At 50.5% G+C, this 57,671-nt stretch carries 48 protein-coding genes and 1 rRNA gene (1 of these 49 running past the window's edge); 19 read left to right on the top strand and 30 right to left on the bottom strand.

What is annotated here, in order from left to right; all coding sequences use genetic code 11:
* The 3 genes from GJJ30_RS31640 to bioA all read left to right on the top strand — a co-directional run.
* Positions 1 to 1,031 carry the 3' portion of an aminotransferase class I/II-fold pyridoxal phosphate-dependent enzyme gene (locus tag GJJ30_RS31640; RefSeq protein WP_310588442.1) on the top strand. 127 nt of this gene lie to the left of the window's left edge, so the window shows 1,031 of its 1,158 coding nt (coding positions 128-1,158); its start codon lies off the left edge, out of view; the stop codon is at positions 1,029 to 1,031.
* Positions 1,032 to 1,106: 75 nt separating this feature from the next.
* The gene (gene bioD / locus GJJ30_RS31635) at positions 1,107 to 1,739 is read left to right on the top strand and encodes a dethiobiotin synthase (protein ID WP_154179304.1); all 633 of its coding nucleotides are present in this window, start codon (positions 1,107 to 1,109) and stop codon (positions 1,737 to 1,739) included.
* Positions 1,740 to 1,824: 85 nt separating this feature from the next.
* Positions 1,825 to 3,054 carry an adenosylmethionine--8-amino-7-oxononanoate transaminase gene (gene bioA, locus GJJ30_RS31630; RefSeq protein ID WP_229313590.1) on the top strand — a complete coding sequence of 410 codons (1,230 nt, stop codon included), beginning with the start codon at positions 1,825 to 1,827 and terminating at the stop codon, positions 3,052 to 3,054.
* A gap of 8 nt (positions 3,055 to 3,062) precedes the next feature.
* Here the strand turns inward: bioA and GJJ30_RS31625 are convergent, their stop codons facing one another.
* On the bottom strand, positions 3,063 to 3,788 hold the full coding sequence (locus GJJ30_RS31625) for an MIP/aquaporin family protein (RefSeq protein WP_154179300.1): 726 nt from the start codon (positions 3,786 to 3,788) through the stop codon (positions 3,063 to 3,065).
* Between the two features lie 153 nt (positions 3,789 to 3,941).
* On the opposite strand from GJJ30_RS31625, the gene purB reads away from it, so the two are divergent.
* Positions 3,942 to 5,282, top strand: a complete 1,341-nt coding sequence (gene purB / locus GJJ30_RS31620; RefSeq protein WP_154179298.1) for an adenylosuccinate lyase — start codon at positions 3,942 to 3,944, stop codon at positions 5,280 to 5,282.
* A 99-nt stretch (positions 5,283 to 5,381) separates the two neighbouring features.
* On the opposite strand, the gene proC is transcribed toward purB, so the two are convergent.
* The 3 genes from proC to gatB all read right to left on the bottom strand — a co-directional run bounded on the left by proC (position 5,382) and on the right by gatB (position 8,960).
* Positions 5,382 to 6,185 carry a pyrroline-5-carboxylate reductase gene (proC, locus tag GJJ30_RS31615; RefSeq protein WP_154179296.1) on the bottom strand — a complete coding sequence of 268 codons (804 nt, stop codon included), beginning with the start codon at positions 6,183 to 6,185 and terminating at the stop codon, positions 5,382 to 5,384.
* Between the two features lie 114 nt (positions 6,186 to 6,299).
* On the bottom strand, positions 6,300 to 7,448 hold the full coding sequence (locus tag GJJ30_RS31610; protein WP_229313585.1) for a TlpA disulfide reductase family protein: 1,149 nt from the start codon (positions 7,446 to 7,448) through the stop codon (positions 6,300 to 6,302).
* A 12-nt stretch (positions 7,449 to 7,460) separates the two neighbouring features.
* Positions 7,461 to 8,960 carry an Asp-tRNA(Asn)/Glu-tRNA(Gln) amidotransferase subunit GatB gene (gene gatB / locus GJJ30_RS31605; RefSeq protein WP_154179294.1) on the bottom strand — a complete coding sequence of 500 codons (1,500 nt, stop codon included), beginning with the start codon at positions 8,958 to 8,960 and terminating at the stop codon, positions 7,461 to 7,463.
* A 273-nt stretch (positions 8,961 to 9,233) separates the two neighbouring features.
* Between gatB and GJJ30_RS31600 the strand changes: the two genes are divergently transcribed.
* Complete coding sequence (locus GJJ30_RS31600; protein ID WP_154179292.1) at positions 9,234 to 9,656, top strand: hypothetical protein; 423 nt, start codon at positions 9,234 to 9,236, stop codon at positions 9,654 to 9,656.
* 50 nt (positions 9,657 to 9,706) lie between these two features.
* Here GJJ30_RS31600 and GJJ30_RS31595 read toward each other — a convergent pair whose 3' ends face one another.
* From GJJ30_RS31595 to GJJ30_RS31585, 3 genes are all read right to left on the bottom strand, one after another.
* Positions 9,707 to 10,543: a phytoene/squalene synthase family protein gene (locus tag GJJ30_RS31595; RefSeq protein WP_154179290.1), complete on the bottom strand. Its 837-nt coding sequence runs from the start codon at positions 10,541 to 10,543 to the stop codon at positions 9,707 to 9,709.
* 78 nt (positions 10,544 to 10,621) lie between these two features.
* Positions 10,622 to 12,094 carry a bifunctional phytoene desaturase/3,4-desaturase gene (crtID, locus tag GJJ30_RS31590; protein WP_154179289.1) on the bottom strand — a complete coding sequence of 491 codons (1,473 nt, stop codon included), beginning with the start codon at positions 12,092 to 12,094 and terminating at the stop codon, positions 10,622 to 10,624.
* Positions 12,095 to 12,354: 260 nt separating this feature from the next.
* The gene (locus tag GJJ30_RS31585; protein ID WP_154179287.1) at positions 12,355 to 12,867 is read right to left on the bottom strand and encodes an RNA polymerase sigma factor; all 513 of its coding nucleotides are present in this window, start codon (positions 12,865 to 12,867) and stop codon (positions 12,355 to 12,357) included.
* Positions 12,868 to 13,278: 411 nt separating this feature from the next.
* Here GJJ30_RS31585 and GJJ30_RS31580 point away from each other — a divergent pair, with 411 nt between their 5' ends.
* The gene (locus tag GJJ30_RS31580) at positions 13,279 to 15,606 is read left to right on the top strand and encodes a TonB-dependent receptor (RefSeq protein ID WP_310588440.1); all 2,328 of its coding nucleotides are present in this window, start codon (positions 13,279 to 13,281) and stop codon (positions 15,604 to 15,606) included.
* Here the strand turns inward: GJJ30_RS31580 and GJJ30_RS31575 are convergent.
* Complete coding sequence (locus GJJ30_RS31575; protein ID WP_154179285.1) at positions 15,603 to 16,433, bottom strand: Rossmann-fold NAD(P)-binding domain-containing protein; 831 nt, start codon at positions 16,431 to 16,433, stop codon at positions 15,603 to 15,605. The genes GJJ30_RS31580 and GJJ30_RS31575 overlap by 4 nt on opposite strands.
* 379 nt (positions 16,434 to 16,812) lie before the next feature.
* On the opposite strand from GJJ30_RS31575, the gene GJJ30_RS31570 reads away from it, so the two are divergent.
* Both GJJ30_RS31570 and GJJ30_RS31565 read left to right on the top strand, forming a co-directional pair.
* Positions 16,813 to 17,559 carry a hypothetical protein gene (locus GJJ30_RS31570; RefSeq protein WP_154179283.1) on the top strand — a complete coding sequence of 249 codons (747 nt, stop codon included), beginning with the start codon at positions 16,813 to 16,815 and terminating at the stop codon, positions 17,557 to 17,559.
* 187 nt (positions 17,560 to 17,746) lie between these two features.
* Positions 17,747 to 18,364 (top strand): DinB family protein, encoded by a 618-nt coding sequence (locus tag GJJ30_RS31565; protein ID WP_154179281.1) that lies wholly within the window; start codon positions 17,747 to 17,749, stop codon positions 18,362 to 18,364.
* Between the two features lie 118 nt (positions 18,365 to 18,482).
* On the opposite strand, the gene GJJ30_RS31560 is transcribed toward GJJ30_RS31565, so the two are convergent.
* Positions 18,483 to 20,036 (bottom strand): OmpA family protein, encoded by a 1,554-nt coding sequence (locus GJJ30_RS31560; RefSeq protein ID WP_205880642.1) that lies wholly within the window; start codon positions 20,034 to 20,036, stop codon positions 18,483 to 18,485.
* A gap of 267 nt (positions 20,037 to 20,303) precedes the next feature.
* Between GJJ30_RS31560 and GJJ30_RS31555 the strand changes: the two genes are divergently transcribed.
* Positions 20,304 to 20,480, top strand: a complete 177-nt coding sequence (locus GJJ30_RS31555) for a hypothetical protein (protein ID WP_154179277.1) — start codon at positions 20,304 to 20,306, stop codon at positions 20,478 to 20,480.
* Here the strand turns inward: GJJ30_RS31555 and GJJ30_RS31550 are convergent.
* The 8 genes from GJJ30_RS31550 to GJJ30_RS31515 form a co-directional block, all read right to left on the bottom strand.
* The gene (locus GJJ30_RS31550; protein ID WP_154179275.1) at positions 20,477 to 21,031 is read right to left on the bottom strand and encodes an LOG family protein; all 555 of its coding nucleotides are present in this window, start codon (positions 21,029 to 21,031) and stop codon (positions 20,477 to 20,479) included. The genes GJJ30_RS31555 and GJJ30_RS31550 overlap by 4 nt on opposite strands.
* A gap of 64 nt (positions 21,032 to 21,095) precedes the next feature.
* Positions 21,096 to 21,875, bottom strand: a complete 780-nt coding sequence (locus GJJ30_RS31545; protein ID WP_154179273.1) for a hypothetical protein — start codon at positions 21,873 to 21,875, stop codon at positions 21,096 to 21,098.
* 120 nt (positions 21,876 to 21,995) lie between these two features.
* Positions 21,996 to 22,331, bottom strand: a complete 336-nt coding sequence (locus tag GJJ30_RS31540; RefSeq protein WP_154179271.1) for a phage holin family protein — start codon at positions 22,329 to 22,331, stop codon at positions 21,996 to 21,998.
* A 97-nt stretch (positions 22,332 to 22,428) separates the two neighbouring features.
* Complete coding sequence (gene hisIE, locus GJJ30_RS31535; RefSeq protein ID WP_154179269.1) at positions 22,429 to 23,034, bottom strand: bifunctional phosphoribosyl-AMP cyclohydrolase/phosphoribosyl-ATP diphosphatase HisIE; 606 nt, start codon at positions 23,032 to 23,034, stop codon at positions 22,429 to 22,431.
* Between the two features lie 2 nt (positions 23,035 to 23,036).
* Positions 23,037 to 23,798 carry an imidazole glycerol phosphate synthase subunit HisF gene (gene hisF / locus GJJ30_RS31530; protein ID WP_154179267.1) on the bottom strand — a complete coding sequence of 254 codons (762 nt, stop codon included), beginning with the start codon at positions 23,796 to 23,798 and terminating at the stop codon, positions 23,037 to 23,039.
* An 87-nt stretch (positions 23,799 to 23,885) separates the two neighbouring features.
* Positions 23,886 to 24,608, bottom strand: a complete 723-nt coding sequence (hisA, locus tag GJJ30_RS31525; RefSeq protein WP_154179265.1) for a 1-(5-phosphoribosyl)-5-[(5-phosphoribosylamino)methylideneamino]imidazole-4-carboxamide isomerase — start codon at positions 24,606 to 24,608, stop codon at positions 23,886 to 23,888.
* 79 nt (positions 24,609 to 24,687) lie between these two features.
* Positions 24,688 to 25,275, bottom strand: coding sequence for an imidazole glycerol phosphate synthase subunit HisH (gene hisH / locus GJJ30_RS31520; protein WP_154179263.1), 588 nt, complete (start codon positions 25,273 to 25,275; stop codon positions 24,688 to 24,690).
* A gap of 244 nt (positions 25,276 to 25,519) precedes the next feature.
* Positions 25,520 to 26,446: a DUF72 domain-containing protein gene (locus tag GJJ30_RS31515; protein ID WP_154179261.1), complete on the bottom strand. Its 927-nt coding sequence runs from the start codon at positions 26,444 to 26,446 to the stop codon at positions 25,520 to 25,522.
* Between the two features lie 190 nt (positions 26,447 to 26,636).
* On the opposite strand from GJJ30_RS31515, the gene GJJ30_RS31510 reads away from it, so the two are divergent.
* Positions 26,637 to 29,333, top strand: a complete 2,697-nt coding sequence (locus GJJ30_RS31510) for a valine--tRNA ligase (RefSeq protein WP_154179259.1) — start codon at positions 26,637 to 26,639, stop codon at positions 29,331 to 29,333.
* 88 nt (positions 29,334 to 29,421) lie between these two features.
* Here GJJ30_RS31510 and GJJ30_RS32130 read toward each other — a convergent pair whose 3' ends face one another.
* Positions 29,422 to 29,988: an OmpA family protein gene (locus GJJ30_RS32130; protein ID WP_205880640.1), complete on the bottom strand. Its 567-nt coding sequence runs from the start codon at positions 29,986 to 29,988 to the stop codon at positions 29,422 to 29,424.
* Between the two features lie 686 nt (positions 29,989 to 30,674).
* On the opposite strand from GJJ30_RS32130, the gene GJJ30_RS31500 reads away from it, so the two are divergent.
* A complete protein-coding gene (locus tag GJJ30_RS31500; protein ID WP_154179255.1) occupies positions 30,675 to 31,196 on the top strand; it encodes a D-glycero-alpha-D-manno-heptose-1,7-bisphosphate 7-phosphatase in 522 nt (173 codons plus the stop codon).
* A gap of 204 nt (positions 31,197 to 31,400) precedes the next feature.
* Here GJJ30_RS31500 and GJJ30_RS31495 read toward each other — a convergent pair whose 3' ends face one another.
* Positions 31,401 to 32,891 carry a type III PLP-dependent enzyme domain-containing protein gene (locus GJJ30_RS31495; RefSeq protein ID WP_154179253.1) on the bottom strand — a complete coding sequence of 497 codons (1,491 nt, stop codon included), beginning with the start codon at positions 32,889 to 32,891 and terminating at the stop codon, positions 31,401 to 31,403.
* Between the two features lie 332 nt (positions 32,892 to 33,223).
* On the opposite strand from GJJ30_RS31495, the gene GJJ30_RS31490 reads away from it, so the two are divergent.
* Positions 33,224 to 34,582, top strand: coding sequence for a UDP-N-acetylmuramate--L-alanine ligase (locus GJJ30_RS31490; RefSeq protein WP_154179251.1), 1,359 nt, complete (start codon positions 33,224 to 33,226; stop codon positions 34,580 to 34,582).
* A 148-nt stretch (positions 34,583 to 34,730) separates the two neighbouring features.
* Here the strand turns inward: GJJ30_RS31490 and GJJ30_RS31485 are convergent, their stop codons facing one another.
* Positions 34,731 to 37,664 carry a PVC-type heme-binding CxxCH protein gene (locus GJJ30_RS31485; protein ID WP_154179249.1) on the bottom strand — a complete coding sequence of 978 codons (2,934 nt, stop codon included), beginning with the start codon at positions 37,662 to 37,664 and terminating at the stop codon, positions 34,731 to 34,733.
* A gap of 111 nt (positions 37,665 to 37,775) precedes the next feature.
* Entirely contained in the window at positions 37,776 to 38,654 is an 879-nt protein-coding gene (locus GJJ30_RS31480) for a sugar phosphate isomerase/epimerase family protein (RefSeq protein WP_154179247.1), read from the bottom strand.
* Between the two features lie 136 nt (positions 38,655 to 38,790).
* Here GJJ30_RS31480 and GJJ30_RS31475 point away from each other — a divergent pair, with 136 nt between their 5' ends.
* From GJJ30_RS31475 to GJJ30_RS31445, 7 genes are all read left to right on the top strand, one after another.
* Complete coding sequence (locus GJJ30_RS31475) at positions 38,791 to 39,336, top strand: RNA polymerase sigma factor (RefSeq protein ID WP_124910170.1); 546 nt, start codon at positions 38,791 to 38,793, stop codon at positions 39,334 to 39,336.
* A complete protein-coding gene (locus GJJ30_RS31470) occupies positions 39,333 to 41,039 on the top strand; it encodes an outer membrane beta-barrel protein (protein WP_154179245.1) in 1,707 nt (568 codons plus the stop codon). The genes GJJ30_RS31475 and GJJ30_RS31470 overlap by 4 nt, the downstream gene beginning before the upstream one ends.
* 154 nt (positions 41,040 to 41,193) lie before the next feature.
* Positions 41,194 to 42,441: a serpin family protein gene (locus GJJ30_RS31465; protein ID WP_154179243.1), complete on the top strand. Its 1,248-nt coding sequence runs from the start codon at positions 41,194 to 41,196 to the stop codon at positions 42,439 to 42,441.
* Positions 42,438 to 42,896, top strand: a complete 459-nt coding sequence (locus tag GJJ30_RS31460) for an META domain-containing protein (RefSeq protein WP_154179241.1) — start codon at positions 42,438 to 42,440, stop codon at positions 42,894 to 42,896. Before GJJ30_RS31465 ends, GJJ30_RS31460 begins: the two co-directional genes overlap by 4 nt.
* 70 nt (positions 42,897 to 42,966) lie before the next feature.
* Complete coding sequence (locus GJJ30_RS31455; RefSeq protein ID WP_154179239.1) at positions 42,967 to 43,398, top strand: hypothetical protein; 432 nt, start codon at positions 42,967 to 42,969, stop codon at positions 43,396 to 43,398.
* Positions 43,399 to 43,526: 128 nt separating this feature from the next.
* Complete coding sequence (locus GJJ30_RS31450; RefSeq protein WP_154179237.1) at positions 43,527 to 44,831, top strand: LVIVD repeat-containing protein; 1,305 nt, start codon at positions 43,527 to 43,529, stop codon at positions 44,829 to 44,831.
* A gap of 12 nt (positions 44,832 to 44,843) precedes the next feature.
* Positions 44,844 to 45,434, top strand: coding sequence for a hypothetical protein (locus GJJ30_RS31445; protein ID WP_154179235.1), 591 nt, complete (start codon positions 44,844 to 44,846; stop codon positions 45,432 to 45,434).
* 35 nt (positions 45,435 to 45,469) lie between these two features.
* Here the strand turns inward: GJJ30_RS31445 and typA are convergent, their stop codons facing one another.
* From typA to rrf, 9 genes are all read right to left on the bottom strand, one after another.
* On the bottom strand, positions 45,470 to 47,284 hold the full coding sequence (gene typA / locus GJJ30_RS31440; protein ID WP_154179233.1) for a translational GTPase TypA: 1,815 nt from the start codon (positions 47,282 to 47,284) through the stop codon (positions 45,470 to 45,472).
* A 220-nt stretch (positions 47,285 to 47,504) separates the two neighbouring features.
* Positions 47,505 to 47,714 (bottom strand): hypothetical protein, encoded by a 210-nt coding sequence (locus tag GJJ30_RS31435; protein ID WP_154179231.1) that lies wholly within the window; start codon positions 47,712 to 47,714, stop codon positions 47,505 to 47,507.
* Positions 47,715 to 48,249: 535 nt separating this feature from the next.
* Positions 48,250 to 49,095, bottom strand: a complete 846-nt coding sequence (locus GJJ30_RS31430) for a dienelactone hydrolase family protein (RefSeq protein ID WP_154179229.1) — start codon at positions 49,093 to 49,095, stop codon at positions 48,250 to 48,252.
* Positions 49,096 to 49,228: 133 nt separating this feature from the next.
* Positions 49,229 to 50,506: a metallophosphoesterase gene (locus tag GJJ30_RS31425; RefSeq protein WP_154179227.1), complete on the bottom strand. Its 1,278-nt coding sequence runs from the start codon at positions 50,504 to 50,506 to the stop codon at positions 49,229 to 49,231.
* Positions 50,507 to 50,573: 67 nt separating this feature from the next.
* Entirely contained in the window at positions 50,574 to 53,999 is a 3,426-nt protein-coding gene (locus tag GJJ30_RS31420; protein WP_154179225.1) for an efflux RND transporter permease subunit, read from the bottom strand.
* A 39-nt stretch (positions 54,000 to 54,038) separates the two neighbouring features.
* Entirely contained in the window at positions 54,039 to 55,172 is a 1,134-nt protein-coding gene (locus tag GJJ30_RS31415) for an efflux RND transporter periplasmic adaptor subunit (protein WP_154179223.1), read from the bottom strand.
* Positions 55,173 to 55,222: 50 nt separating this feature from the next.
* On the bottom strand, positions 55,223 to 56,545 hold the full coding sequence (locus tag GJJ30_RS31410) for a TolC family protein (RefSeq protein WP_154179221.1): 1,323 nt from the start codon (positions 56,543 to 56,545) through the stop codon (positions 55,223 to 55,225).
* 46 nt (positions 56,546 to 56,591) lie between these two features.
* Positions 56,592 to 57,224, bottom strand: coding sequence for a TetR/AcrR family transcriptional regulator (locus tag GJJ30_RS31405; RefSeq protein ID WP_154179219.1), 633 nt, complete (start codon positions 57,222 to 57,224; stop codon positions 56,592 to 56,594).
* A gap of 361 nt (positions 57,225 to 57,585) precedes the next feature.
* Positions 57,586 to 57,671: ribosomal RNA gene (gene rrf / locus GJJ30_RS31400) — 5S ribosomal RNA — on the bottom strand; the annotation flags it as partial.

Below are 57,671 nucleotides of genomic sequence, written 5' to 3'. Positions count from 1 at the left end.
GGTCGGCGGTTTTACGACATGCCATCGAAGAAGCCATACGCTCCCATTCCAGTTTGCTTAATGGCTCGACCGGTTCCCGATTGCTGGCCGGAAATTCGGCGCTGGCCGAAGAACTTGAAACCGAAATTGCCGCTTTTCACGAAACCGAAGCCGCGCTGATTTTCAATTCCGGTTATGATGCAAATGTGGGCTTATTAGCCTGCTTACCGCAGCGGGGCGACACGCTCCTGACCGACGAATTGATTCACGCCAGCATGATCGATGGCGCCCGGTTGAGCGTTGCCAGTCGGTTTAAATTTAAGCATAACGACCTCGCCGATCTGGAAAACCGCTTACAACGTGCCACCGGCACGGTTTTCGTCGCCATTGAATCGGTTTATTCGATGGACGGCGATCTGGCTCCGCTTCCCGAAATCGTGGATTTGTGCGAGCGTTATGAGGCCGCTTTGATTGTCGATGAAGCCCACGCAACAGGCGTTTTTGGCCCCAAAGGCGAAGGGCTGGTCCAGGCGCTTGGTTTGCAAAACCGGGTGTTCGCCCGGGTTCATACCTTTGGAAAAGCACTGGGCGTTCACGGGGCGGCTGTCGTTGGCTCGACCGCATTGCGCGATTTTCTGATTAATTTTGCCCGTTCGTTCGTGTATTCAACGGCTTTGCCTCCGCATAGTCTGCTGGCAATCCGGTGTGTTTACCGGTTTTTGCCGGAAAATGAACCGCTAATCGCGCGGTTACATTCCTTGCGGGCGTATTTTCAGCAGCAGATTCAGGAACAGTTGCCGCAAACCGAGTGGACATCGGCCGAAAGCCCGATTCTGGGGTTAATTGTTCCCGGAAACGATGCCTGCCGACAGGTGGCCAGCCAGCTTCAGCAGGCCGGTTTCGACATCCGGCCGATTCTGAGTCCGACGGTTCCGGCGGGTCGCGAACGACTACGGATTTGCCTGCACGCGTTCAATTCCGAAAACGAAATTGATGCGCTGGTACAGGCGTTACAAAAGATAGGAATGCGGTCGGGTCGCCGTGGCGATTGAACAGATTAAACGAATTAAAACGGATTTATCCGTGTAAATCCGTCGAATCCTTGTTCCTATCAAACTTGTCAACAGATGCGTAAATTGATTATTGCCGGAATTGGTACCGAAATCGGCAAAACCGTCGTCTCATCCATTGTGGTGGAGGCCCTACAGGCCGATTACTGGAAACCGGTGCAATCCGGGGCTTTGGAAGACTCGGATACCGAAACCGTCCGGCGACTCATCTCCAATTCCGTTACCCGGTTTCACCCGGAAACGTACCGACTCCGCGAACCCTTATCGCCCCACGCGGCAGCTGCCATTGATGGGGTTGAAATTTCGCTTCCCGCATTTCAGTTACCCAAAACCTCCAATCACCTGGTGGTCGAGCTGGCGGGCGGTTTGCTGGTCCCGCTGAACGATCGTGATCTGAATATTGACCTGGTGCAGCAACTGAACCTGCCGGTTTTGCTGGTTTCCAAACATTATCTGGGAAGTATTAATCACACCTTGTTGTCGGTCGAAGCATTACAACGGCGCGGCATTCCGATCCTCGGCCTGGTTTTTAACGGACCAGCAACGCCGACATCGGAGGATTTTATTGTCAATTATACCGGTTTACGCAGTTTCGGACGGATTGAGTGGAAAACCGGCGTTACGAATGATTTTGTTAGTCAGTACGCAACCAAAATGCGTGCTTTACTGGAAGAAATTTATGCAGGTTAAAGAGGAACAAAACCCGCAAGGTCTTGAAGACTTTGCGGGTTTGAGTGAACGCGACCAGACCGTGATCTGGCACCCTTTTACGCAAATGCAAACCGCTCCCCTGCCCATTCCGATTGTGCGGGGCGAAGGCACTTTGTTATTTGCTGAGGATGGAAAAACGTACATCGATGCGGTTTCGTCGTGGTGGGTTACCATTCACGGACACAGCCATCCGTACATTGCCGAAAAGGTCGCGAAACAGCTTCAGACACTCGAGCACGTCATTTTTGCCGGTTTTACCCATCAGCCGGCCGTCGAACTGGCGGAGCGCTTACTAACGATTTTGCCGAAAAACCAGAACCGGATTTTCTATTCCGACAACGGCTCGACGGCGGTGGAAGTGGCGCTCAAAATGGCATTTCAATACTGGCACAACCTCGGAAAACCGCGCCGGAAAGTAATTGCGCTGGACGATGCCTACCACGGCGACACCTTCGGAGCGATGGCGGTGAGTGGACGCAGTGCTTTTACGGCTCCGTTTGTCCCCTTTCTGTTCGATGTGGAATACATTCCGGCCCCCGCTCCGGGTCAGGAACAGGCGGCTTTGGAGCAGTTGCAGGCCCTGTTAAGTGACGAAGTCGCGGCTTTTATCGTAGAACCGCTGGTGCAGGGATCGGGTGGTATGGTCATGTACGCGCCGGAAATTCTGAATCAACTCATGAGCCTGGCCCGGAGCCACGGGGCGCTGATCATTACCGACGAAGTCATGACCGGTTTTGGCCGAACCGGCAAATTGTTCGCATCTCATTACCTGAGCGAACAACCGGATTTGATGAGTTTGTCGAAAGGGCTGACGGGTGGAACCATGGCGCTGGGCGTTACGACCTGTACGAAAGAAATTTACGACGCTTTTCTCTCCAGCAACAAACACAAAACGCTTTTCCACGGACACTCCTTCACGGCCAATCCACTGGCCTGTACGGCGGCACTGGCCAGCCTGGATCTGTTGCTTTCCGACGAAACGCAGGTAGCTATTCAGCGCATCGCCCATCGGCATGCGGTTTTTGCGGAACAGTTGAAGCAAAAACCGGGTGTAAAAAACATCCGCCAGCAGGGGACGATTCTGGCGTTCGATCTGGATGTGGGCGACGCAAGCCGGTCTTATTTCAGCAACATCCGGGATGTGGCCTACCAGTTTCTGCTCAACGAAGGGGTTTTGATGCGGCCTTTGGGGAATGTGCTGTATATTTTTCCCCCGTATTGCATCACGGACGAACAGTTGGATACGGTTTATGCTGCTGTTGGGAAATTACTCAAGCAGTTGAACCAATCGTAAAACCGCCCTTATAAGGCGTACCACCGAATGAGTAAACCGCCCAAAACCGCCCCGAGAACCGGGCCGACGATGGGCACCCAGGCATACCCCCAATCCGACGAGCCTTTGTTGGGAATCGGCAAAATTGCGTGCGCAATCCGCGGGCCCAGATCGCGGGCGGGATTAATGGCATAACCCGTGGTGCCGCCCAGCGACAGACCGATGCTCCAGACCAGTACGCCGACCAGGTAAGGCCCTAAGCCAATGGCGATGGTTCCGAGGGCTTTGGCCGAAATACCCGCGATGCCGATGATGAGCGCGATAGTGCCGATGGTTTCGCTAATGACATTACCGAGTGGATGACGGATTGCAGGGCCGGTGGAAAAAACCGCCAGCTTCGCGCCCGGATCGGGCGTGGCGGCCCAATGCGGTAAATACTGAAGCCAGACCAGCACCGCGCCCAAAAAAGCGCCGATCAACTGAGCGGGAATGTAACTGGCCATTTTACTGAAATCGCCGGTGGCGACAGCAAAAGCCACCGTGACCGCCGGATTCAAATGCGCATCGATACTCCCGAACACTTTGGCGACAAAAACGCCCATCGTCACGGCAAACGCCCAGCCGGTGGTAATGACAATCCAGCCGGACGATTCGCCTTTGGTCTGTTTCAGCACCACATTGGCGACAACGCCATCGCCCAATAAAATCAATACCAAAGTTCCGACCAGTTCACCGAGGAAGGGAGAAAGTTGCATACAAAAGAAGAATGGGTTTAGGAAAAGTACGAAGCTCTATAAAGTCAATAAAATATTCGTTCTGTTATAAAGCCGCCAATATACAGGAATTTTAATTATTCTGGAGAATGGTTTCGGGCGGTTCCGTTAACTTTGCGGTTTCTTTTTTCGCCTATGCAACTTTCCGCGCTTACCGCAGTTTCTCCCATTGATGGCCGTTACCGGCGTCAGATCGAATCATTGGCCCCTTATTTTTCGGAATGGGGACTCATTCGCTACCGCATTCGGGTCGAAATTGAGTATTTTATCGACCTCTGCGAACTACCACTTCCTCAACTGAAAGACATCGATCGGGCGGTTTTTCCGAAATTACGCGCCTTGTACGAGAATTTTACGGAAGCCGACGCGCTGCGGGTGAAGGAGATCGAGCGCGAAACCAACCACGATGTAAAGGCCGTCGAATACTTTATCAAGGAAAAACTGACGGATCTGAACATCGCCAGTTCCCTCGAATTCATCCATTTTGGGCTGACCTCGCAGGATATCAACAACACGGCGACTCCGCTGCTGCTGAGCGATGCGCTGGAAACCGAAATTGAGCCGCAATACCGGGAAGTGTTCATGAAATTGCAGGAACTGGCGGAAAAGTGGAAAACCATACCGATGCTGGCGCGGACCCACGGCCAACCGGCCTCACCCACGCGGCTGGGCAAAGAGCTTCTGGTTTTTTGCGAACGAATTGAGAAACAGCTTTTTATGCTGACGGACATACCGGCTGCGGCTAAATTTGGTGGTGCAACCGGTAATTTTAACGCCCACAACGTGGCCTATCCTGATGTCGACTGGAAATCGTTTGGCGACGGATTTGTGGAAAAACTGGGACTGGAACGCAGCCAGAACACCACCCAGATCGAGCATTACGACATGCTGGCGGCCACGCTCGATGCGTTCAAACGCCTGAATACCATTCTGATCGACCTCAACCGGGATATGTGGGCATATATTTCGATGAATTACTTCAAGCAGCAGATCAAAGCGGGCGAAGTGGGTTCGTCGGCGATGCCGCACAAAGTCAATCCGATTGATTTCGAAAATTCGGAAGGAAATCTGGGCATCGCGAATGCGCTGTTTGAGCATCTGTCGGCAAAACTACCGATTTCGCGGCTGCAACGCGACCTGACCGACTCCACGGTTTTGCGGAATCTGGGCGTTCCGTTTGCGCATTCGGTTATTGCGCTGAAATCACTTTTGAAAGGATTGGGCAAAATTCAACTGAACGAAGCCGCCCTTCGTGCCGATCTGGAAGACAACTGGGCCGTGGTCGCCGAGGGCATCCAGACCATTCTCCGGCGCGAAGGCTACCCCAAACCGTACGAAGCGCTGAAGGACTTGACCCGTACCAACGAGAAAATCACCGCCGAAACGATTGCCCGGTTTATCGACGGCCTGAATGTTTCGGATTCCGTAAAAACCGAACTGCGGGCGATTACGCCGTATACGTATACCGGGATCTAACCAAACCCTGACAGCGGCCAAAGGCCCTGTCAGCGGTTGAATTTATAGTTTGAGCTAAACTGCTAAAACCGCTGACAGGGCTTTCAGCCGCTGTCAGGGTTATGATTTGCTAAGCTCCGTAGCGCGGGTTTGGGCGGCTTTGATGCCCGCAATCAGCGTATCGGCCAGTTCGCCTTCTTCAAACCGTTTCAGGGCCGCTTCGGTCGTGCCGCCTTTGGACGCGACGGCTTTGATCAGGTCGTCCAGTGATTTGTCGGCATTGTTGATCAGGTGGAAAGCGCCCAGCATCGTTTGCTTGACGAGCAGCGAAGCCACCGAATCATCGAAGCCCATCTGCTTTCCGGCCTCGACCATCGCTTTAACGAGGTAGTAAAAGTAGGCCGGGCCGCTGCCGCTCAGTGCCGTGACGGCATCGAGCATCGTTTCGTCTTCCAGAAAAATCGACCGGCCCGTCGCATTAATCAGGTTTTCGACTTTCCGCAGGTTGTTCAGGTCCACTTCTTTGGCGGCCGTAAAACCGGTAATACCCATGCCGAGCATCGCGGGGGTGTTGGGCATCGCGCGGATCACCAGCCGGTGGTTCAGCTTCTCCTGAATGGTCGCAATCGGAATCCCAGCCATGATCGACAACACCACCTGTTGCGGCTGAATGGTTTCCCGCAAGGCTTCCTGCAAACTACTAAAATCCTGAGGTTTAACGGATAAGATGATCAAATCCGAATCCGAAATGCGGGCACTGATCGTATCGACCACAACCCCGGTTTTTTCAGCTTTTAACGCTTCGGAGCGATCCGCGCTTTTTTCAATTAACAGCAGGTCGTCTTTTTTTACCAGATCATATTGCAAAAAGGATTTGGCAAAAGCCATCCCCATGTTGCCGCAACCGACAATAGCAATCTTCATTTTCAGTGGGTTTTCAGTTTATGGTTTTCAGTTTACGGTTTTCGGTAGGCTGACGCATTCTAAAAGCGTGCGTTAGCCACCGTAAACAGAAAACCGAATACCGTAAACTTTTACTTATTTATCCAGAATTTCGCCGAGTTTTTGCTCCAGCGCCGGGCCACGGAGGTTTTTGGCGATGATTCGTCCTTCTTTATCCAGCAAAAAAGTGGTCGGAATGACCTGAATTGAATATTGAATGGCTACGGGGGAAGCTCCGTTCTTTTTGCCCAGCACGTTGGTCCAGATCATGCCGTCGGTCTGAACAGCTTTCAGCCATTTGTCCCGGCTGTCGTCGAGGGAGATACTATAAACTTCAAATCCCTTTTCCTTGTATTTGTTATACATCCGAACCACATTCGGGTTTTCCTGCCGACACGGCCCGCACCACGACGCCCAGAAATCGATCAGCACGTATTTGCCCCGCAACGACGAAAGGCTAATCGCCTTGCCTTCCGCATTTTCCAGCGTAACATCCGGTGCCGTAGCGCCTTCCACCACGGCGACCTGATTGGCCTGCGCGCTTTGCTCCGCCTTCATCGTTTTCACAAAATCGATAAAAGCCGTTACCTGCTTACCGGTTTTGTTGGCCTCCTGCATTTTTTGCGCCAGCGATTCGTACAGGGCAAAATGCTCTTTCGGATCCAAATATTTCAGGGCGATCATGGCCACGCTCGCCGTACCCATCTGCGGAATCATCGCCTTGACGGTTTCGATCACCTTCTGATTTTCGGTAACTACTTCCTGATCGATGGCCTGACCGGCTTTGAAATCGTCTTTCTGCGCGGCTGCCGCGGCCCGTTTCTGCCAAACCTTGTGCTTTTCCCGCATTTCGGTGTCGATGGCCACAATTTTCGGGTAAAACTCCATGTTAACGGAGCCCGTTACCTGTGTCTTGCTTTTATCGTTGGCGTCGGCCATAACCGTCAGATTTTCACCGCCTTCTACCAACAAACTCGACACCTGCCCGTTGCCCAGATTCAGTTTATAAAAACTCCCGCCGTTCAATTCACGGCCTTTCAGGGCGAATTTTCCTGAAGCGTCGATCTGGGCGGAGTCAATCTTTCGCGAAATCTGTTCGTTGGTTTCCAGGTACGCTTTACTGCCCGGTTTGGCGTTTTGCACCGTACCACTTACCGTAAATTCTTTACCGGCAGTCTGGGCCAAAACCGCCAGCGGCATCGCCAGGCCCATTAAAACGACGAATCCAATCCGATTTGTTTTCATTTTCCCTGACTGTTATAACGGAGACGACAATGCTTTTTGCAGCAATTCATTGGTCAATTTCGGGTCGGCGCTGCCTTTCGATTTTTTCATTACTTCGCCAACAAACAGGCCCAGCAATCCTTTTTTACCCTTTTTGTACTCTTTTACTTTATCGGGCCAGGCTGCCAGCACCTCATCTACCAACGTTTGCAACGTATCGGTATTGCTGTTTTGGAGCAAATTCTGTTCCTGCGCCACCTGTTCCGGTGACTTTTCCGGCTGCTCGATCAAAACCGGAAAAATCCGCTGGCTGGCCGTCGAGAAACTTACTTTTCCTGAATCTACCAAATTAATCAATTCCGACAGCCGTCCGGCCGAAAGCGAAAACTGGCCATCGCGGAGCGATTTTTCGGTCAAATGGGCTTTTACGGGGCCCATAATCCAGTTGGAAACCGCCTTATAATTCGTCGTTTGCTGGCAAACCGCTTCAAAATAATCCGCCAGTTCTTTCACATCGGCGATCAAGGTCGCGTCGTATTCCGGCAAACCGTAGTGGTTCAGTAACTTTTCAAACCGTTCTTTCGGCAACGCGGGCATCTGGGCGCGAATAGTGGACAGCCATTCGTCCGAAATAATAACCGGGCTCAGATCCGGGTCCGGAAAATACCGGTAGTCGTTCATCGTTTCCTTCATCCGCATGCCGTACGTCAGGCCCGTGTTAGCGTCGAACATCCGGGTTTCCTGCACAATTGTTCCGCCGTTTTCAACCGTTTCGACCTGCCGCCGGAATTCCGTATCGATCGCCCGCTGCACATTGCGGATGGAATTCATGTTTTTGATCTCGACTTTCGTCCCAAACTCTTCCTGGCCCCACAAACGCACGGAAATGTTCACGTCGCAACGCAGCGAGCCTTCCTCCATATTTCCATCGCAAATATCCAGGTACCGAACCAGCCGCCGGACTTCGGTCAGGTAGGCTGCCGCTTCTTCGGCACTGCGGATAGTCGGGTCGGTCACCATCTCGATCAGGGGCGTTCCGGCGCGGTTGTAGTCCAGCGAGGTATGCCAGTCGCCGTCGTGAATCGATTTTCCGGCGTCTTCTTCCAGGTGAATGTGGTGCAGAAAAACCGCTTTCTCGATCAGATTTCCGCTGGCGTCCCTAAATTTTACCGGCACCCGACCCCCAACGCAAACCGGCGTTTTATCCTGCGACAACTGGTAACCTTTCGGCAGGTCGGGATAAAAATAGTTTTTGCGGGCAAAGACATTGTATTGTGTAATCGCTGATTGACAGGCTACTCCCATGCGAACCGCCAGTTCGACGGCTTTGCGGTTGAGTTTGGGCAAGGTGCCCGGATGCCCCAGCGTGATGACGCTGATGTTGGTGTTCGGATCGCTGCCAAACTGATTGGAATCGGCGGCAAAGATTTTCGTTGCCGTCAGGAGCTGGCAGTGAACTTCCAGACCAATTACCAACTCGTATTTGGCCAGCATCGCTGCAGATACCGTCTTTTCAGCCGTTTCAGAAACCATGAACCTGTATTGTAGTATAAAACTGTAAACCGCAAAGATACGGTTAAAATCTCATTTCACTATTCAGGGGAGTACTTGTAAAAAACCGGTTTTTATTGAATAATTCCGGCATAAACAATAATAATAAAAACAACTTTAGTGAACGTTAGTTTCCGGCAACACACTGTATACAAATAAGTTATAAATTTATTTATCAAAATATTATTCTAAGGTTGATCGTATTTACCAATTAATTAATTGCACTTTGTCCATTTATTAAAACTTAATACAACCATGAAAAGGAAAATTTACATTCTGAAAAACCGGAAACCGGGCTTGCTGTTGCTGGCCTTGATGAGTCTGCTGCTGATGAACACCGTCCGCGCTCAAACGCCGGAAGCAATCAGCGAAAATGCGAAAACGGAGTCGGCCATGCAGTTGTCTTTTAAAGAAGTGGGAAACCTGCGATTCCGGCTCGAAGTTACGCAGCCGCTGCTAGCCCTCCACGACGCCGTCGATGTGTTTATTATCAGCAGTGATCGGGAGATTTTATACGCGAACACGTATTCTCATCACGCGCTCCGCATCACGACCTTTGATCTGTCGACGTTGCAGGATGGAACTTACGGTTTTGAAATCCGCTCGGGAGGAACCCGGATAGCCCAAAAATTTGATATTAAAACAAGATTGCAACGGGTGATTCTGGACCAGAATTAAAACCGGTATTCATCAAAACGGCCGGATGCGAGAGTGTCCGGCTGTTGTTTTTACATTCCGCTCCAGCGAAACCGCATGTAAGTCTGCGCCAGCAAGGCAATTTTTTTCACGTCCGGCACCCGCACCCGCTCTTCCTGAATCCGCGACGCCGGCACCTGCTTGATTTTGTTGAACAGCGTCTGGTAGTAGGTATAGGCCAGATGAACGCCCATCCGGGCTCCGCGTGGAAGATTCAGAATCCCGGCGTATGCTTCGTCAAAATCCCGCTGAATATCGGCTTCGATGAGCCGTTTGGCGTCTTTGGTAAAATCGTTGAAATCAACGCCGGGGAAATAAATCCGGCCCCGGTCGACGTAATCGCTCTTGAGGTCGCGCAAAAAATTTACTTTCTGGAAAGCCGCTCCCAGCTTGCGCGCCGGTTCTTTCAGCCGGTCAAACATCGCCGAATCGCCCTCGCAAAACACCCGCAGACACATCAGCCCCACCACTTCCGCCGAGCCATAAATGTATTCCTGGTAGCTGTTGTCCGTGTATTCGTTGCAATACAAGTCCATTTCCATGCTTTTCAGGAACGCATCGATCAATTTCCGATCAATGCTGTAGGTTTTAACAACGCCCTGAAACGAATGCAGGATTGGGTTCAGGCTGATTCCGGTTTCGATGGCTTCGTAAGTGTCTTTTTTAAACTTGTCCAACAGATACTTTTGATCGTGGTCGTAAAACGTGTCCACAATCTCATCGGCATACCGGACAAAACCGTACACGGCATAGATCGGAAAATGAAATTTCCGATCCAAAGTCTTGATACCCAGCGTAAATGAAGTACTGTACCGTTCAGTAATCAGCTTACTACATTCTAACGCACTTCGATTAAATAACTCGATCATAAACGTTTTTTGCTGGGCTGAACCATCGCGCATCAGTCGCCGGAACAGCTATTCACACTCTTTTTCAAGTAAAACCAATCACCCAAACTCCTTCGCCACTTCGTCGGCTACCACCAGCCCGGATATCAGCGACGGCGGTACACCCGGCCCCGGAACCGTGAGCTGGCCGGTATAAAACAGGTTGTTGACCTTCCGGTTTTTCAAACCCGGTTTTAAAATTGCCGTTTGGCGCAGCGTGTTTGCGAGCCCGTACGCATTGCCCCGAAAGGCGTGATAATCAGCGATGAAGTTGCTATGGGCATAACTTCGTTTAAAAATCACGTGATCTCGAATAGTTTCGCCCACATACGCTTCCAGCCGTTCCATCACCATGTGGTAATACCGTTCGCGCGTTTCGTCCGGGTCGTTCAGGTCCGGCGCGACCGGAATCAGAATAAATAAGTTCTCCATTCCCGCCGGAGCCACGCCCGGATCGGTTTTCGACGGTGCCGAAACGTAAAACAGGGGTTTGGTCGGCCACTGCGGTTTTTCGTAAATCTCGACGGCGTGTAAACCGAAATCTTCGTCAAAAAACAGGTTGTGGTGCTGCAAACGCGGTAATCGCTTGTCGACTCCCAGATAAAACAGCAGCGACGACGGGGCCAGCACCCGGCTGTTCCAGTACGGATCGGAGTAGTTTCGGTAGTCCGGCGTCAGCAACTGACTATCGACATGCTGGTAATCGGCTCCGGCCACCACCACGTCGGCTTCGAACACTCCCTGATAGGTTTCGACCTTGTTGGCTATACCATTTGTTACACTAATTTGTTTAACCGGATGGTTTAACAAGATCGTCACGCCCTTTTCCTCGGCCAGCTTCACCATCGCTTTCACGATTTCGTACATGCCGCCCATCGGATACCAGGTGCCCTTCGAAATTTCGGCGTAATTCATCAGGCTGTACATGGCCGGGGTGTTTGCGGGCGTAGCTCCGAGAAACAAAATCGGGAACTCCATTAGCTGCAACAACCGCTCGTGCTGGAAGTATTTACGAACATGGCTGGAAAAAGATTGGAAAACATCCAGCCGCATGACGTCTTTCAGCAGTTGCAGGCTCATGAATTCCGAAATCCGCCGACTCGGTTTCCAGACGAACTGATTAATTCCGACCTCGTATTTATAAGCCGCCTGTTTCAGGAAATCGAGCAAGCGCCCACCAGCGCCAGGTTCTATTTCCTCAAAAACCGCCTGCAGTTTTTCAATTCCGGCGGGCAGGCTCACGGCGTCGTCAGTACCAAAAATGACCGAATACGACGGATCGAGCCGGACAAGATTGTAATAATCTGACGGCTTTTTGCCAAACCGGCCAAAATAGGTTTCAAACACATCGGGCATCCAATACCAGCTGGGGCCCATGTCGAACGTAAAACCGGCCTGCTGAAATTGCCGGGCCCGTCCGCCCGCCTGATTGTTTTTCTCCAGAACCGTCACCTCAAAACCCTTGGCCGCCAGACTGGTAGCCGCCGATAAACCGGCAAAACCGGCACCAATAACAATAACTTTTTTTGACATACAAATCCAGCCTCCAGGAGGGTATTCAGTAAAATTGTCGGGTAATAAACGCAAAAAAGACGGATTGAAAAATCCGTCTCGTCTCTAACCAAAAAAGTTAGACGGAAACCATCTAACTTTTCGGAACCTTCCTCTTTTTTAACCAAAAACTACTCAATCAATGTCTTTTTGAGAAGTTAGAAGAGAGACAAGAGAGTAAAGACTTGTTTGATGCACTCAATTACTTCGTCTTTCTTCTCTTGTCTAACCTCTATTCTCTATTACGCCTGATAGGCATATACTTTCAGCCGATCTTTCAGCTCTTTGCGAGCAATGTGGATGCGGTTTTTAACGGTTCCAATGGGGATATCCAGACGGGCAGCAATTTCGTGGTATTTGAAGCCCCGGAAGTGCATCATAAACGGTGTCCGGTAAGTGTCTTCCAGCGAGTTGACGGCCCGGTTAATGTCGTCCTGTGCGAACGATGAATAAGCGGTGTTGTCGGTGCTGCTGTCCATCGAGTTGATGTAGTGCAGGTTATCCGTCGTGTCGATGAAGGTGTTTTTCCGCACCATCCGCTGATAGTTGGTGATGAACGTATTTTTCATGATGGTATACAACCAGGCTTTCAGGTTCGTACCATCCGTATATTTATCGCGGTTTGTAAACGCTTTCAATAAAGTGTCCTGCAATAAGTCATTTGCATCTTCAACATCTTTCGTTAAACGCAGAGCAAATGGCTTCAGCGACTTTGAAACTTTGCCGATGTTGTAGGTAAATTCAAGTGCTGTCATGATCTATAAGTCGTTAAGTCGTTTGTGTTGAACCTTGTATGCCTATCAACTAGTCAAGAATGCAACCAAACCCGCTGATTATTTTTTCAAACCCCAAAAAGACAAGTTCAAAAACCTGAATATCAGCAACTTATAAATCATCAACCGAGGGAACGGGACAACTGTGCCAAACGGTGTCAAAGAACGATTTGTGGAAAAAATACCACAGTGTGTGGAATCATGCGCCACACTTTGTTTAACCTTTTCCAAATTTAGTTAAACAAAACGTATAAACAACGCATAAACAAGGTTTTTATGCACTTTCTATGGAGCGGGATCGCTGACCGATCACACAATTAACCGAGTCGAATTTGCAACCTAGTTGCAAAAAATCTATTTTTGCTGCTCGTTAATTTCTGTAATTACCTGAAAGTGAACACAAATAGCCGCATCCATTTTGTTTATTTGCTTACTTCGATTCTGGTGTGCATTTTATGCCCCACTTTCGCACAGGAACCGTGTGACTGTTTCATTAAAGGCGTAGTGCTCGACAAAGACAGCCGTCAGCCAATTCCCGGCGCGGCCGTGTTTATTAAAGAATTGCAAAAAGGAACCGTTTCCGATGCCGATGGACATTACCGGATCGACCAGTTGTGTCAGGGCCAATACACTCTCATCAGTCGCATACTCGGTTACCGCGAAATAGCCCAATCCGTCACGCTGGTGCATACTTCGGAGCAAAATGTATTGCTGACCGAAGACGATATTCACCTGAAAGACGTGGATGTAACGGCCCAGCGCACGGCCGCCCTGAGCAGCCAGATGGTTTCGCAACTGGAGGGAAAAAGCCTCGACCAGACTCGGGGGCAATCGCTCGGCGACGCCTTACGCAATATCACCGGCGTAACGACCCTGCAAACCGGCTCGTCGATTGCCAAACCGGTTATCCACGGCATGCACAGCAACCGCGTTCTGATTCTGAACAACGGCATCCGGCAGGAAGGCCAGCAGTGGGGCTCGGAACACGCCCCGGAAATTGATCCCTTCGTGGCCAATCGCATTTCGGTCATCAAAGGCGCTGCGGGTGTTCGGTTTGGTTCGGATGCCATCGGCGGGGTTATTCTTGTGGAGCCCGCGCCCCTGCCCACCACCAAAACCGTGCATGGCGAGCTGAATCTGGTCGGTTTCACCAACGGTCGCCAGGGCGTGGCTTCGCTGCAAACCGAAGGCGGTTTTGGCAAAGGCTTCGGCTGGCGGGTGCAGGGAACCATCAAGCGGGGCGGAAATATCCGCACGCCGGGTTATTTTCTGGATAATACCGGTATTTCCGAACAGAATTTCTCGGGTTCGCTGGGCTACCGGGCCACGCGGTTTCGGTCCGAACTTTATTACAGCCGTTTTAAAAGCCGGATTGGCATCTTTTCGGGCTCACACATCGGGAGTTTAACGGACTTGCAGGCGGTTTTGGAAAATGGCGAACCGTTCATTAAATCCGGTTTTTCGTATGTCATCGGGCGACCCTACCAACAAATTTCGCACGATTTACTGAAGTGGAAAACCGACTGGAAACCGGCTTCCGGGGGCGATCTGAGCCTGACGCTGGCCCGGCAATTCGACGATCGGATGGAGTATGACCTGCACCGACCCAAAAACGATTCGCTGGCGGCCCTGAACCGCCCCGAACTCCGGTTTCGGCTGACGACCTACACCGGCGATCTCGTGTTTGAACACAAACCGGTTGCCAGTAAACTAACCGGAAGCCTGGGAATCAGCGGTTTTTATCAGTACAATATCATGAATGGCCGTCCGCTGATTCCGAATTTCCGGACCTACAACGCCGGTATTTTCTGGATTGAAAAACTGAAGCAAAACCGCTGGGAATACGAAGCCGGACTGCGCTACGATTACCGCCACATGCAGGTGTTCCGGTACGAAAACAAAGTGCTGCAAAAACCGCTTTACGTCTTTCAGAATTTTTCGGGAACTGTTGGCGCAACCTACACCGTGTCGGAGCAGTGGTCGATGCGCTTCAACGCCGGAACGTCCTGGCGCGCGCCCAACGTCAGCGAATTGTTCAGCGACGGCGTTCACCACGGCGCGGCTGCTTACGAACTCGGCGACTCCAATCTTCGGCCCGAAGTGGCTTATAACCTGAATCTCAGCACGAACTATTCCGGGAAGCGCGTGCAGGCTGAAATCGGTTTTTTCTACAATACCATTCAGGATTATATTTATCTGAAACCGCAGGCCGAACCGATCCTGACCATCCGGGGGGCTTTCCCGTCGTTTAAATATACGCAGACTGATGCGCTCTACGCCGGGCTGGATGTCGGAATTGAGGCCAGTTTGTTCGCCAAGTTGAGCGGAACGTCCAAACTCTCACTGCTGTATGTTCAGGATACGAAGCTCAACCAGCCCATCGTGATGACGCCCCCTAACCGCTGGGAAAACGGGTTGCGGTATGATTTCGGCAAAGTGGGCAAATGGCGGGACGCTTACGCGGGCATCGGAAATCTGTGGGTCGCGCGGCAAAACCGGGTCCCTGCCAACAGCGATTTTCTGCCCCCTCCGCCCGCGTATTCGCTCTGGAACCTGACCGCCGGATTTGCGCTGCCGGTTTCCAAAAACCACCAGGTCGATGTCGGACTCACCGTCAATAACCTGTTCAATACGGTTTACCGCGATTACCTGAACCGGTTTCGGTATTACGCTGATGATCCGGGCCGGACTATTTCGGTACGGCTGAAGTGGAAATTTTAGGGTTCGTAATAAAAAGCAAGCGGATTTTCGTACTCAAATTGATAATCAATCGCGGCTATCAATTTGGCGGGGCTGACGATTTTAAAAGCCTCGGGTTCCGGCGGTTCCGCAAAAGTTGGCGTTTCGTACCCGAAATCGTCGCAGTTTTTACGGTAGACGGCTTCCCGGGTCGGGTGTTCGGGCGACACGACGTTGAACGTCTGGCCCGGTTGCGGATTTTTTACCAACGCGTACAGGACGCCGACGCCGTCGTCGCGGTGAATGTAATTGACCGGAACCAAACCCGTGGTCAGCCCCTGTTTTCCGGCTACGTAACGCCCCGGAATCCGGTTGTAGCCCAGCAAACCGCCGAACCGCAAAACCGTCGAATTTCCCAGTGCCAGAATCGTTTGTTCCGCTTCGACAAAAGCCGGTGCTACCGACTGATCGGGCGTTACGACATCATTCTCAACGACTTCGCGGTTCAGATCCGGGTAAATCGACGTCGAGCTGACATATAGTATATACGGCTCATGGGCCCCGGTTTTCCGCAGCCCATCAGCCACGGCCTGAATCTGCTGCGGGTGAAACTGATCGCCCTGTTTTCCGGCTTTGGGCGGAATATCGATAATCAGCACATCCGTATCGAAAAAATCCGCCAAATCCTCGCCTTCCGGTTCCGGATTAAAGTTTAATTCGTACGGTTTTAGTCCTCGTTTCCAGAAAATCGGGAGCTTTTCTTTCGAAGTCGTACTTCCTTTTACAAGATATCCGTCATCCAGTAATTTCTCTGCCAGCGGGAAACCCAGCCAGCCACATCCTAAAATACTTACGGTTTTAACGCTCATTTCGTACCTGTTTCTGCTGGTTATAAAAATCGGGAATTTGATCGCTGTGCCAATCTGCTGCGGCTTCCATCGTCGTAAACCGACAATCTGTTGTTGCATAGTCTGATGAACAGACGATCAAAAGTAGCCTTTCCCGCCGAAAATGCCATTGCCGACTGATTAGCAACCCGTTAAAGTGCCATTTATTCAAAAGCATTCATTTCGGCAATTACCAAATACTTGCTCCTTTTTTTCTGAATTGGCAAAATATTTGTACTTATTATACAAAACCTATTTGCTTTATAACTCAAAAAATGTAAATTCACCAACAATCTTATATGTTAGTTAGCGCTCCTTGATCTTACTAATTTTATAAAATTACCGTAACTACCTATAAATCATGAATAAAGAAGCAGAGCCGATACCCGGTATTTACAATTACTGTAATTCGTGGTGTGAACGCTGTGCGTTTACCCAACAGTGCCTGAATTTTGCCTCCCAGTATCCCAACGGATTAAAACAGTCGAACATAGATGCGGAAACCCTGGTTAAAAGGTTAATGGAAACGCTGGAATTGACTAAATCCTACGTCGACAAAGTGCGTCAGCAACGACTTTTACCCGAACACCAGGCCATCGAGCAGGAAACCAAAGCCATCGTTCTACGGTCTAACGAGCCCCTGCGGAACCCAATTGCCGCGTTGTGCGACGATTACCTGCGTCAGACAGCCGCCTGGCTGCAGCAGGAAAAAGATCTCCTGGAACAAGCGGCTCACCAGCAAGCCTTTGAGGTAAATCTGGGTTTACGACCGCAGGAAGCCGCCGACGCGCTGCTGCTTTCACTCAAAGATGCCTGGGAAGTTATTAAATGGTATCGGACCCTGATTCCCGTTAAAGTGGTCTCGGCTTTGCAGATCAACACCAGCCCGGCGAACGATACCACGCTGCGGGCCTATTTCAACGGTAAAGCCAAACTGGTGCTGGTCAGCATTGACCATTCGTTGCTGGCCTGGCATACGCTGCTGGAAAACTATCCTGAAAAAACCGATGATGTGCTGGATATGCTGGTATTGCTTGATCGCATCCGGCGGCAAATGGAAGCGGCTTTTCCGGAAGCACGGTCCTTTCTGCGACCAGGGCTGGATTAACGGTTTCGCTTTTCCTTTACAACACTACTGACATCGGATCGGGCTTATCTGGCTCGATCCGATGTTTTTTATGCCCATCGCACCCGTAAAATTTCAAAGCTGGCACGCTCAGGATGTCGCAAACGTACAATTCTGCCGTTTCGGTGGGTCGTAATTTTGAGTCTCAAACCAAAAAACGATTCACACCATGAAATTCATTGCACCTATTCTCTTTTTTACGGCTTTTATGCCGCTTATTGCACAGTCTCAATCGAAGCTCTGGACCGAAGCTGATCAGAAGTACACTGTTGAAAACCTGAAACGGACGCGCGATGAAATCGTTCGCGAAACCGAAAACCTGACCGACGCCCAATGGCACTTTCACGAATCGCCCGACCGCTGGTCGATTGCCGAAGTCGTTGAACACCTGGCGCTCTGGGAAATTATCTGGGCCCGGGAAATCAGCGTCGGAACCCGCAACAAACCGCAGCCGGAGTTGAACCAGACCAGTCGGCCCGACAGTTATTACCAGAATTTTATCATGGAAGATACGCCCCACAAGGCGTCGGACCTGTCAAAACCGACCGGTTTTATTCGGGGGAAAGATAACCTGACTTTTTTTCTGCGGCTCCGCGAGCAGGCCATCGCTTTTGCCGAAAAAACCAAGGTCGATATGCGGGCGCAATTCGAATTCACAGCGGCTGGCGACAATCCGCGCAACATGCACCAGGTGTACATTTACCAATGGGGCCACGTCGACCGGCACCTGCGGCAAATCCGGAAAATAAAAGCCCATGCGAATTACCCGAAAGACGGGAAAATTTGATCGGTTGGGGGTTGTATCGCGGAGTTGAGCGGAGAAAAAAGGAGTTAAGCAGAGAAAAAATAACCTCCGCTTAACTCCTTTTTTCTCCGCTCAACTCCGCGAAATAACTCATTGCACTCTATTTCTTCTTGATCACAAACTCCACGCGCCGGTTGGTTTGTTTGCCTTCTTCGGTGTCGTTGGTAGCGACGGGTTTGGCTTCGCCGTAGCCTTTGCTGGCGATGCGGTCGGGCTCGATGCCTTTGCCGATGAAGTATTCACGGACGGCGTCTGCCCGATCCTGGGAGAGTTTCAGGTTGATTTCGTTGGAACCGGTATTGTCTGTGTGCCCGCCAACTTCCACGCTCATTTTCGGATTCTCGTTGAACGTCGTCACCATCCGGTCCAGTTCCGGAAATGACTCGTCGCGGAGGGTTGCTTTACCCACGTCGAAGAAAATGTTGTTCAACCGAACCGCCCGCCCGACTTCAATCGGGATCAGTTTCAACTCTTTCCCGCTGATTTCCTGAAAACCTTTGGCTTCTTTCAGGTCGATGTTTCCGCCCTCGGCAATAAAATTGGGCGCAATGGCCCGCATGCTGTAGATTTTTCCGTAGGGCAACACGATTTTGTATTCGCCCGTCACCGGGTCGGAGGTCGCTTCACCGGCTTCGGCGCCATCGGGCAGGGTTTGGTAAACGACCCGCGCTTCGATGGGTTTACCGGTTTTCTGGTCGATCACTTTGCCACTCACCAGCGCCACCGGATCGGGGCGGGTTTCCTGCGGAACGGTTTTGTCGTCCGGGTTGGCGGTGTCGATGAGTTTAATCCGCACAATATCGCCTTTGCCCAGCGTATTTTTAAAGCTCGTCATGTAGGCATATTCGCCGGAAGCCGCCACCGAATAATAGGCATCGTACCCATCGGTATTGATCGTTGGCCCCAGATTAACCGGTTTTGACCAGTGTTTCCAGGTTTTATCGACGCGCTTGCAAACGTAAATGTCGTTACTCCCCGAACCGCCGGGCCGATCGCTCGAAAAATACAGCGTTGCGCCGTCGGCCGCCAGAAAGGGCGTGGTTTCGGTGCCGTCGGTATTGATTTCCGGCCCGAGATTCAACGGTTTACTCCACGAACCGTCTTTCTGCCGAAAACTAACGTAGATATCATCTTCTTTACTATTCTTTTTCTCGCTGAAAGCCATCACCAGCACTTTGCCGTCGGCCGACAGATAACCGCAATCGTATTGTCCCTTGCTGATTCGCTCGTAACCGGGAATATTGAGTTTTTGCGGGGCCGACCAACCCGAAGCGGTTTTTTTACTTGTCGAAAAACCGCGCGTTTCATAGTTACCGTTCGTATACGCGCCCTTGATCAGCATCGTATTGCCGTCGGGCGTGATGCTGTATGCGCAATTATACTCATCCTTGTTGAGCGGTGAAGCCACTCGCCGGGCCGGACCCCAGGTGTTTCCCGGGCTTAGTTCCGAATACCAGATATCCTGACTGCCCTTGTTTCCGTGCGTGTTTTGCGGATGACTGATGCGGGCGAAAAACAGGGTTCGGCCATCGGGTGAAATAACCGGATTGACCTCATTGTATTCCGAATTGACCTGATTCCCCAGATTTTCAATTTTCGATGTAGTCGTCTGCTGGGCTACGGCTAGTGGTGTTAATGCCACAAAAAGCCCCATCAGCGCATGCTCCCGAAATTTCATTGGTACGGCGTAGAAGTTAATAGAATAAGAACGAAGAACGTATCCGGATTAGTTTATCGGAACTTGAGGTCAAATCAAATGCCAGAATAAGGAATCGGCTCAATTTTTGCTACGAAATTTTATAAAATAAGCAATACAAATCGAGATAATATAAATATTTTTTTAAACTTTATACCCGTAGTTATATCTAGTGAGATGGATCCCTTTCGAAAAAGAAAAAAGAAGTACACGCCTTTCCAGGCCGTGTCATCACAGCGCGAATTATGGCGGTTGCTGATCAACGTGGTGTTGTGTCTGACAGGCCTGGTTTTCGGGTATGTTTACCTGACCAACGGCCTGATAATCGGTTGGTTATTCGTCGCAGCCTTCACCTTTTTCCTGCTCGTACAATTCTCGAATCCCTCCGACTACGATATTTAAATCGCCTGCTCCCAGAATTCTTCGATTTTTTGCAGGACGTCGTCGATCGTTTCCGAGACGATAAGTAATTCCCGGTTTTCGGCTTTCAGGAAACCATCAGTGACCATCCGATCCAGTTGTTGCAGCAACAAATCATAAAATCCGTTGATGTTCAGAATCGCGACCGGGCCGTTGTAAAGCTGAAGTTGACGCCAGGTCAGGATTTCGAATAATTCGTCGAACGTGCCGTAGCCGCCGGGCAGCGCAATAACGCCTTTGGCAAATTGCACCATCTTGAACTTCCGCTCGTGCATCGTTTCAACAAAGTGCAGTTCGGTCAGGGTTTCGTGAGCCACTTCCAACTCGGCCAGAAAGTTGGTGATAACGCCCGTTACCTGCCCGCCATTCAGCAAAACCGCATCGGCAACGGCCCGCATCAGCCCGATGTTACCACCGCCGTAGATGAGCCGGATTTCCTTTTCCGCAAATTTCTGCCCTAATTCTTCCGCAACTTCTTTGTAAAGAGGATTCGTACCGGGATTCGACCCGCAATAGACGACAATGCTTTTCATTCCACAATAATACGATTGTGAACCGACATTTCATGCGACTGTTCCACGCGGCTATTCCATGCGGCTATTTTGTTAAGGTATTGCTAAGCGCCTGCCAGTCGATTTTCTTGACGATTTCGTTGGCCACGTCGAATGGCGCCTTGATGGTCACAATCAGGTTTTCGATCATCGTACCGCCTTTTTTGTACGAATAATGGTAGAGCTTGTCGCCCCGCGGGTTCTTCTGAAGGTTGTTTTTCCAATTGCCAAGCAGAACCACAGTTTCAGGTCGGGCCGCAATTCCGGCGTCGTTGGGTTTCAGCGTAATCTGAAGCGCCAGCGGGGCGCCGTTGACCGGAATAACTTTATACGATGCCGCAAACCGGTTGCTGATGGGCTCCTCGACCCGGTAATTTCCGGCATTCATCTCTACATTAATATCGACGGTGGACTGCGCCATATCGCCGGTGCGGTTAGGGTCTGATTCTTTGTAAACCGAGTCGGTGCTCATCACAAAAGATCGCTGTTGCTGCGTAGTTGTGTCACCGATGGCTTTTGCGCTGTCGGCGCGGGCTTTCTGCTGATTAGCCGCCGAAGTTCGCTGGAAAGAGAGGTCATAGCGATCGCCACAAATGCGGAAAATCTTGCCATATTCATCGCTCAGTTCCAGTTTCCCCAGCGAACTTCGCTCGTCAAAAATTTTCCAGTCACCCGCCGGTGGGTTTTTCTTGAACTGGTTCTGCAATTCTTTCACCACCTTTTCGTAGGCGGCATTTTGCTGGGGTGTGGCCGGATCGCACTGCGCCCGCACATACTGGAGGCTAACGATCTGGATAACAAGGAGTATGGACAGTATTTTTTTCATAGAGTGCAAAGCTAATCATTCATTCTAACAACTGACTTACGTCAGAAAAGTTATGATTGCCCGTGGAGAATAAAAAAAGTCAGACCGTCCGGCCTGACTTTTTTATTGCAAAAAGGCATATTAACCGACAATCGAATCGATCACCCAGGTTACGATGGATACCAGAATACTGAACAATAAGGCCGTGATAAAACCGCTCACGTGGAAACCGGCAATCAGATAATCCGTCAGGTACACCATCAGGACGTTAATGACCAGGTAAAAGAGGCCCAGCGTGATGATGGTAATCGGAATGGTCAGAAAAACCAGGATGGGTTTCAGAAAAGCGTTCAGTAAACCCAATACGATGGCGACGATCAAAGCCGTCCCGAAACCATCGACACTGACACCCGGAATAAGATAACTGGCAACAATAACAGCGACTGCGCTGATCAGTATGCGTATGATGAGGCCCATAACACGTTTAAAGGTTAAAGTTTGACGGCTAAAGTTGTATGAAAAAATAGGCAACTCCAACCTTCAAACCGTAAACTTTCAACCATTGTTTGCCAAATTATTTGACATGCCGCTGCTGCAATACCGCAATCACATCGTCCAGGTCAATATTTTTCTGTTCGAGAAGGATTAAATAGTGGTACAACAAGTCGGCGGCCTCGCCTTTAAACAGGTCGTCGTTGGTGTCTTTGGCTTCAATGACCAGTTCAACGGCCTCCTCGCCCACTTTCTGCGCAATTTTATTGACGCCTTTTCTGAAGAGCGATGAAGTGTAGGATTTTTCGGTCGGATTTTGTTTCCGATCCCGAATGATACCCTGTAAATAATTGAGAAACAGCCCTTTTCCCTGATTGACTTCGTCGAAACAGGTATCGGCGCCGGTGTGGCAGGTGGGTCCGGCGGGCTGGACTTTGATCAGTAAAGTGTCCCCGTCACAATCAAAGAGAATTTCCCGAACGTGCAGAAAATTATTGGAGGTTTCGCCTTTGGTCCAAAGCCGTTGCTTACTGCGGCTATAGAACGTAACGATGTTTTCCCGCCGGGTTTTTTCGTAGGCTTCCTCGTTCATGTAGCCCAGCATCAGCACTTTACCGGTTTCAGTATCCTGAATAACGGCCGGAATGAGGTGATCCGGGTTTTTCGCAAAATCTATTTCTGTATTCATGATTAATCCGTTAAACGAACTTCAATTCCTTTATTTCGTAAGTAGCCTTTCAAAGCCGGAATTTCAATTTCCTTGAAGTGAAAAATACTGGCGGCCAAACCGGCATCGGCTTTTCCGGTGGTAAACACATCCACAAAATGTTCCATCGAACCGGCTCCGCCCGACGCAATGACCGGGATGTTGGCCGCGCCCGAAATCTGCGCCGTGAGGTCAAGCGCAAAACCGGCTTTGGTTCCGTCCGTGTCCATCGACGTCAGCAGGATTTCGCCCGCGCCCCGGCTTTCGATCTCCCGCGCCCAGGCAATGGTCCGTAATTCCGTGGGCCGCCGACCGCCGTGCGTATGCACAATGTGTTCGCCGTCAACAAACCGGGTATCAATGGCTACCACAATACACTGACTACCAAACTCCTGTGCCAGTTCATCCACCAAACCGGGATTGCGAACTGCTGAAGAATTGATCGAAATTTTGTCGGCTCCTGCATTGAGTAGGGCCGAAACATCCGCAATCGACGAAATACCGCCCCCAACCGTAAACGGAATATTGACGGTATGCGCCACTTTCCGCACCAGTTCGATGAGCGTCTTGCGTTCATCAACCGTCGCCGTAATGTCCAGAAAAACCAGTTCGTCGGCACCTTCCCGGGCATAAATAGCGCCCAGTTCCACCGGGTCGCCCGCGTCGCGAAGGTTAATAAAATTCGTTCCCTTGACCGTCCGGCCATCTTTGATGTCGAGGCAAGGGATGATGCGTTTGGTTAGCATGTCTAATGGACAATGAATAATGAATAATGAACAATGAAAGGGGTAACGCACGCAATTCATTGTTCATTATTCATTATTCATTGCGTTTCATTGCTCATTAAATTTTTGTAACTCCTTCAGCGTCACCCGGCCTTCGTAAATCGCTTTGCCGACGATAACGCCGAATAGGTTCATATCTGCCAGTACTTCGAGGTCCTGCAACCCGCTGACGCCCCCGCTGGCGATGATGTTCAGATCCGGAAACCGGTCCTGCAAATTACGGTATAAATCGAACGAAGGCCCTTCCAGCAAACCGTCTTTGGCCACGTCGGTGCTGATAACATATTTCACGCCCTTTTCGACGTAATTTTCCACAAAATCGTACACCCAGACCTTCGTATCTTCCTCCCAGCCGCTGACGGCAATTTTCTCGTTTTTCGCATCCGCGCCCAGGATAATGGTTTCCGAGCCAAATGTTGAGAGCCATTTTTCAAAAACATCCGGTTTTTTGACGGCAATACTCCCGCCCGTCACCTGTTTGGCCCCGCATTCCAAAACCATCCGTAGGTCGTCGTCGGATTGAACGCCCCCGCCAAAATCGATGTGAAGATTGGTTTTTCCGGCAATCAGCTCCAATACTTTCCAGTTGACCACGCGCTTTGCCTTCGCACCGTCGAGATCCACCAGGTGCAGGCGGGTCAAACCGGCATCTTCAAATTGCTGCGCCACTTCGAGTGGCCGGGCGTTGTATTCTTTCTTCTGATTATAATCGCCCTGCGTCAGCCGGACGGCTTTGCCTTCAATCAGGTCGATGGCGGGTATAATGTGCATATGTCGTACACCGGAGCGTTGCTCCGGTGAGTATTTGTTTATATCTTAAACCATTACCGGAGCAACGCTCCGGTGTACATTACAATTTCAAAAAATTTTCCAGAATGCGTTGCCCGATGTTCCCGCTGATCTCGGCGTGAAACTGGGCTGCGTAAAAATTATCTTTTTGCAACATAGCGCTGAATGGCCGGACGTAGTCACAAACCGCTGTGGTTTCCGGAGAAATATCGGCGCAGTAGCTGTGCACGAAATACACATAGGCATTCTCGGGTAAGCCTTCGGTCAGCGGACCTTGCAGGTTGGTCAGGTTGTTCCAGCCCATATGCGGCACTTTAAAACCGGGCTTTTGGTCAAACCGCCGGACATCAACGTCGAACACGCCCATGCAGGTCGTGTCGCCTTCCTCCGAATACCGGCAGAGCAGTTGCATGCCCACGCAGGTTCCCAAAACCGGCTGCTTCAGCGACGGAATCACTTTGTCCAGGCCGCGCTGGCGCAAATAGGCCATGGCCGTACTGGCCTCGCCCACGCCCGGGAAAATGACTTTGTCGGCCGAACGGATTTCGGCTTCATCGTCGGTCAGCAGGTAGCTGGCGCCGATGCGCTCCAGCGCGTACATCACCGACTGCACGTTTCCGGCGTTGTATTTGATAATGACGGTTTTCATTTTGTACGCCGGAGCGTTGCTCCGGTGATTTTTAAGCTGCAAATAACGATTCACCGGAGCAACGCTCCGGAGTACGAAAAAGCCCGGCTCTGAAGCAGAACCGGGCTTGGTATCGGGAATTCGTTGTTTCTTTCTTCAACCCCAAAAACGCATCCGTTCTGCCGTGCTAACAGACAGAATGATGATGGTTACGAACGGTTTTTGCGGGATTCATGGGACAAATGTAAACCGGCTGATGCTAAAATCAAAACAAACTTCCCTGAACGATTTCCGGGCGGATGTTCGGTTCCTGCAAATTAAGACCGCAAACGGCATTGAGTTGCCGTACCCAATGACGGATGAGTTCGGGCGCGGTGTCGTTGTCGCCCCCGCCGTGGATGAACAGATAGGCTTTTTGCAGTCCGTTTTCAAACCAGATTTTGAGCCGGTCTATCCAGGCATCGGCGCGGCTGTAGTCCGTCGGGTGGCCCTCGTTGGCAACAAATCGCAACACCAGCGTCGGGCTCGTCAGGCTCATGTGCACCACATCGCGCCGACCGGCCACGTCGGTGATGACCAAATCGCGGTGGAGTGCCGATAGTTTTTCGAGCGTTCGTTGCCAGATCACCGGGTCGCGAAACCAGTCGGGGTGCCGGAATTCGACAGCCACTTCCAGATCGTCGGGCAGGTTTTTGAGGTAGGTTTCCAAAACCGGCCATTTATCCGGTCCAAACGTCGGCGGCAGTTGCAGAAAGGTCGTTCCCAGAAATTCTTCCAGACTCAAAACCGCATTGACAAATTCTTCTGTCAGCAACTCAGTGGCCACCAACGCCCGGTCGTGGCTGATGGCCTGCGGAAATTTCGGGCAATACACAAACCGGGGACGAACCGGCGAGTCGGCGGCTTCGGATTTCCATTTTTCGATCATACCCGGCGTCGGACTGTGGTAGTGGGTGCTGTTCAGTTCGATCGTATTAAATTGCCGGGTATAGTAATGCAGGAAATCTTTCTCTTTGGCCTGGGACGGATAAATGCGGCCGATGTAATCTTTGTTCGCCCAAACCGGTCCGCCAATGTATACCTCCGGAACGGCCGTCGGTTCCACCTTGTCCCAAACCGTCTGATTGAACGGATGATCGGGTGATAGTGTAAAGTCGACCTTATCAACGGAAGGCAATTTTCCAAAATCCATGCGTAAAAAGGGATGGTAGTGCCAACGTAAAACTACCAAACCCGGTATTTCGTTTTCGTGCCCGTTCTGAATTGACTAATTTTGTGGAAGAAATAGAAGAAATAGACAAGAGAAGTGAGACAAGAGAGTAAAGACTTTGGGTTTCGATGAGTCTTTACTCTCTTGTCTCACCTCTCACCTCTCCGTTGACATGATTTCAAAGACGTATAATCCGAAAGACATTGAGGAAAAGTGGTACCAGTACTGGCTGGAAAACCGCTTTTTCCATTCCACTCCCGACGAGCGCGAACCGTATACCATCGTCATTCCGCCCCCGAACGTGACGGGCGTATTGCACATGGGCCACATGCTAAACAACACGATTCAGGATGTGCTGATTCGGAAAGCGCGGATGCAGGGCAAAAACGCCTGTTGGGTGCCGGGAACCGACCATGCGTCCATTGCCACGGAAGCGAAGGTCGTGGCAATGCTGAAGGATCAGGGAATCAATAAAAAGGACATTGGCCGGGAGAAATTCATCGAACACGCCTGGGAATGGACCCATAAATACGGCGGAATTATCCTGAAGCAGCTGCGGAAACTCGGTGCGTCCTGCGACTGGGACCGGACGCGCTTCACGATGGAACCGGTTTTGTATGATGCTGTCATTGACACGTTCGTCGATCTGTACAACAAAGGCCAGATTTACCGGGGTATCCGGATGGTCAACTGGGATCCGCAGGGCCGCACGGCGGTTTCGGACGAAGAGGTCATCACGAAGGAAGTCCAGCAGAAGCTGTGTTACATTCGGTATGAGGTTGCAGAGGGTTCAGGGCAGAGGGCAATGGGTGATGAATCCCCGGACCCTATGCCCTCTGCCCCGAGCTACGTTACGATTGCCACGGTACGGCCGGAAACAATTATGGCCGATGTGGCAATTGCCGTCAATCCGAGCGATGAACGGTATACGCATTTACACGGCAAAAAAGTCCTGATTCCGCTGATTAACCGGGAAATTCCGATCATTACGGACGACTACGTCACGATGGATTTTGGTACGGGATGTTTGAAAGTAACGCCCGCCCACGACCCGAATGACTACGCGCTGGGCGTGAAGCACAACCTGCCCGTTATCGACATTCTGAACGACGATGGTACGCTGAACGAAAAAGCCCGGATTTTTGTGGGCGTTGATCGGTTTGCCGCCCGGAAAGCCATCATCAAACAACTGGAAGAAACGGGTCACCTGGTGGTTGCGGAAGATTACAAGTCGAATGTCGGTTTTTCGGAACGTACCAACGCTGTGATCGAGCCGAAGTTGTCGCTGCAGTGGTTCCTGAAAATGGGCGATTTGTCGAAACCGGCGTTGGAAAACGTCATGAATGACACCATTCAGCTACATCCGGCCAAGTTCAAAAATATGTACCGCTCGTGGATGGAGAACGTACACGACTGGTGTATTAGCCGCCAACTCTGGTGGGGCCACCGGATTCCGGCGTTTTACATGAAAGACGGCACGATCATCGTTGCCAAAACCAAAAAGGACGCGCTGCGGATCGCCCGTGACAAATTTCAGCTGTTCGCCCTGAGCGAAACCGATCTTACGCAGGATGAGGACGTGCTGGACACCTGGTTTTCGTCCTGGCTCTGGCCGATGTCGGTTTTTCTGCCGTCGAACGATGCGAACGACCCCAAAGCCGCACCGGGCGATCTCGATTATTATTACCCGACCAACGACCTGGTAACGGCCCCGGAAATTCTATTCTTCTGGGTAGCCCGAATGATCATTGCCGGTTACGAATACAAAGGCCGCGAACCGTTCCAGAATGTTTACCTGACCGGGATTGTCCGCGATAAACAGGGCCGCAAAATGTCGAAATCGCTCGGCAACTCGCCCGATCCGCTCGATCTGATCGAGCTGTTTGGCGCCGATGGCGTCCGGACGGGCATGTTGTTCAGCTCGCCGGCGGGGAATGATTTGCTGTATGACGAGAAGTTGGTGGAACAGGGCCGGAATTTCTGCAACAAAATCTGGAACGCCTTCCGGCTGGTAAAAGGCTGGAAAGTCAGTTCGGATTCGGCGGTTACCGAAAAACCGCTGGCGGTTTTGTGGTTTGAATCGAAACTGAACCAAACGCTGATCGAACTGGAAGACCATTTCAGCAAATACCGGATGTCGGATGCGCTGCAAACGGTTTACAAGCTGATCTGGGACGATTTCTGTTCGCAATACCTCGAAATGATCAAACCGGGTTACGAGCAGCAGGATCAGGTCCGACCGATCGATCAGGTGACCTACGACGCCACGATTGACTTCTTCGAGCGCCTGATGAAGCTGGCGCATCCGTTCATGCCGTTCATTACGGAGGAAATCTGGCAGGAAATCAGTGAACGGAAACCGGGCGAAAGCATCTGTGTGGCCGACTATCCGACCGCTGGTGTTGTCGACAAAACCGTTCTGGCTGATTTTGACCTGCTGTTCGACATCATTTCATCCATTCGGAACATTCGTAACACCAAGCTGATCAGTCCGAAAACCGCCCTGCCGCTGGCGATCAAAACCGATGATCCGGCCCGTTTTCAACCGCTGGAAAGCCTGATTCAGAAGCTGGCCATCGTTTCTGAGGTGAATTACGTTTCCGAAAAAGCCGAGGGCGTTTCGTTTCTGATCAGGAGCACCGAGTTTTTCGTCAACATCGCCGGTGAAATTGATGTCGAGCAGGAACGCGCCAACATCGAAAAGGAACTGACTTACACGAAGGGCTTTCTGGAATCGGTTTTGAAAAAGCTCTCGAACGAGAAGTTTGTCGCCAACGCCAAACCGGAAATTATCGAGCGCGAACGCCAGAAACTGGCCGACGCCGAAACCAAAATCAAAACGCTGGAAGAAAACCTGGCGGCACTGTAAAAGAATGTAAAATGAAGAATGCTAAATGTAAAAGTGTTTTGGACACGCCAGCCTACTTTTACATTTAACATTCTTCATTTTACATTTTTCATTCCTTCAATATCTTTACCTCCACGCGTCGGTTCAGCCGCTTGGTTTCTTCGCGCGAATTATCGGCAATAGGGCGGCTGCCGCCGTAGGCCTGCGTTTGAATCCGCGTTGGATCGATTCCGTGGTTTGTCAGGTAGCTTTTGGCGGCATCGACGCGTTTCTTCGACAAGGCAACGTTTAATTTCGGATCGCCCACGTTGTCGGTATGGCCAGCTAGTTCGATTTCCATTGCCGGATTACGCTTCATGATCGCGACCAGCGAATCGAGTTCGGGATACGACGTGGGCTCAATTTCGTACGCCGATTGCTTGAATAACAGGTTATTCAGGCGATAGGTCCGGCCTGCTTCGACTTTGGAACCAAAGTTTTCTACTTTTTCAACCGGTTTTGGGCTTGGCGACACTTTCGGCGGAGCCTCGGCAACCACCGAATCTTTCGGAGCCGGTTTTGGAGTGGTTGGAGTGGTTCGTTGGGTAGGTGGAGTAGCCGGGTTCGTCTTCGGTTTTACCACCGGTTTCTGAACGGGCGGTTTTGAATTCCGCATGTCGTCTTTGTAAGCCAACACCCTAATGTTGTAGATGTTATAAGGCCATTGCGCGTTATAACCATACGGAGTCTGCCTTTTATACTGTCGTATACCTTCCTCAATCATATCAATTGACCGAGTATCTTTCCCAGGTCGCTCAAAATGAATCTCACAGGATAGCTGTCTGGCATTCACGAATTCTTCCCCTTCTGGCTTATCAATAATCGGCACCACTAATTCACCGTTAACCCGAACGTTTTTTATATAGAGCATTGCATATTCTTTCCTCCTTAATGTATCATATAATCGCCAGCTATTTTTGTGTCCTGGCCCGTAAAGAGTAGCATGCTCATTGTTCTCCGACATAAAATGAACAATCATTTTATGTTGCGTATATTCTATTTTAGTAATAGAGCCACTATGAGATCCCGCAACCTGCGGAGGATTCAGATCACGCTGGATAATTTTCGGTCCCTGGGCAACCAGTGGAGTGGTCAGACCGACCAGCCATAGCATCAATAACCATCGTTTCATCATGTCATTCATCCCATCTTGGTCGTTGTACTAGGATAACAGCGTCGCTGGGAACACTGTTTTAGTTACTTTTTGTTAACAAAAAGTAAAATTTTATTCTTTTATTTCTATTTATTGAGATTAAAGTTCAATTTGCACAGAATTACGTGCGGTTTTGAGATCATTTCCGCCAAATAACGCATTTCCACACAATGAGCAAGTGTATTTTTCTGGACCGGGACGGTGTTTTAAACGAAGACCGGACGGATTACGTCTACCGGATCGAAGACTTTATTATTCCGAACGGAGTAGTTGAGGGCTTACAACTACTGAAAGATGCGGGCTATCTCCTGATTGTGGTGACGAATCAGGCCGGGATTGCGCGGGGTTTGTATTCCCGCACCGACGTCATGCGGTGCCACCAATACCTACAGGAACAATGTGGCAACCTGATTGACGATATTTATTATTGTCCGCACCACCCCGATTTCGACACGCAGTCGTTGCTGCGAAAACCGAATTCGCTGATGCTGGAAAAAGCCATCGCCAAATACAACATCGACGTTACCCAATCGTGGATTATCGGTGACGCCCTGCGGGATATTCAGGCGGGTCGACGCGTCGGCGTCCGTACCGTACACATCACGCACGAAAAACCAAAATCACCTGTCGGGGATCAACAGGCGACCAATCTGCTGGAAGCGTCGAAAATGGTGGTCAGCGCAATCGGTTAATTACGCAACCTGCTCAACCGAAGCCTGTTTTTTTGGCTGCAACTCGCTGTCATACGCCGGGCACGCTCTGCGTGCACACGAACCGAGCGAAACCAGGGCAACCAGACCTACTACGATACCGATCTTTTTCATCTTACTTTTTAGTTAGTTTCCTGTCCACAAAAACCGGGCGGTTTTTGTGGACAGGGCAAAAATTGTGCTATTTTAATTCTCTTGTTTTTCTAATTCTTCCACGGGTTGCTCTTCTTCCTCTTCGGCGGCTTTCGCGGCTTCGATTTCAAGCGTTACCGGCGTAGCGGTCTGCTGGTAGCCCAGAATTTTGAGCATCACTTCACTATCCTGCTCGGGCGCAAAAAGCCGGGTGGTCAGTTTACCTTCGCTATCCCGATCCACAATCACGTGCTGCGGAGCCGGAATCAGGCAGTGCTGAATACCGCCGTAACCGCCCAGCGACTCCTGGTAGGCACCCGTGTGGAAAAACCCAATATACTGATCTTCCGTATCCCGTTCAAAAATCGGGAGGTATAAGTCGGCGCTGTGGGCTTCCGTATTGTAAAAATCATGCGAGTCGCAGGTTAAACCGCCCAGATTAACTTTCTGGTACGGATTATCCCAGTTATTGACCGAAAGCATGATGTATTTCTGACCCAGACCCCACGAATCCGGCAGTTGCGTAATGAACGAACCGTCGATCATGTACCACAATTCCTTGTCGTTTTGCAGTTTCTGGTCGATCACTTTGTATATAACGGCGCCACTCTCTCCTACCGTATAACTGCCGAACTCCGTAAAGATGTGCGGCACCGGAACATTGCTCTTGTTGCAGATCCACTGTATGCTTTCCACAATCTGATCTACCATTGCCTGGTAGTCGTACGTGAACTGAAACGAGGTCTGAATCGGCATCCCGCCCCCAATATCGATCGAGTCCAGATCGGGGCAGATTTTGCGCAATTCGCAGTATTTATACATAAACCGGCTCAACTCACTCCAATAATAGGCGCTGTCTTTGATCCCGGTATTGATAAAAAAGTGCAGCATTTTCAGCTTGAACTTGTCGCTGTTCTGAATTTTGGAGCGATAAAGTTCATTGATGTCGCTGTAACGAATGCCCAGCCGGGATGTATAAAATGCAAAGTTTGGTTCTTCGTCCGTAGCAATCCGAATGCCCAGGTTGACGGTTTCGGCCGTCACCGAATCTTCATACGCTTCGATTTCCTTCAGGTTATCCAAAACCGGCACCACATTGTAGCCTTCGTTCAGCAGTTCGCTGATGTACTGCGTGTAGAGCGGCCGTTTATAACCGTTGCAGATGATGAACGTATTCTTATCAATCTTGCCGGTTTTATACAGCTCCCGGATAATCGGAATGTCGAACGCCGACGAGGTTTCCAGGTGGATTTTATTCTTTAAAGCTTCTTCCAGTACAAAACGGAAATGCGACGACTTCGTGCAGTAGCAGTAGGTATACGTGCCTTTGTAATTATACCGCTTCATCGCGTTCTTAAACAGCAGCCGGGCGTGTTCAATATGCTCCGTAATTTTGGGCAAATACGTCAGCTTGAGCGGAGTTCCGTACTGCTTGATGATATCCATCAAAGGAACATTGTTGAACAGCAGGTTATTGTTCTCCACTTTGAATTCGAGAGTCGGAAATTCAAAGGTCTGTTCGATCAGGTCGTTGTAGCTTTTCATCCTTTCGGCAGAAGCATAAAAGAGTTTTGTTGGTTTTGAAAAAAGACTGCGAAAATGGCATAAAAAGAGCAGCTTTGCAACGGGGCAGGAACCGGTTTACAAAAACAAAATGTAACGCAGTGTGCGCGCCTGATTGTCAAGCTGCTGAATGAATGTCTGTTTGCAATAGGGAAAACGAAAAAACACGGTTTTTGATTCGGGAATGTATGTTAAATTTTATGTTTGTTCTTGAGACGTTCTGCCAGAACCGGGCGGTTTTCTCCGCATCGTTTTTTGACTTTTCGCGTTCAAACCAAAAGAACTTGTATTTTTAGCGGCACAAATTTGAAAGAATGAAGCCACAGACCATTCATTTTATCTCCATCGGCGGCAGCGTCATGCACAATCTGGCCATTGCGCTGCACCAGCAAGGACACCACATCACGGGCTCCGACGACGATATTTACGAACCCTCACGAACCCGACTCGAAAAATATGGTTTATTACCCGCGCAAACTGGCTGGAATGCCGACGCGATCCACGGCGGTCTCGATGCGGTTATTCTGGGCATGCACGCCCGGGCCGACAATCCCGAGCTGCTGAAAGCGCAGGAGCTGAATCTGCCGGTTTATTCGTACCCGGAATTTGTGTTCCGGCAAAGTCAGAACAAACAGCGCGTCGTCATTGCCGGTAGCCACGGCAAAACCACGATCACGGCGATGGTTCTTCACGTTTTGCAGTACCATCATCGTCATTTCGATTATTTGGTTGGCGCGCAGATTGAAGGTTTCGATACGATGGTGAAGCTAACCACCAACGCCCCGGTTATCGTCATTGAGGGCGATGAATACGGCACCTCACCTACCGACCCCCGGCCGAAGTTTTTGCATTATCACCCGCACATGGTGCTGATCAGCGGCATTGCCTGGGATCACGTCAATCTTTATCCAACCTACGATCAGTATGTCCACCAGTTTGAATTGCTGGCCGACGCGATGTCGAAATCCGGCACGATTGTTTTCGATGATACGGACGATATGCTGGACGTCATTGCCCTGAAAGAACGGGAAGATGTGACCCGCCAGCCGTACGATGTGCATCCGTACCGGATCGAAAACGGCAAAACCGTACTGGTTACGAAAAACCACGGCCACGTACCGGTTTTGGTTTTTGGCGAACACAACATGAAAAACATCAGCGGGGCGCTGGCCATCTGCGACCACTTGGCGATTACGGAAGATATGTTCTATGCCGCCATCCAGAGCTTCAAAGGCGCGCACAAGCGGCTGGAAAAAGTAAAAGACGATGGTTCTACCCTGGTTTTCCGGGATTTTGCCCACGCGCCTTCTAAAGTAGAAGCAACCACGGCCGCGGTAAAAGCGCAGTTTCCCGACCGGCGTCTGGTGGCTGCGGTTGAGCTGCACACCTTTAGCAGCCTGCTGAACAAAACCTGCCTGAACCAATACCGCGATAAACTGGACAAAGCTGATGTGCCCGTGGTTTTCTACAGCCCGCACACGCTGGAAGTAAAACACCTCGACCCAATTGACGCGGCTGACATCGCCACGGCTTTCGACCGCCCCGATTTGCAGGTTTTTACCGACTCAGCAGAATTAGAGACTTTTCTGAAAAACCAGAACAACGGCCAACCGACGGTTTTTCTGCTCATGAGCTCGGGAACGTTTGGTGGATTGAACCTGAACCTGTCCTGAACTGGGATTACGCGGATTAAACCGGGCCGCCGGAGCGGGATTAACTGGGATATAAAAGATTGCGGCAGCCAATCATAGTTAATCCCGCTCCGGCGGCCCGGTTTAATCCGCGTAATCCCAGTTCAAGAACAAGCCGCGTAATGACAGATTAATTTCCCTTCAGTAAATACGCTACCAAATCCGCCAATTGCTGTTCCGACAGGCCCAGTGACGACGGGTCGGGCATGAGGCTGGTGCTGTATTGCTTGCGGGAAACAATCTGGCCGGTCGAAATGGTGTGTTTCTGTCCGGCGGCATCTTTCACTACGATAGCATCCTGGCCGTCACTGATCAGAAAACCGTAGTACGTCTGGCCATTTTTGGTTGTAATCAGCCAGGGTTCGTAGCCGAACGCCAACCCCGCACTCGGATTCAGGATTGCATCAAGTAAACCGTTTCGGTCAAACTTCTGGTGAATCTTCGTTAGCTCCGGCCCAATGTCTTTGCCCAGTTTCCCATGCCGGTGGCAAGTTGTACAGTTCGCTTTGAAGACCGATAAGCCAGCGGCTTCGTCACCCTTCAAAGCCGCAATTCTGGTCATGGATAAATTTCCTGCACCGCCGGGACGCGTAAAATAATCACCTGCCATCGTTCGCACGCTCTGATCCGGATTCGTAAAAATTACTTCGCTGATAACTGGTTTCAGATTGTCGGGCAATTTTTTCTCGGCTGCCAGACCAACCAGTAATTTTCCACCTTCCGGGCTCACCGCCATTTCTTTTGCCAGTTTCACTTTATCCTCTGCGCTGGTGTACTCCTCCATCAGCTTTTGCCGCATCGCCAGCGCCTGTTGTTCCGTTTTCGACAATTTGGAGGGCAGCACTTTGTCCCAATCCAGCAAATTGGCCCAATCGTTCGCCCGCCGGAATTCGACCCAATAGTCGGCCTGTTTCGCAATGGATTTATCGCCCTGTTTCGTCAGTTCTACCATCGCGTTGGCAGCCGCCGGATCTTTAATGAATCCAAGGGCCACAATGGCCTGTTTACGGGCATCAGCGGTCAGGGTTGGGGCCAAAGCCCGCTGCTTCATCAACTCCGCTGTACTGGCCGGATGAAGCCGCCAAATCAGGTTTGCGGTTTTCTGATCCCATTGTACCGGGTTGGCCGGAATCGACGGCTTTAAAGCCGCATAAAGTGCTTCTTCTTTTTTATCAGCCGCCAGCCCGAGAGCTTCCAGGTAAAACCGGTCGGTTCCGTCGTAGCTGTTGGCCAGTTTCACCAGCAAATCCTTGCACTGCTCAAACGGCACATCCCGCAACGCAATGGCCACTTCCCGACGCACGGCCGGAGATGGATCATCAACCATTTGCCGCGCCAGCGCCACTACGTCGGGCTGAACCTGCTTCAAGGCCCGAAAAGCCGTAATCCGCAAATCTACCTGATCCGACTTCAGCAAGGCTTCCACTTCTTTCCGGCCTTTGGGTCCGAGTTGCGAAAGCAGCCAGATGGCCCGCGAGCGGTGGTACGGATTCGAGGCCGTTAAAAGTTTGGCGACCGGTTTAACGGCCTTATCGCCCTGTGCTTTCAATTTTTCAAAACCCAGCAAGCGAATGTTGGTCGACGGATTGGTCAATGCCAGAATCTGACCTTTCGTATCGTCGGTATCGATCACCGGCGCTTTCAGGTTTTTCCCTTTGGGCGTGATGCGGTAAATGCGACCATACCCTTTTTTGTCCTTCATCTGGTGACCGCCCACTACCGGATCGAACCAGTCGGCGATGTACAGCGTGCCATCCGTTCCGACGGCCACGTCGCTGGGCCGAAACCATTTGCGGATGTCTTCCCGGATGTCATTCCATTTGTAGTCTTCGTCCACTTTGGGAAACGTGCTGATAAAGTCCATACGGGGCATGCGGTAGCCTGCGCCCTGCGGTTCGGGCCGATAGCCGAAAATAACGTTCCGACCCGCTTCGCAACTCAGCAGCAAACCCCGGTACTTGGAACCCAGCTCGTCGCCTTCGTAAAAAACCATACCCGTTGGCGAACCGGCTCCGCTGATATCGCCCACCGGAACCACGCCCGGATCTTCCTGGTGCCAGTGCGCGGTAGGAATGTCCTGATCAGGTCGTTGATCGCCCTGCCAGAACCGGGTACCGTCCTGACTAAAATAACCCATGTTGCCGCCTTCCATCAGCCAGCTCGTCCGACACGCCACGACTTGGTCGTCGTTGTCGTTCTGCCACATATTGCCGTAGGAATCGAGGGCGGTTTCGTAGTTGTTCCGAAAGTTATGACCCATCACTTTCAGCCCGGTTCCGTCGGGGTTGATGCGAAGCGCTAAACCGCCCACCCAGATCCGGCCGTCGTCGCTGATCATGTTGCCTTTGTTGGTGGTATTGTAAGGCGTGCCGCCGGTGTAAATACTGCCCGACCGAAGTGTCCAGCCAGCCTTATCTTTGACGACGTGCGGCCCGGCGTTTCCGGTGTTGAAGTACCACTTCCCGTCGGGACCGGCCACCAGCGCATGCAGCGAGTGATCGTGATCGAGTCCGCCAAAACCGGTCAGGAAAACTTCTTTTTTATCGGGTTTGTCATCGCCGTTTTCGTCGGTGTAGATAACCAGATTCGGGGCCGCCGACACGATGGTTTTGTTGCCGATGACCGCAATGCCCAGGGGCGAAACCAGGTCTTTGTCCTGCACATATACCTTCGCTTTATCCGCTTTTCCGTCGCCGTTGGTGTCTTCCAGAATCATCACCCGCTCCCCTTCCGGATGGTCGAGCCGGGTGCCGGGTTTGTTGTTAAAGTTGCGGTAGTTGACGGCTTCCGTCACCCAGATCCGGCCTTTCGCGTCAACGTCTATGTTAGTCGGATTGTAAAACATGGGCGCTTCGGCCCAGACCGTAGCCTCCAGATCGTCGGGCAAATACAGCTTGTTGGAGTCGGCCGCGATGAACGAACCTCGCCGATTTGATTCAGCAGCTTCCGGGCTCAGGCCTGCTGAATGGCCTGATCGTTGTACCTTGATACTCCATCCAAGGAGGCTTCCGAGCAGAATGGATGTACTTAAAAACCGGGTCGGGTTAGGGATAGTGAGTTTCATATTCAAGTGTTCCACGTGGAATAATTACCTGAAAAACAACATTTAAGGACTAATAAACTTATTATAATAAGTGGTTATTCTAGAAAACCGTGGAACAGTTACCAAATTGGCCTACGCCAGAATTTCTCTTACAAACTTATTATTATAAGTGTAACTTTCCAACATGTTTTTCCCCTCAGGCACAGCACCTTCGATGTGAACCCAACCGGCGTACTGAATGTCGTCAATGGCCTTCCGAACCTCCGGGTAATTCACTTTTCCCTGCCCGAGCAGGAAGCTGTTTTCCTTAAAGTGGAATTCACAGATCTGTTTCTGCTTCCCAAGCCACCGAATTTCCTTTAAAATATCATATCCCATAACCGTGGAGTTACAAACATCGTAATACACTTTCACGGCGGGCGACGCCACCGCGTCGATGATAGCCATGTGCTCTTCGGCGCTCAACCACGATTCGATCGCCAGCACGACGCCCGCTTTTTCGGCTTTGGGCGCTACGGCTTTTAACCGCTCAATAACAACTTGGGTACCTTTCGGATCGTTTTTCAAATCACCTTTGTTGAAGAACGCCATCAGGACATTTTTGGCCCCGAGCGCCCTGGCGACATCGACACTGTCCTGAACCCATTGCTCAGCCCGCGGATCGGATTTGTAAGGGATGTTATTCATCTCGCCCAGCGCCAGACCGCCGACTTTTACGCCGGTTCGTTTGGCCGCTTCGCGCCAGGCTTTTTGCAGGGGTTTCTGACGCAGGTGCATGTCGTTTTTTTCGGAACCCATGTTGACCTGAATGCCGTCGAGACCGATGGTTTTGGCGACATCGAAGGCCTCGATTTTGCTGGATTGACCAATCGACCAGTCGCAGGCCCCGATCTGGAAACGTTGGTTGTTTGGCTTTTCTAAATTAATTTTAGAGTTTAATGCGGACAGGGAAACACTGGAGCTTAAGCCAATGAAACCCATCGTTTGCCGAAGGGCAGTGCGTCGGTTCATGAGTATTCAGGAATAGATTTTGTTCAAAAGTACTGGCTAAAAACCATATTCGCTCGTTGCCAACGGGTTAGCCGCAAAATTTTTTAGACCCTTTCCAACCGTCGGGCCTGCACCGGGGTCAGTTGTTTGAATTAGTATGTTGGATGAACGAGCGTTAGTTGACGGCTGTCGACATAAGGACCGGACTGCTCAGCGAAAACTCTATGAGTTATTCGCCAGGAAGCTCTTTGTCGTTAGTCAACGGTATACCAAAAACCGGGACGACGCCGAGGACGTGCTGCAGGATTCCTTCGTGAAAGCATTCCAGCATATTGATACATTCCGGTTTGAGTGCCCGCTCGAAGCCTGGTTGAAACGCATCGTGATCAACACGGCTCTGAAGCACATCCGCAAGCAGAAGCCCTGGCAAAACCAGGCCGAACTGGAGGATGTGGCACCCAATGCACTGCCGCAGACGGAAGACAGCCTATCGGGTCTACACTACCAGCAATTACTGAAGATGGTACAGGAACTCCCGCCGGGATGTCAGGCCGTATTTAACTTATACGCCATTGAAGGGTATACGCACCCCGAGATTGCGGAATTATTAGATATTTCAGAAGGTACATCTAAATCGCAGTTTTCGCGTGCCCGCATGCTGCTGCAACAAAAGATTCAGAACGAGCGTCCGATTCCGAAATGAGTCTCTCTAAAGAAGAACAGTTAAACGAAGAATGGCGAAGCATCTTCGAAAATGCTGAAGAAAGCCCCTCCGAAGGGCTTTGGGACAGCATTTCCCGTCGCTTGGACGAGGAAGAAGCCGAACCGGTAATACCCCTCTGGCCCCGGGCAAAACCCTGGGTTTACAGTGCGGCTGCGGCCATTATTACGCTTTTAGTCGGTTGGTGGGCAACGCAGTACATTGAAAGTACGGACACAAACCGTCCGGTGGCCGATAAAACCGTACAATCCGAACAACTGGCAAAAACGGAAAAACCGTCTTCCCTTCCAGCCAACACTTCATCCAACGAGAAATCAACGACCGGCAACACCCCGGAAACGGAGGAAATGCTGGCAACTACCCGCCGGACCGGCGCCGGAAAAAATACATCCGGCACACCAACGGCGCCGGAACTGGAACGTTCGGAAACCGCTACAACGATCGACGGAATTATTAAAGATCAGTCGGCTTTATCGGGAAATAGAAAACCGGCCACTACGGAACGGCGTCTGGCCCGGCGGTCGGTGAAAAGCTTGCCGAAAACCGATGAGCGGTTGGCTCGTTTGGAACCAAAACCGAGTGATGACCAAATGGCGAAGCGGTTTCCAACCCGGAAGCAACCGTTGAAGAAGTCTACTGCAGACCGTCAATTACTGGTAAAATCGAAGACCAAACGCGAACCGCTGACAGGGGCCTCGCCCGCTGTCAGGGTGGACGAAACCGCCAGTCAGCTGGCGGATACACGCCTGGCTTATGAGGCTTCGTTTGTAAAAAGTAAACAGCCGGTTTCGAAAAATCCGGCTCCCATCAGCCGGATTATCTGGTACCGTGCTCCCGAAACAGCGTTGGCGGCCATCGAACCGCAGGATAAGGGACGTTCCAAAAAAGAATACTGGGCGGCTTTAACGGCTACGCCAATGTCATTCAATCCGATGGCGGCTGTTCACTCGAGTCTTAATCAGGCCAGTGTTGCTTACAATTCCATTCAGGCCGCCAGTCGACTGCCCAGTACAACCCTGCTCCAGAATCAGGCCCAAATCTCGATGGCGTGGCAAGCCAGCTCCGGCGTTCAGTTCAGCAAACACTGGTCGGTCGAAGCCGGGATTCAGTATTTGAACGGTCGGTCGCAGACGCAAAACAATGCGTCGGTCACAAATATGTTCACCAATCAGACAGAAAACGTGCTCGTCAACGCGATTCGGAACAGCAATACGTCACTTCCTTTGGCGTCTTCCCCAGCTCCGGCCAATAATCAGGGTGTTGGATCTTCGCTGGTGGCCGACAAGAACGGTTTATCCAATATGTCGAATCTGGTCGTTACCCCGGCCGATCAGGTTGTCTCGAACAACTTCCAGTACATGCAGATTCCGGTTCAGCTTGGTTACCACATTTTGCCCGATCGCAAGATCAGCTATTCCATTCTGGGCGGTTTGATGGCGAACCTGTTCCTGAAAAATACGATCAACGGAACGCTGGAAGTCAATCCGGAAGACCAGATTTATCGGCCTATGTCGATGGCTGGCACGGCAGGTTTACGGGTTAATTACCATCCGACCCACCACTGGTCAGGTTCGTTGACCGGTTCCTATCAACAGGCGCTGCAAGACGGAACCGAATCGAACGCCCAGTTGAACGTTCGTCCACAGGCCATCGGTGTCGGATTCGGGTTAAACTATCACTTCTAAAGCGGTTTTTTACCTGCTTGCCCTCCTCCATTGATGATATTATTCCCATTTTTTCATTTTTATTCACTTTTTTTTCACTCGCTTCCAACCAATTCACTCCAGATCAGGTCTTTGTTATTGAGCGCTCAACTTGGTATAACAAAACCGATTTGTGATGAGACGATTAACCTATTTTTCCAGCCTGTTTATGGCAACGGCTTTGTGGGCAACCACGGCTGGTTGCCGGAACGATAGCGTCCCTGAAGCTCCGGGAACCGGCGGTTTAAAACCCAATCCGGAGGCCCGGCTGTTCGCTCAAAAAACCAATGATTTTTCGTTCGACTTTCTAAAAACCGTCAACGAACAGCAAAAACCGGGGGAGAATATTTTTGTCTCTCCGCTGAGTCTGCACATGGCTCTCGGGATGTTGCTGAACGGAGCGGGCGGTTCGACGGCAGACGAAATGAAAAAGGCGATGCACCTGGAAGGAGTTTCGCTGGCCGACGCCAACCAAACCTATGAGTTTTTAATCAAAGGACTGCCTACCGCTGATCCGAAAGTAACAACAAAACTGGCCAATTCACTTTGGTACCGCAACGGTTTTTCCGTTGAACCGTCGTACCTCGACGCAACGAAAAACACCTTCAATGCCCAGATTTCCGGCGAGGATTTTAGCAATCCGACGCCGGTTATCAACAAAATCAATCAATGGGCCAGCGATAACACCAACGCGAAAATCAAGAAGGTAATTACCGAAATCAATGGGCAGCAGGTTCTGTTTTTGCTGAACGCCCTGTATTTCAAAGGCGACTGGAAATACCAGTTCGAGACGAAGAACACGTATGACTCACCCTTTAAACTGGTTTCGGGTTCCGAAAAAACGGTGAAAATGATGAGCATGAACACCCGTCTTCGTCACGCTTTCCGCCCGACTTACGGTGCTTTTGAATTGCCTTACGGCGACGGGACTTATACAATGACGGTTTTGTTGCCCAGCCAGAACTCTTCGGCGGATGCGCTCATCAACGGATTGAACGCAACGGAATGGGCCAGCCTGCAGGAAGCGATGCAGGAAAGCAAAGTGGCCGTGGGTTTACCAAAATTCACGCTGGAATACGAAACCAACCTCAACGACGAACTGGCTAAAATGGGCATGCCAACGGCTTTTACGGACGGTGCGGATTTTTCCGGTATCAGTAAAGGACAAGGTTTGAAAGTAAGTTTTGTGAAGCAAAACACGTTTGTCGCCGTCGATGAAAAAGGAACCGAAGCCGCAGCTGTAACGAGCATTGGCGTTGAGGTTACGTCGGCGGGGCCTTCGCTCTATTGCGACCGCCCGTTCGTTGTGCTGATCACCGAGAAAGGAACCGGTTCGGTGCTGTTTATGGGTAAAATTGTCAATCCCGAAACGACGCTGCCATGAAACTGATCATCACGCTGGTTTCCGCGGTTTTGTTCATAGCCGCTTCCTGTAACCGTCAAACCAGTTCGGATTCAACCATACAACCGTTGTCAGCCACCAACGCCACCGGAACCTATAAACTCGTTGCACCCGCTTCCAACTATGAAGTGACATTGGTGCTGACACCCGATTCGGCTACTAGTGAAGGAAAAACCCGGATTGCCTATCAAGTTGGCGGGCGTTCGTCGGTTAACCAGTATTTCGGAGCGATTATTGGCACTACGGGCTCCGATCAGGTGCAGGTCAGCGCAATTGGGAGTACAAAAATGGCCGGTTCGCCGGAAGCCATGCAGTTTGAGTTTACTTATTTCAAGCAGCTGCAGGCGGTTAAACGATATGAACTGACGGGGAATCAGCTCCGCTTGTTTGCCGAAGGGGAAACGCCGGGTGTGCTGGTTTACGAAAAAGAAAAATGATACAACCTGAATAACAAAAAGAGCGAGGCCGGTACCTCCACACCAGCCGGTCTCCTCCACTCTTTGATGTATGAACCCGTTACGAAACACGTTAGTCATTGCGATTTTCGCCTTTTGTTCGCTGGCAGCCTGCAGTCCATCGAAAGATGGGTCTCCTTCGCCGGAACTGGATACGCAGCTAAGCGGAAAATGGGAATTGACCCAGATCCGGTACGGGTTGACGGGCAAGACGGCAACTCCGCAGGAAGCCGGTTATACGGAAACGCTGAATTACAACAGCGACGGAACGTTCAACCGGCTGAGAAACGGCCAGGAAGAAGAAAAAGGTTCGTACACAACCGCCAAAATTGAAAACATTGCCGGTTTTACCACTGCCATTTACTACCCGAATACGACGTATCAACCGTATCGGATTCAGGAAAACATACTACGATTATACGAACGCGCTCCCAATGGTGGCATTCTGGCCGACGGAGCAACGTACGAATATCGAAAACTTTGACCTCTGATTCATTGTGCAAAACCGGATTGCCCGGCGGCTCTGCCTGCCGGGCAATTTTTTGTTGGTATATTCCAACTCTTTCATAGTCAACCGGGTCTGTCAGACGTATACCTAAACAACCTGTTACTATGAGACGTACACTCTACTTTCTGCTCGGTATTGTATTGGTGGGCTTGAATGGCTGCACCGATAAATGCAAAGAAACCCGCACTTTCCGACAATTCACGCCCCGAACATTTACGCTCGCCCAGGTTCGCCAGGGTGTGCAGACCGAACCCGCCCGAACGCTCGTTAATCCCGGCAAGATTTACACCAAAGACGGTTTTTTACTGATCAACGAAATCAAGGAAGGGATTCACGTAATCGATAACCGGAACCCGTCGTCGCCCAAAACCGTCGCTTTTCTGCGCATTCCGGGTAACGGCGACATGGCGATCCGTAACAACGTCCTTTATGCCGACAGTTTTATGGATCTGGTGGCATTCGACATCAGCGATCCGCAAAATATTCGTGAAATCAATCGGGTCAAAGACGTTTTTCAGAACGGCCAGTTCGACGGCGGCTACTGGAGTTTGAACACCCAGCAGGAATTGATTAACGACCAGAAGGTTGAATACGTCACCCAAACCGTCAGTACCGATTGCGAAAGTGGGGTTACCAACGGCGGATGCGCCAATTGTGCGGTTTTTGATAGCCGGGGCGGTTTTGTTCAAAATTTCAACTCGGCCCTGAGCGGTTCCAATGCCCCCGCTCCGAGTACGAACGGAACGGGCGGCTCGATGGCCCGGTTTACCCTGTACGACAATTATTTATACACCGTCAGCCAGGCCGACATGCAGTTGTTTGACATCAAAACGCCAGCGGATCCGAAAAAAGGCAACAAAATCAGCATGGGCTGGGGCATCGAAACGATTTTTCCGTACAAAGACAAACTGTTTATCGGTTCGCAAACCGGCATGCTGATTTTTGACAACAGCAATCCCGAAAAACCGGTGCGGATGTCGACTTTCGACCACGCCCGCGTCTGCGATCCGGTGGTGGTTTACGAAGACAAAGCCTACGTGACGCTGCGCTCGGGTACTACCTGCCAGGGTTTTACCAACCAACTGGATGTCGTGGATGTATCGAACCTGTATAGCCCCCGCTTACTGAAATCCTACCCGATGAAGAATCCGCACGGTTTAGGTATTGATTTCCCGAACCTGTTCATCTGCGAAGGCGCTTACGGTTTAAAGACATTCAACGCCAGCGATGCAATGAAAATCGACGAGCTGGAGCATCTGGAAGGATTCAATGCTTACGATGTGATTCCGCTGGGCAAATCGTTGTTGTTGATCGGTCAGGACGGTTTTTACCAGTACGACTACAGCAATCCGCGCAAGCTGAAGCTGCTGAGCAAAATTCCCGTTCAACGTCCGTATCCGGCCAGCTAACCGTCATGATGTATGAAAAAGATCGTTGGCAAAACCGTCTGGCTATGGTGCTTGCTCACCGTTCCGGTTTACGCGCAAAAAACCGCTTTTAAGCCCGTTTTTACGAACATGACTGAATTTGGCCTCTTATTCGGGCAAGTTCGTTACAATGTGACTAACATCTCTGAAAACGTCAGTAAGCGGCAGAACATCACCGCGCAGACTTTTAACGGAGTTCAGCTTAGGCCCAAACTGGCGTTGGGCGCGACGGTGGGCGTTGATTGGTACAATTCGGCCTTGTTGATGCCGGTTTGCGCGGGCGTCCGCTACGATTTGGCGCAACCCGGAAAGAAGAACCTGCGGGTATTTACGAGCCTCGATACAGGCTACGGGTTTACGTGGCTGAACGAAGATCCAACCGGGTACGAAACCCGGGGTGGCTGGGTTATTTCGCCCGGCATTGGTTTTCGAATCGGCCGACCGCAGAACGCCAATTTTATTCTGTCACTGAGCTACAAACGGCAGGAAGCCGAAGCCGATAAACCGCTGGCCTGGAACGAAATCTACAAGATTGAAAACCGGGTGTATAACCGAATTGCGTTTCGATTAGGGTTAAGTTTTTAATTAAAAAGCCCCGGCGGTGTTGCCGGGGCTTTTTTTCAGGCCATTTCAAATTTATTCTGGTTGCGTTTCCGCTCGTTTTCGTCCAGGTAAATTTTCCGGATCCGCATCGACTTCGGCGTTACTTCCAGATACTCATCTTTCTGGATGTATTCCATCGACTCTTCCAGCGAGAACGATACTTTCGGCGCAATCCGCACGTTGGTATCCGAACCGGAAGCCCGCATGTTCGTCAATTGTTTCGCCGTTTGTACGTTCACCACGATGTCGTTCTGGCGGTTGTGTTCGCCAATCACCTGACCGGTATAAATTTCGTCGCCGGGTTCGATGAAGAAAATCCCCCGATCCTGTAGTTTATCGATTGAATACGCCGTTGCCGAGCCGCTGGTCATCGAAATCAACGAACCGTTGATCCGCTCCGGAATCGCGCCTTTGTAGGGCTCAAAGCTCTTAAACCGGTGGGTCATCACGGCTTCCCCGAACGTAGCCGTCAGGACGTTGGAGCGCAAACCGATCAATCCGCGCGACGGAATTTCGAATTCCAGATGCTGCAAATCGCCTTTCGGTTCCATAATCAGCAGTTCGCCTTTCCGCTGCGTGGCCAGCTCGATTACTTTTCCGGCGGTTTCTTCCGGTACGTCCACGACCAGCGTTTCGACCGGTTCCAGGCGATTTCCGTGGTCGTCATATTTATACAAAACCCGGGGCTGGCCCACCTGCAGCTCGTAACCTTCGCGACGCATGGTTTCGATCAGAACCGACAAGTGCAGAATTCCGCGTCCGTAAACCAGAAACCGGTCTTCGCTGTCGGTATTCTCCACGCGCAGGGCGAGGTTTTTCTCAATTTCCTTGTATAAGCGATCCCGGAGGTGACGCGAGGTAACGAATTTGCCTTCCTTACCAAAAAACGGCGAGTTGTTGATCGTGAACAACATGTTCATCGTTGGCTCATCCACCGCAATTCGCTCCAGAGCTTCCGGTTTTTCGGCGTCGGTCAGCGTATCGCCGATCTCGAAATCTTCCAGACCGGTTACGGCGCAGATATCTCCGCACTGTACTTCCGCAACCTTCTGTTTGCCAAGCCCTTCAAACGTTTGTAATTCTTTGATCTTAACTTTCTTGATCACATCACCAGCTTTTACCAGGGCCATGTTCGCGCCTTCTTTCAGGGTGCCGCGCACGACCCGACCGATGGCAATCCGACCCACGAAGGCCGAATAGTCGAGCGACGTAATCTGCATCTGGGGCGTTCCTTCCACGACCGGCGCGGGCGGAATCGTTTCCACAATCGTATCCAGCAGGTACGTAATGTTGTCGGTCGGCGTTTGCCAGTCCGGGCCCATCCAGCCCTGTTTCGAGGAACCGTAAACCGTCGGGAAATCCAGCTGTTCTTCCGTAGCGCCGAGGTTAAACATCAGGTCGAATACTTCCTCGTGCACTTCTTCCGGCCGGCAGTTTTCCTTGTCAACTTTGTTGATGACCAGAATCGGTTTCAGGCCCAGCTGCAGGGCTTTGCTTAACACAAACCGGGTTTGCGGCATGGCGCCTTCAAACGCATCGACGAGCAGGCAAACGCCGTCGGCCATTTTCAGAACGCGTTCCACCTCACCCCCGAAATCGGAGTGGCCCGGAGTATCGATGATGTTAATTTTGACATCTTTGTACCGAACCGACACGTTTTTCGAGACAATCGTGATTCCCCGTTCCCGTTCCAGATCGTTGTTGTCCAGAATCAGATCGCCGAATTCCTGATTATCCCGAAAGATCTTCGAAGCATGAATAATTTTGTCGACCAGGGTCGTCTTACCGTGGTCAACGTGTGCTATAATAGCTATGTTGCGAATGGATTGCATACAGTGTCAGATATAAAAGAGCCGGTACAATAGATAATAGACTGTAGGTGTCTGATTTTTTAACAGGATAGTTTTCCGATGGTTTTCTGTTGTCCTCTCAATTAAGCCGCAAAGATACGGAATTTTTAGCTGAATAGCAGTATTTTACAATTTATTAACCTACTGAAAAACAAAAAGCCGGGTTGCCCCGGCCATAAGTACAATTTACGATAAGTGAATTCTAATGTTTTGGGCAACTACAGGAGTTTTTTCCGCGGAATAACCCCCACATAAAGCCTTTTTTCTTCCGATAGCCGCGTGCTTTCTTCCGCTTGAAGATTAACTCACTTTTTAGTTCGCTGTTGGCTGATTTTACAACGGCCGCTTCCACCGGCGCTTCCAGCGGAAGCATCATACTCACGGTTATACCCAGCACCAATAGCTTTTTCATGATTGTCTTTGCTCTACTACACCTCTTTAAACGTATTGTCACGCTAAAAGTACATAAAGATGGTAAAGTTTTTCTTTTATCACCATCCAATGTCACAAAAAAACCGCCCCTTGCGAGACGGTTTTTCTATTTTTACCGCGGTCCACGACCCCGATGTGAACGATAACTATATTGTTGCGGACCCCGATAGTAATTATTCCGATAAGATCGCCGGGGGGAAGACCGGTAAACCACTCGTGGCGGGGGCGTTACAATAACCGGTCGACGGTAACCATACCGATACGGATTGTATCCATATCCGTAACTTGGTCCATAGCCATAATCGGCCCTTACACCTACTGTGGGCGCACAACTGGTCAGAAAGATACCAATCACCGCAATCAACAGCATTGAAATCAGATTATGCGTTTTCATGATGTTAACAGTCTACAGTTTCAAACTTCTGATGCCTGTTAGACTGGTTTGGTTCATATAGGTTTAACGCATAAACCAAAAAAGTTGTTCGATTTTTTAGCCGAAACCTCCGCTCCTGAACTTAAACTTTCAGGTGCTTTTTCAGGTAATCGAGGGTAATCTGATAGGCATCGGCAGTCGCTTCCTTGTTGTAACCCGGGTTACTCGGATTGGCAAAAGCGTGGGGCGCATCATACATTTTGATCGATGTTTCCTTACCTGCTTCCTTCATATTTTTCTCGAATTCAGAAACCGCTGCGGGCGGAATCCCGGTGTCTTTTGCGCCGAAAATACCCAGCACATCTGTATTCAGGGTTTTCAGTTTTTCAACATTTTTTTCCGGCTGGCCGTAATACATCACGCAGCCAACGGTTTGTTTTCCGGCCAGAATCGCCGACTGCAACGACATGCCACCCCCAAAACACCAGCCTACGCTGGCAATTTGCGCCTGTGGCCCCACGTACGCAATCGCACCCTGCATGATGGCTCCCAGCCGTTCGCGCGGCACCTGAACCAGTTTTGAAGCCTCCTCGCGGGTCGTGGCCACTTTGCCGTCGTACATATCGACCGCCAGCACGTTAACGTCTTTCAGATCGCCATAGAGCTTTTCAGCTTCCTGTTTAATGTAGTCGTTCAGACCCCACCATTCCTGGTACACAAACAGCCATTTGTTGGTTTCTTTCGGTGCTTTCAGCAAAAAACCGTTGGCTTCCTTACCGTCCGGTGTTTTAAATTTCACCATTTCACCAGCCGCGCTGTGAAACGTAAATGGCAGCGGTTCTTCGTGTAACATCACAAATGAACGATTACTGGCCAATAAGGCCATGTCATTGGATACATCGGCTACGGGTTGGTCGCAGCAGGCGGCCTGGCCAAAAGACGTCAGCGAGACAAACAGTCCGCTGGCAAAGAGTAAGAGCTTTTTCATACGATGATTACAGTGATTTTCTTGATTAAGTTGATTTTAATTTGCGACTTCTGGGTTCGCAGAATTGACTATTTTCACTGCTCGTTGAATGAACTCTAATCACTGTAATCAAAAAGATCACCGTAATCATAGTTCACCCTTTCTTCAATTCAAAAATGGTGACTTCCGGCAGGATGCCGACCCGGCCCGGATACCCTAAATAACCATATCCCCGGTTGACGTACAGGTATTGCTGGCCTTCCTGATATAGTCCGGCCCATTGTTTATAGGCGTATTGCGCGGGACTCCAGCGAACGTTTCCAATTTCGACGCCAAACTGCATGCCGTGGGTATGACCCGCGAACTGGACATCGATATCTGGAAATTCCGGCCGGACCTGCGCATCCCAATGGCTGGGATCGTGGGATAACAAGAGCTTAACCGGGTAGTCTTCGGTGCCTTTCCGCGCTTTTGCCAGATCGCCGTATTTGGGCCAGCGGCCCGAGCCCCAGTTTTGAATACCAATTAAAGCGATTTTGTCGCCATTTTGTTCTAAAATGTGGTTTTCGTCCATCATCAGGTTCCAGCCGAGTTGCTTGTGGGCGGCTTTCAGCGTCTCCAGATTTTTCTTTTTTGCCTGCGGACTCGACCAATTTACGTAATCGCCGTAATCATGATTGCCCAGCGTTGAGAAAACACCCATCGGCGCTTTTACTTTATCAAAAATATCGATGTAATCCTCAACCTCATCGGCGGTGTTGTTCACCAGATCGCCGGTAAAAAAAACCAGATCCGGTTTTTCCCGCAACAGCATTTCAACCCCGCCTTTCACCGCGACTTTATTAAAAAAACTTCCCGAATGAATGTCCGAAAGCTGGGCAATTTTCAGTCCATCGAAACTCGATGGCAGGTTTTTGAGCGGTAGTTTGATGCGTCGGATGCGGTAATCGTGGGCGCCCGAAACAATCCCGTATGTAAAGGCCACCAGCGGCACCGAACCCGCAATCAGGGCGGTTTTCATCAGAAACTCGGAACGCGGAATCACGTTCGTGGCCGGAATGGTGGCCTGCGTCGTGTCATTTACGGCGGCCCGGATATCGGGTCGGTAGAAAAGCGATGCCACCCAGCGGACAAACCGGCCCAGATCATCTACGAAAATGAATAGTATGGCGAATACTTTCGAAAAATACGGAATCAGAATCGCCGACCAGATAAAACCGCGCGTGACCCGTCCGACGGCGTCGGGCGGCAGCAATTGCATGGTCAGGTAAGTGATGATGGTAACCGCCGTAAAACCCCAGTAAATGTACTGAACAGTGCGTTGCGTGGCTTCGGAAGTCGAGCGGGTGACGGTTTTGATGGCCTGAAAAACATACCAGTCAATCAGGAGTAAAATGGCGGATACAATGAAAAAAAGAACGATACGGTTCATAGCAGTCGAAAATAGAAAACCCACAGCGTAAACAGACACTGTGGGTTTTTCGGTTCAATACAGTTAGTTATTCGTTTACTAATTCGGGCTCCCGTTCCGGTTGGGATACGGTTCTTTTCACCCGGCCTTTAATCTTTTCGCTGACCCAATACATACACGGCACGATGATTAACGTTAAAACCGTCGAAAATGTTAACCCGTAAATAATGGTCCAGGCCAGAATATTCCAGAATACGGCGCTGTCACCTCCAATGACGACGTGCGGATCAAAATCCCGGAACAGACCTACGAAGTCGATCGTCAGGCCCAATGCCAGCGGCACCAGCCCTAATACAGCCGCTGAAGCGGTCAATAAAACCGGGGTCAGACGGATGGCACCACCCTCGATGATGGCTTCCCGCAGGGGTGTTCCCCGATCCCGGAGTTCTTCAATAAATTCAATAAGCAGAATACCGTTTTTCACCACAATACCCGCCAGAGCGATAATACCAACCCCGGACATGATAATGGAGAACGTTTTTCCGGCAATCATAAAGCCCAGTAACACCCCGATCAGCGACAGCACGATCGTGAAGAAGATGATGACCGGTTTGACGGCGGAGTTGAACTGCGTCGCCAGGATCAGGTAGATCAGCAACATGGCCATCCCGAACGCCGACATCAAAAACACCATCGATTCCTGTTGCTCTTCCTGCTCACCACCCATCCGAATGGCATAACCGTTCGGAACCTCAACATCGGTGATCAGTTGCTGAATCTGGGCTACAATCTCGTTGGCGTTGTAACCCGGCACAACGTCCGAACCGAGGGTAATAACCCGCTCCTGATTTTGCCGGTTGATCTGGCTGAACGTGGTCGAATAGCTGATGTTGGCAACCGACTGAATCGGCACCTGCCGCAGCTGACCGCCCATGTTCATATCCCGGTACACGATATTCAGGCTCAACAGCCGCTCAATCTGGCTGCGGTCGTCCGGTTTTAACCGAACCATAATCGGGTATTCGTCCTTGTCGTCGCGGAATTTCGAGACTTCCAGACCGAACAAGGCCGTCCGAACCGCCATCGCCACCTGCGCCGACGAAATACCTTCGCGTTCGGCTTTTTCGCGGTCGATGTTGATCACAATTTCCGGTTTGTTGGTCACCAGATCCGACTTCAACTGATCGATTCCCTGAATACCGGACTGCGCAATTTTCTGCCGAACCTGTTTTTCGAGACTTTGCAACACCTTGAAGTCATCCCCGGCGATTTCAATCGCGATCGGTTTTCCGGTCGGCGGACCGTTGTTTTCGCGTTCCACTGAGATTTCCGTTCCCGGAATACCCTGCATCGCCGTCCGAACTTCGTTCAGCAACATTTCGGACGAAATGCCGCGCCGGTCTTCTTTTTTGCCAAATGCCACCGTCACTTTCGATTTGTGGGGCGTATCCGAGCGATCCGGATTGAACGGGTCACCGGCATTTTTACCCACGTTGGCAATCACCGAGTTAACGATGTCAGTAGCCTTGTGCTTATCAAGTACCGCGAAAACGCGTTTTTCAATGATTTTCGTTACCGAGTCCGTTATGCGGGCGTCTGTCCCGATCGGCATCACATTGTATACGTAGATGTAATCCGGATCACCACTCGGGAAGAAGATGACTTTCGGCTGCACGATGCCCATCAAAAAGAAAGTGACGAACAGCAGGGCCACCATGCTGACAATCGCACCGACGGGCCGCCAGCCCACCAAAACCCAGGAAATCAGTTTCCGATACCCGTTTTTGAGTCGCGGCAACAGCCCTTCCTGGAACGGAACGATAACTTTCGGGGTGAGGATATAGTGGTTGAATACGTACAGAACCATGAAAAGCACCATGAAATTCCCAAGTCCACGGTCGATCAGGTAACCCAGAACGGTCAAAACCGCCATGATGATCAATGGCCGACGAATCGGCTGGAAACCCTGATTGTCCTCGTGGTGATCGTCGTCGTGCCGTTTCATGAACGTCACGGCAAAAACCGGGTTCATCACGTAAGCCACGAACAGAGACGAGAACAGCGTCAGAATCAGCGTCAACGGCAGAAACTTCATAAATTCACCCACAATTCCCGGCCAGAACAGCAGCGGAAAGAAAGGCGCAATGGTGGTCAGCGTACCGGACAAAACCGGGATAAACACTTCACCCGCGGCTGCTTTCACCGATTGCTTGATATCCCAGTCTTTGTTCAGGTTGAACAACCGGTGCGTGTTTTCAATCACCACAATGGCGTCGTCAACAACCAGACCCAACCCAAGCAGGAAGGCAAACAGGACGATGGTGTTCAGCGTAAAAACCGTACCCACGACCGGGCCAACAATCGGCATACAAACGAAGGCCACCAGCGCCGACAGCGGCACGGAAAGACCCACGAAAATGGCATCACGGACGCCCATGAAGAACATCAGAACCAATACCACGAAGATAAAACCGAGAATAACCGTGTTGACCAGGTCGTGCAAATCCGCACGGGTCCGTTCCGATTGGTCGGCGGTTACTTTAATTTCCAACCCTTGCGGAAACCGGGTTTCCTTGTAGTCCTCAATTACTTTTTCAATTTTATCCGAAGCCGAAATCAGGTTAGCACCCGAGCGTTTGATGACGTTCAGCGTTACGACTGATTTGTTGTTCAAACGGGCAAAATCCTGCTGCTCTTCGAAGCTATCCTGTACATTGGCCACGTCACCCAGCCGAACCGTTGCGCCCGTTGACGTCCGGATCTGGAGGTTTTGCAATTGCTGTACGGCGTTAAATTCGCCCTTAACCCGCAGCGTCCGACGAACACCGTCAACGTTGAGTTCACCACCCGAGACGTTAATATTTTCGCCCTGAACCGCCTGCTGAATGTCGTAGAACGCCAGACCGGCCGATTGCATTTTGGGCAAATCCACGTTGATCTGGATTTCGCGCTCCAACGCACCAACGATGTCCACCCGGCTGATTTCCGGCATGGCTTCAATCCCATCCTGCAAATCTTCGGCGTATTCCTTCAACTGTTTCAGCGAGAAATTACCCGCCAGGTTGACATTCATGATCGGAAACTCCGAGAAGTTCACGTCCTGCGCCGTCGGGCCGCTGTCAACTTTCTGCGGCAAATCGCGCCGGGCTTTGTCGATGGCATCCCGAACCCGTTGTAAGGCATCCGGAATCTGCACATCCGGGTTAAATTCGACCAGAATAACCGATACGTCCTGTAAGGCGTTCGACTTGATCTTTTTAACCCCGTTGATCGACTTCAGCTGTTTCTCGATTGGCTTGTTGATGGTGTTTTCCACATCCGCCGGAGCCGTTCCGAGGTAAATCGTATTGATGTAAATCTGGGGCACTTTAATGTCCGGGAATTGTTCCTTCGGCAGGTTATTGTAAACCACCAGACCACCCAGCGTAATAATAATCGTAAAGATGTAAATGGCCGTCCGGTTTTCTACGCACCAGTTGGTGAAACCCAGGGTTTTATATTGTTCAAATTTCATGGCATTGATTGGTTTATAGCCACTAATGAAAAAGGGAACTTAGAAGTTGATCGGTTGTCCGTCAACTAACTCCTGATAACCTTGCGTAATAAGCTGATCGCCCGATTGCAATCCGTTCGTAATCTCGATCTGACCACCGTAGCTCAGACCGGTTTTTACCTGACGGGCCTTAGCTACTTTCTTGTTATTTTCGTTCACCGCGACGTACACCAACTGGCCGTTTTCGGTGCTCTGAACCATGTTCTGGTTGATCACGATGGCTTTCGCTTTCGAAATGTCATTGATCTTGACCTGAGCCAGCATGTTCGGTTTCAGGCTGTTGTCCGACGGCAGTGGAGCCTCGATCGTAAACGTCCGGCTGAGCGGATCAACCGTCGTCGAAACGAAGCTAATCCGGGTCGTCAGTTCCTTGTTAATGTCCGGGAACCGAACCACCACCGCATCGCCTCGGCGCACGCTGCCCGCATACGTGTCGGCCACTTTCGCCGTTACTTTCAGCTGCGACAGGTTCACCACGTTTACAATGCCCACGCCCGGCATGGCGGTTTCGCCCGCTTTGACATTCACACGGTCCACAACGCCGGAAATTGGCGAGGTAACACTCGACTGCGAAAGTTGCGCGTTCAGCGTTGCCAGCCGTTTTTCAAGACCTTCCTTGTTGTTTTTTGCCTGCAGATACTGAATTTCCGTGCCGATCTGCTGCTTCCACAGATTGGACTGTTTTTCGAAAACCGTATTCGCCAGCGTGAGTTGGTTCTTTACTTCTTCCAGGGATTCCCGCAGAATCTGGTCGTCGATTTTGGCCAAAACCGTACCGGCTTTTACGGCGTCACCTTCTTTTACGTAAACCGCCGTAACGGATCCGCCCGATTTCGGACTTACCTGTACGTTATTTTTCGCGTCGATTGCGCCTTGTAATTCGACAAAATGCTTGAAGGTAGTTGCCGCCAGGGGCGCTACGGTCACTTCTTTTACTTTGACCTGCTCGGCCTGTTTCGGATCGAGTTTGCCGACTTCGGCTTCCAACGCTTTGATTTTCGTCGATAGCTCGGTTTGCTGGGATTTCAGATCGGCTAACTCCTGCTTTTTAGACGCTAAATCCGTCTTTTTCTCTCCCGAGGAGCAGGACATCAATAAGGTCGTTGCTAATCCGATTGCGTAATATGTTTTCATCTTTGGTTAATTCGTAAAACTGCCTTGAACAGTGTGAAATAGAAGGGTAGTTATTGACCGGTGTAGAGTTTTCCTAAGGCTTTATCCAGATCGACTTTCGTAATCATGTAATCCAGCAAAGCCGCGAAATAATTGGTTTGGGCTTCGCGCGAAGACGTCTCGGCGTTCAACACTTCAATGTTGGAGCCAACCCCTTCCTTGTACTTAATCCGCGTAACCCGCACCACTTCCTGCGCCAGATCCATGTTCCGTTTCTGATTCTGGAGGGTTTGCAGGTTATTCGACAGCGTGACGGTTGCCTGCTTGATTTGAAGATCGATCGAATTTTTCAGCAGTTCACCGCTCTGACGCGCTTTGTCGACCGTGATTTTCCGTTGCTGTGCGGCATATTTTTTCTGAAAACCGTCAAAAACCGGTATGTTAAGATTCAGCGAAATAGCAGCGGAGTTAAACCACTGGGTTGTCCAGAAATCGGTAAAATTGTTACGACCGTTGTTGTGGCCGTACGTACCACTGGCGGTCAATCGCGGGTAATATTGCTTTCCAATGTTCTGGTAATCCAGATCAGCCAGCGTAACCTGCGTTTGTAAGGTCGAAAACTCGATCCGTTGCCCATAATCAAAAGCAGCATCCGAAGCCGCTGCCTGATCCAAATCCTTCTGGCTGTACGACTCTATTTTGTCTGTCAATTGAATAGGCGAGTTGATGGGCAATCCCATCTGAAACTTCAATAAATTGTAGCTCAGATCAACCAGATTTTTGACGTTTTGCCGCTCGGTTTTCAGGTTGTTTAATTGAACTTCCAGCCGATCGACGTCAATTTTTTCCACAAATCCCTGGCCGTTCATGCTCCGGGTTTCGCGTAACAGCGTATCGACGCGCGAGATATTCAGATCCAGCAACTTGATTCGTTCTTCGCTCACCAAAACCCCGTAATAGGCTTTCGCAACCTGTTCTGCTACATTAATTTTAGAAGCCGTAATGTTCTTCTGGGCCAGTTCGCGGTACGTTGCAGCCGCTTTCAATCCGATTTTGTAAGAAGCATCGAAAATCAACTGATTAACTGTGGCGGCCACATTTCCTTGGAGTTTAACCCCAAAAGGAATAGCCGTTACGGCATCTTTATCACCACCGCCACCTGTCGAATCGGCCGGAGCGCCAAAACCGCCCGCCGGAAAGATGAATTTCTGAATGATCGCATTGTAAGTAACCGTTCCATTCACATTGACTTGCGGCAGCGCTAATCCTTTAAGCTCTTTAATCCGGGCTTCGGCACTCAACGCATCCAAATGCGTGTTCTTGACGTTGATGTTTTGTTGAGTGGCAAAATTAATGGCTTCGTTCAGTGAAAATGCGGTAGGCGTCTGGGCCATCGCCGATCCAAACACACCAATTGTTAAGAAGAAACTATAAATTGACCTACAAGGTCGTAATGGCGGGGTTATTCTGATGTTTTTGAACATATTGGTTGTAGATAAGTAATCCTTTTTCAGTAAGTATTCCTCGTACAAAATGATGAAGCAATTGAATCTGAACTTCGATCATTCCCGTCAATGCTCTGGGAAACACATCAGTATCAAAGGCCACACGCATCAATTCAACGCGCAAACGAGCCATGATCTCCACATCAATTTCTGATCGATACAATTCTTGCTCAATGCCTTTTTTCAGATTGGTCCGAATCGATTCGAGCAAAAACTTTTCCTTGAACTCGGTACATACCTCCCACGCTCGCGGGTAATGACGCTGTATATCGATGAATAATGCCGGATTCATCTCGGCCAGATATTGCCGCATGATCTCTGAGGCAAGCAGAATCTCTTCGATGGGGTCATGAGCGGTCGCCATTCGGCAATTCACATTTTCCCGGTTTTTATCCAGCCGATACAGGATGACTTGATAAACAATATCATCCTTATCGGTAAAGTGCTGATACAGAGTTTTTTTGGAAATACCGATATCACGGGAGATATCATCCATTGTAATACTACGGGTACCGAATTTCCAAAATAGAGCTTCAGCTTTTACCAGAATTCGCTCTTTAAGTTCCAATGATATATGACTATTTTAAGTCATAAACTTAGGAAACTAATTTTAAGTTCGTAGTTTCCTGAGTTTTTCACTGATTGTTCGTGCGGATATAGCGTGGCAAAGGTGGATGTAAATGAGCTTTTTACCAAGAATTAAGGCGCGAAGCGGCTGATTTTCCGGATGAACTAGTGGTTTTTCAAAGATGAAAGGTAAACTACTCGTTTTTATCAACTCGGAATCTAAAAAGTGGAGAGCGAACAGGTAGCAACGTAATGCATTAACCAACGTTATAAATCAATGAATAAATATAACTTTAAATATATTCAGCAACCGTAAGGCCCAAAAAAAGGTCCGTATCGGTGGATACGGACCTGGCATTCTGTGGTGGCGGCAACCTACTCTCCCGGAAGTGACTCCAGTACCATCGGCGTAACGGGGCTTAACGGCTCTGTTCGGTATGGGAAGAGG

The organism is Larkinella terrae (assembly GCF_009668025.1).
Taxonomy (GTDB): domain Bacteria; phylum Bacteroidota; class Bacteroidia; order Cytophagales; family Spirosomataceae; genus Larkinella; species Larkinella terrae.
Note: the sequence above shows the minus strand (reverse complement) of the source record. Positions and strands in the feature narration are given on the sequence as shown.

Coding starts and splice junctions, on each gene's coding strand:
- bioD (WP_154179304.1), top strand. CDS start 1,107: ATGCGTAAATTGATTATTGCCGGAATTGGTACCGAAATCGGCAAAACC.
- bioA (WP_229313590.1), top strand. CDS start 1,825: ATGCAAACCGCTCCCCTGCCCATTCCGATTGTGCGGGGCGAAGGCACT.
- GJJ30_RS31625 (WP_154179300.1), bottom strand. CDS start 3,788: ATGCAACTTTCTCCCTTCCTCGGTGAACTGGTCGGAACTTTGGTATTG.
- purB (WP_154179298.1), top strand. CDS start 3,942: ATGCAACTTTCCGCGCTTACCGCAGTTTCTCCCATTGATGGCCGTTAC.
- proC (WP_154179296.1), bottom strand. CDS start 6,185: ATGAAGATTGCTATTGTCGGTTGCGGCAACATGGGGATGGCTTTTGCC.
- GJJ30_RS31610 (WP_229313585.1), bottom strand. CDS start 7,448: ATGAAAACAAATCGGATTGGATTCGTCGTTTTAATGGGCCTGGCGATG.
- gatB (WP_154179294.1), bottom strand. CDS start 8,960: ATGGTTTCTGAAACGGCTGAAAAGACGGTATCTGCAGCGATGCTGGCC.
- GJJ30_RS31600 (WP_154179292.1), top strand. CDS start 9,234: ATGAAAAGGAAAATTTACATTCTGAAAAACCGGAAACCGGGCTTGCTG.
- GJJ30_RS31595 (WP_154179290.1), bottom strand. CDS start 10,543: ATGATCGAGTTATTTAATCGAAGTGCGTTAGAATGTAGTAAGCTGATT.
- crtID (WP_154179289.1), bottom strand. CDS start 12,094: ATGTCAAAAAAAGTTATTGTTATTGGTGCCGGTTTTGCCGGTTTATCG.
- GJJ30_RS31585 (WP_154179287.1), bottom strand. CDS start 12,867: ATGACAGCACTTGAATTTACCTACAACATCGGCAAAGTTTCAAAGTCG.
- GJJ30_RS31575 (WP_154179285.1), bottom strand. CDS start 16,433: ATGAGCGTTAAAACCGTAAGTATTTTAGGATGTGGCTGGCTGGGTTTC.
- GJJ30_RS31570 (WP_154179283.1), top strand. CDS start 16,813: ATGAATAAAGAAGCAGAGCCGATACCCGGTATTTACAATTACTGTAAT.
- GJJ30_RS31565 (WP_154179281.1), top strand. CDS start 17,747: ATGAAATTCATTGCACCTATTCTCTTTTTTACGGCTTTTATGCCGCTT.
- GJJ30_RS31560 (WP_205880642.1), bottom strand. CDS start 20,036: ATGGGGCTTTTTGTGGCATTAACACCACTAGCCGTAGCCCAGCAGACG.
- GJJ30_RS31550 (WP_154179275.1), bottom strand. CDS start 21,031: ATGAAAAGCATTGTCGTCTATTGCGGGTCGAATCCCGGTACGAATCCT.
- GJJ30_RS31545 (WP_154179273.1), bottom strand. CDS start 21,875: ATGAAAAAAATACTGTCCATACTCCTTGTTATCCAGATCGTTAGCCTC.
- GJJ30_RS31540 (WP_154179271.1), bottom strand. CDS start 22,331: ATGGGCCTCATCATACGCATACTGATCAGCGCAGTCGCTGTTATTGTT.
- hisIE (WP_154179269.1), bottom strand. CDS start 23,034: ATGAATACAGAAATAGATTTTGCGAAAAACCCGGATCACCTCATTCCG.
- hisF (WP_154179267.1), bottom strand. CDS start 23,798: ATGCTAACCAAACGCATCATCCCTTGCCTCGACATCAAAGATGGCCGG.
- hisA (WP_154179265.1), bottom strand. CDS start 24,608: ATGCACATTATACCCGCCATCGACCTGATTGAAGGCAAAGCCGTCCGG.
- hisH (WP_154179263.1), bottom strand. CDS start 25,275: ATGAAAACCGTCATTATCAAATACAACGCCGGAAACGTGCAGTCGGTG.
- GJJ30_RS31515 (WP_154179261.1), bottom strand. CDS start 26,446: ATGGATTTTGGAAAATTGCCTTCCGTTGATAAGGTCGACTTTACACTA.
- GJJ30_RS31510 (WP_154179259.1), top strand. CDS start 26,637: ATGATTTCAAAGACGTATAATCCGAAAGACATTGAGGAAAAGTGGTAC.
- GJJ30_RS31500 (WP_154179255.1), top strand. CDS start 30,675: ATGAGCAAGTGTATTTTTCTGGACCGGGACGGTGTTTTAAACGAAGAC.
- GJJ30_RS31495 (WP_154179253.1), bottom strand. CDS start 32,891: ATGAAAAGCTACAACGACCTGATCGAACAGACCTTTGAATTTCCGACT.
- GJJ30_RS31490 (WP_154179251.1), top strand. CDS start 33,224: ATGAAGCCACAGACCATTCATTTTATCTCCATCGGCGGCAGCGTCATG.
- GJJ30_RS31485 (WP_154179249.1), bottom strand. CDS start 37,664: ATGAAACTCACTATCCCTAACCCGACCCGGTTTTTAAGTACATCCATT.
- GJJ30_RS31480 (WP_154179247.1), bottom strand. CDS start 38,654: ATGAACCGACGCACTGCCCTTCGGCAAACGATGGGTTTCATTGGCTTA.
- GJJ30_RS31475 (WP_124910170.1), top strand. CDS start 38,791: ATGTTGGATGAACGAGCGTTAGTTGACGGCTGTCGACATAAGGACCGG.
- GJJ30_RS31470 (WP_154179245.1), top strand. CDS start 39,333: ATGAGTCTCTCTAAAGAAGAACAGTTAAACGAAGAATGGCGAAGCATC.
- GJJ30_RS31465 (WP_154179243.1), top strand. CDS start 41,194: ATGAGACGATTAACCTATTTTTCCAGCCTGTTTATGGCAACGGCTTTG.
- GJJ30_RS31460 (WP_154179241.1), top strand. CDS start 42,438: ATGAAACTGATCATCACGCTGGTTTCCGCGGTTTTGTTCATAGCCGCT.
- GJJ30_RS31455 (WP_154179239.1), top strand. CDS start 42,967: ATGAACCCGTTACGAAACACGTTAGTCATTGCGATTTTCGCCTTTTGT.
- GJJ30_RS31450 (WP_154179237.1), top strand. CDS start 43,527: ATGAGACGTACACTCTACTTTCTGCTCGGTATTGTATTGGTGGGCTTG.
- GJJ30_RS31445 (WP_154179235.1), top strand. CDS start 44,844: ATGAAAAAGATCGTTGGCAAAACCGTCTGGCTATGGTGCTTGCTCACC.
- typA (WP_154179233.1), bottom strand. CDS start 47,284: ATGCAATCCATTCGCAACATAGCTATTATAGCACACGTTGACCACGGT.
- GJJ30_RS31435 (WP_154179231.1), bottom strand. CDS start 47,714: ATGAAAAAGCTATTGGTGCTGGGTATAACCGTGAGTATGATGCTTCCG.
- GJJ30_RS31430 (WP_154179229.1), bottom strand. CDS start 49,095: ATGAAAAAGCTCTTACTCTTTGCCAGCGGACTGTTTGTCTCGCTGACG.
- GJJ30_RS31425 (WP_154179227.1), bottom strand. CDS start 50,506: ATGAACCGTATCGTTCTTTTTTTCATTGTATCCGCCATTTTACTCCTG.
- GJJ30_RS31420 (WP_154179225.1), bottom strand. CDS start 53,999: ATGAAATTTGAACAATATAAAACCCTGGGTTTCACCAACTGGTGCGTA.
- GJJ30_RS31415 (WP_154179223.1), bottom strand. CDS start 55,172: ATGAAAACATATTACGCAATCGGATTAGCAACGACCTTATTGATGTCC.
- GJJ30_RS31410 (WP_154179221.1), bottom strand. CDS start 56,545: ATGGCCCAGACGCCTACCGCATTTTCACTGAACGAAGCCATTAATTTT.